Annotated in this window: 45 protein-coding genes and 3 tRNA genes (2 of these 48 only partly in view); 12 read left to right on the forward strand and 36 right to left on the reverse strand. The window is 59.9% G+C overall.

Annotated elements, in window-relative coordinates:
- A protein-coding gene (locus tag AC1RO0_RS17420; RefSeq protein ID WP_498594111.1) for a P-loop nucleotide/nucleoside kinase family protein crosses the window boundary here: on the reverse strand, positions 1-66 show its start. The gene continues 393 nt to the left of window position 1, outside the view; only the first 66 of its 459 coding nucleotides appear in the window; it begins with the start codon at positions 64-66; the stop codon falls past the left edge of the window.
- Positions 67-322: 256 nt separating this feature from the next.
- Here AC1RO0_RS17420 and AC1RO0_RS17425 point away from each other — a divergent pair, with 256 nt between their 5' ends.
- Positions 323-937 carry a hypothetical protein gene (locus AC1RO0_RS17425; protein ID WP_498594112.1) on the forward strand — a complete coding sequence of 205 codons (615 nt, stop codon included), beginning with the start codon at positions 323-325 and terminating at the stop codon, positions 935-937.
- Between the two features lie 84 nt (positions 938-1,021).
- A complete protein-coding gene (locus AC1RO0_RS17430) occupies positions 1,022-1,489 on the forward strand; it encodes a DUF5680 domain-containing protein (RefSeq protein ID WP_498594113.1) in 468 nt (155 codons plus the stop codon).
- Positions 1,490-1,496: 7 nt separating this feature from the next.
- On the opposite strand, the gene AC1RO0_RS17435 is transcribed toward AC1RO0_RS17430, so the two are convergent.
- From AC1RO0_RS17435 to AC1RO0_RS17555, 25 genes are all read right to left on the reverse strand, one after another.
- The gene (locus tag AC1RO0_RS17435) at positions 1,497-2,180 is read right to left on the reverse strand and encodes an ABC transporter ATP-binding protein (protein WP_153366053.1); all 684 of its coding nucleotides are present in this window, start codon (positions 2,178-2,180) and stop codon (positions 1,497-1,499) included.
- Between the two features lie 15 nt (positions 2,181-2,195).
- Complete coding sequence (locus tag AC1RO0_RS17440) at positions 2,196-3,506, reverse strand: lipoprotein-releasing ABC transporter permease subunit (RefSeq protein ID WP_498594114.1); 1,311 nt, start codon at positions 3,504-3,506, stop codon at positions 2,196-2,198.
- A 23-nt stretch (positions 3,507-3,529) separates the two neighbouring features.
- On the reverse strand, positions 3,530-4,852 hold the full coding sequence (gene proS, locus AC1RO0_RS17445) for a proline--tRNA ligase (RefSeq protein WP_498594115.1): 1,323 nt from the start codon (positions 4,850-4,852) through the stop codon (positions 3,530-3,532).
- A gap of 641 nt (positions 4,853-5,493) precedes the next feature.
- Positions 5,494-5,772: a DUF1467 family protein gene (locus AC1RO0_RS17450; protein WP_498594116.1), complete on the reverse strand. Its 279-nt coding sequence runs from the start codon at positions 5,770-5,772 to the stop codon at positions 5,494-5,496.
- 104 nt (positions 5,773-5,876) lie between these two features.
- Positions 5,877-6,281, reverse strand: coding sequence for a methylmalonyl-CoA epimerase (mce, locus tag AC1RO0_RS17455; RefSeq protein WP_498594117.1), 405 nt, complete (start codon positions 6,279-6,281; stop codon positions 5,877-5,879).
- A gap of 38 nt (positions 6,282-6,319) precedes the next feature.
- Positions 6,320-7,993: a ribonuclease J gene (locus tag AC1RO0_RS17460; RefSeq protein WP_498594118.1), complete on the reverse strand. Its 1,674-nt coding sequence runs from the start codon at positions 7,991-7,993 to the stop codon at positions 6,320-6,322.
- Between the two features lie 13 nt (positions 7,994-8,006).
- Positions 8,007-8,774 carry a biotin--[acetyl-CoA-carboxylase] ligase gene (locus tag AC1RO0_RS17465; RefSeq protein ID WP_498594119.1) on the reverse strand — a complete coding sequence of 256 codons (768 nt, stop codon included), beginning with the start codon at positions 8,772-8,774 and terminating at the stop codon, positions 8,007-8,009.
- On the reverse strand, positions 8,774-10,216 hold the full coding sequence (gene nuoN / locus AC1RO0_RS17470) for an NADH-quinone oxidoreductase subunit NuoN (protein ID WP_498594120.1): 1,443 nt from the start codon (positions 10,214-10,216) through the stop codon (positions 8,774-8,776). The genes AC1RO0_RS17465 and nuoN overlap by 1 nt, the downstream gene beginning before the upstream one ends.
- Positions 10,217-10,234: 18 nt before the next feature.
- Positions 10,235-11,746, reverse strand: a complete 1,512-nt coding sequence (locus tag AC1RO0_RS17475; protein ID WP_498594121.1) for an NADH-quinone oxidoreductase subunit M — start codon at positions 11,744-11,746, stop codon at positions 10,235-10,237.
- Positions 11,746-13,740 (reverse strand): NADH-quinone oxidoreductase subunit L, encoded by a 1,995-nt coding sequence (gene nuoL, locus AC1RO0_RS17480; RefSeq protein WP_498594122.1) that lies wholly within the window; start codon positions 13,738-13,740, stop codon positions 11,746-11,748. The genes AC1RO0_RS17475 and nuoL overlap by 1 nt, the downstream gene beginning before the upstream one ends.
- A gap of 7 nt (positions 13,741-13,747) precedes the next feature.
- Positions 13,748-14,056 carry an NADH-quinone oxidoreductase subunit NuoK gene (gene nuoK / locus AC1RO0_RS17485; protein ID WP_007689961.1) on the reverse strand — a complete coding sequence of 103 codons (309 nt, stop codon included), beginning with the start codon at positions 14,054-14,056 and terminating at the stop codon, positions 13,748-13,750.
- Positions 14,057-14,087: 31 nt separating this feature from the next.
- Complete coding sequence (locus AC1RO0_RS17490) at positions 14,088-14,702, reverse strand: NADH-quinone oxidoreductase subunit J (RefSeq protein WP_034518728.1); 615 nt, start codon at positions 14,700-14,702, stop codon at positions 14,088-14,090.
- A gap of 152 nt (positions 14,703-14,854) precedes the next feature.
- Complete coding sequence (gene nuoI, locus AC1RO0_RS17495; RefSeq protein WP_498594123.1) at positions 14,855-15,346, reverse strand: NADH-quinone oxidoreductase subunit NuoI; 492 nt, start codon at positions 15,344-15,346, stop codon at positions 14,855-14,857.
- A gap of 40 nt (positions 15,347-15,386) precedes the next feature.
- The gene (gene nuoH, locus AC1RO0_RS17500; RefSeq protein ID WP_007689956.1) at positions 15,387-16,430 is read right to left on the reverse strand and encodes an NADH-quinone oxidoreductase subunit NuoH; all 1,044 of its coding nucleotides are present in this window, start codon (positions 16,428-16,430) and stop codon (positions 15,387-15,389) included.
- Positions 16,431-16,442: 12 nt separating this feature from the next.
- Positions 16,443-18,524 (reverse strand): NADH-quinone oxidoreductase subunit NuoG, encoded by a 2,082-nt coding sequence (gene nuoG, locus AC1RO0_RS17505; RefSeq protein ID WP_498594124.1) that lies wholly within the window; start codon positions 18,522-18,524, stop codon positions 16,443-16,445.
- 240 nt (positions 18,525-18,764) lie between these two features.
- On the reverse strand, positions 18,765-19,472 hold the full coding sequence (locus AC1RO0_RS17510; protein WP_498594125.1) for a helix-hairpin-helix domain-containing protein: 708 nt from the start codon (positions 19,470-19,472) through the stop codon (positions 18,765-18,767).
- A gap of 8 nt (positions 19,473-19,480) precedes the next feature.
- Entirely contained in the window at positions 19,481-20,785 is a 1,305-nt protein-coding gene (gene nuoF, locus AC1RO0_RS17515) for an NADH-quinone oxidoreductase subunit NuoF (protein WP_498594126.1), read from the reverse strand.
- A gap of 10 nt (positions 20,786-20,795) precedes the next feature.
- Positions 20,796-21,941 carry an NADH-quinone oxidoreductase subunit E gene (locus AC1RO0_RS17520; protein ID WP_498594127.1) on the reverse strand — a complete coding sequence of 382 codons (1,146 nt, stop codon included), beginning with the start codon at positions 21,939-21,941 and terminating at the stop codon, positions 20,796-20,798.
- Positions 21,942-21,956: 15 nt separating this feature from the next.
- A complete protein-coding gene (locus tag AC1RO0_RS17525) occupies positions 21,957-22,274 on the reverse strand; it encodes a hypothetical protein (protein ID WP_498594128.1) in 318 nt (105 codons plus the stop codon).
- Positions 22,274-23,464: an NADH-quinone oxidoreductase subunit D gene (locus AC1RO0_RS17530; RefSeq protein ID WP_007689950.1), complete on the reverse strand. Its 1,191-nt coding sequence runs from the start codon at positions 23,462-23,464 to the stop codon at positions 22,274-22,276. Before AC1RO0_RS17530 ends, AC1RO0_RS17525 begins: the two co-directional genes overlap by 1 nt.
- Before the next feature lie 68 nt (positions 23,465-23,532).
- Positions 23,533-24,135 (reverse strand): NADH-quinone oxidoreductase subunit C, encoded by a 603-nt coding sequence (locus tag AC1RO0_RS17535; protein WP_007689949.1) that lies wholly within the window; start codon positions 24,133-24,135, stop codon positions 23,533-23,535.
- Between the two features lie 18 nt (positions 24,136-24,153).
- Positions 24,154-24,735, reverse strand: coding sequence for a NuoB/complex I 20 kDa subunit family protein (locus AC1RO0_RS17540; protein WP_498594129.1), 582 nt, complete (start codon positions 24,733-24,735; stop codon positions 24,154-24,156).
- Entirely contained in the window at positions 24,726-25,091 is a 366-nt protein-coding gene (locus AC1RO0_RS17545; RefSeq protein WP_498594130.1) for an NADH-quinone oxidoreductase subunit A, read from the reverse strand. Before AC1RO0_RS17545 ends, AC1RO0_RS17540 begins: the two co-directional genes overlap by 10 nt.
- Positions 25,092-25,352: 261 nt before the next feature.
- A tRNA-Asp gene (locus AC1RO0_RS17550) sits at positions 25,353-25,429 on the reverse strand.
- 51 nt (positions 25,430-25,480) lie between these two features.
- Positions 25,481-25,557 (reverse strand) — tRNA-Asp (locus tag AC1RO0_RS17555).
- Between the two features lie 393 nt (positions 25,558-25,950).
- Between AC1RO0_RS17555 and AC1RO0_RS17560 the strand changes: the two genes are divergently transcribed.
- A tRNA-Val gene (locus tag AC1RO0_RS17560) sits at positions 25,951-26,026 on the forward strand.
- A gap of 442 nt (positions 26,027-26,468) precedes the next feature.
- On the opposite strand, the gene AC1RO0_RS17565 is transcribed toward AC1RO0_RS17560, so the two are convergent.
- The 6 genes from AC1RO0_RS17565 to AC1RO0_RS17590 all read right to left on the reverse strand — a co-directional run bounded on the left by AC1RO0_RS17565 (position 26,469) and on the right by AC1RO0_RS17590 (position 40,808).
- Complete coding sequence (locus AC1RO0_RS17565; protein ID WP_498594131.1) at positions 26,469-27,773, reverse strand: capsule polysaccharide biogenesis protein; 1,305 nt, start codon at positions 27,771-27,773, stop codon at positions 26,469-26,471.
- Positions 27,773-29,365 (reverse strand): LTA synthase family protein, encoded by a 1,593-nt coding sequence (locus AC1RO0_RS17570; protein ID WP_498594132.1) that lies wholly within the window; start codon positions 29,363-29,365, stop codon positions 27,773-27,775. Before AC1RO0_RS17570 ends, AC1RO0_RS17565 begins: the two co-directional genes overlap by 1 nt.
- 130 nt (positions 29,366-29,495) lie before the next feature.
- On the reverse strand, positions 29,496-30,350 hold the full coding sequence (locus AC1RO0_RS17575; protein ID WP_498594133.1) for an SDR family oxidoreductase: 855 nt from the start codon (positions 30,348-30,350) through the stop codon (positions 29,496-29,498).
- A gap of 18 nt (positions 30,351-30,368) precedes the next feature.
- Positions 30,369-31,790, reverse strand: coding sequence for an aminotransferase class I/II-fold pyridoxal phosphate-dependent enzyme (locus AC1RO0_RS17580; RefSeq protein ID WP_498594134.1), 1,422 nt, complete (start codon positions 31,788-31,790; stop codon positions 30,369-30,371).
- A complete protein-coding gene (locus AC1RO0_RS17585; RefSeq protein WP_498594135.1) occupies positions 31,787-39,256 on the reverse strand; it encodes a type I polyketide synthase in 7,470 nt (2,489 codons plus the stop codon). Before AC1RO0_RS17585 ends, AC1RO0_RS17580 begins: the two co-directional genes overlap by 4 nt.
- A 373-nt stretch (positions 39,257-39,629) precedes the next feature.
- Positions 39,630-40,808, reverse strand: a complete 1,179-nt coding sequence (locus AC1RO0_RS17590; RefSeq protein WP_498594136.1) for a polysaccharide biosynthesis/export family protein — start codon at positions 40,806-40,808, stop codon at positions 39,630-39,632.
- Positions 40,809-41,396: 588 nt separating this feature from the next.
- Here AC1RO0_RS17590 and AC1RO0_RS17595 point away from each other — a divergent pair.
- The 7 genes from AC1RO0_RS17595 (at position 41,397) to AC1RO0_RS17625 (ending at position 50,080) form a co-directional block, all read left to right on the forward strand.
- Positions 41,397-42,257, forward strand: coding sequence for a class I SAM-dependent methyltransferase (locus tag AC1RO0_RS17595; RefSeq protein WP_498594137.1), 861 nt, complete (start codon positions 41,397-41,399; stop codon positions 42,255-42,257).
- A gap of 139 nt (positions 42,258-42,396) precedes the next feature.
- Entirely contained in the window at positions 42,397-43,482 is a 1,086-nt protein-coding gene (locus tag AC1RO0_RS17600) for a hypothetical protein (protein ID WP_498594138.1), read from the forward strand.
- Entirely contained in the window at positions 43,463-44,755 is a 1,293-nt protein-coding gene (locus tag AC1RO0_RS17605) for a KpsE/RkpR family capsule polysaccharide export protein (RefSeq protein WP_498594139.1), read from the forward strand. The genes AC1RO0_RS17600 and AC1RO0_RS17605 overlap by 20 nt, the downstream gene beginning before the upstream one ends.
- 13 nt (positions 44,756-44,768) lie before the next feature.
- Complete coding sequence (locus AC1RO0_RS17610) at positions 44,769-45,422, forward strand: ABC transporter ATP-binding protein (protein ID WP_498594140.1); 654 nt, start codon at positions 44,769-44,771, stop codon at positions 45,420-45,422.
- Between the two features lie 29 nt (positions 45,423-45,451).
- Positions 45,452-46,717, forward strand: coding sequence for a KpsE/RkpR family capsule polysaccharide export protein (locus AC1RO0_RS17615; RefSeq protein WP_498594141.1), 1,266 nt, complete (start codon positions 45,452-45,454; stop codon positions 46,715-46,717).
- Positions 46,718-46,737: 20 nt separating this feature from the next.
- A complete protein-coding gene (locus tag AC1RO0_RS17620; RefSeq protein WP_498594142.1) occupies positions 46,738-47,844 on the forward strand; it encodes a hypothetical protein in 1,107 nt (368 codons plus the stop codon).
- 52 nt (positions 47,845-47,896) lie between these two features.
- On the forward strand, positions 47,897-50,080 hold the full coding sequence (locus tag AC1RO0_RS17625) for a glycosyltransferase family 2 protein (protein WP_498594143.1): 2,184 nt from the start codon (positions 47,897-47,899) through the stop codon (positions 50,078-50,080).
- A gap of 40 nt (positions 50,081-50,120) precedes the next feature.
- On the opposite strand, the gene AC1RO0_RS17630 is transcribed toward AC1RO0_RS17625, so the two are convergent.
- The 3 genes from AC1RO0_RS17630 to AC1RO0_RS17640 all read right to left on the reverse strand — a co-directional run bounded on the left by AC1RO0_RS17630 (position 50,121) and on the right by AC1RO0_RS17640 (position 55,323).
- Positions 50,121-50,516 (reverse strand): (R)-mandelonitrile lyase, encoded by a 396-nt coding sequence (locus AC1RO0_RS17630; RefSeq protein WP_498594144.1) that lies wholly within the window; start codon positions 50,514-50,516, stop codon positions 50,121-50,123.
- A gap of 106 nt (positions 50,517-50,622) precedes the next feature.
- Entirely contained in the window at positions 50,623-54,084 is a 3,462-nt protein-coding gene (locus tag AC1RO0_RS17635; protein ID WP_498594145.1) for an ATP-binding protein, read from the reverse strand.
- Positions 54,085-54,087: 3 nt separating this feature from the next.
- Positions 54,088-55,323: a metallophosphoesterase family protein gene (locus tag AC1RO0_RS17640; protein ID WP_498594146.1), complete on the reverse strand. Its 1,236-nt coding sequence runs from the start codon at positions 55,321-55,323 to the stop codon at positions 54,088-54,090.
- 217 nt (positions 55,324-55,540) lie between these two features.
- Between AC1RO0_RS17640 and AC1RO0_RS17645 the strand changes: the two genes are divergently transcribed.
- Positions 55,541-56,527, forward strand: coding sequence for an aldo/keto reductase (locus AC1RO0_RS17645; protein ID WP_498594147.1), 987 nt, complete (start codon positions 55,541-55,543; stop codon positions 56,525-56,527).
- A gap of 74 nt (positions 56,528-56,601) precedes the next feature.
- Positions 56,602-57,339: an SDR family oxidoreductase gene (locus tag AC1RO0_RS17650; RefSeq protein WP_498594148.1), complete on the forward strand. Its 738-nt coding sequence runs from the start codon at positions 56,602-56,604 to the stop codon at positions 57,337-57,339.
- Between the two features lie 90 nt (positions 57,340-57,429).
- On the opposite strand, the gene hupB is transcribed toward AC1RO0_RS17650, so the two are convergent.
- Positions 57,430-57,671, reverse strand: partial view of a DNA-binding protein HupB gene (gene hupB / locus AC1RO0_RS17655; RefSeq protein ID WP_034507562.1) — the 3' portion only. Its footprint extends 34 nt past the window's final position; 242 of the gene's 276 nt are visible here — the last part of the coding sequence; its start codon lies off the right edge, out of view; its stop codon occupies positions 57,430-57,432.

Consider the following 57,671-nt stretch of genomic DNA (forward strand, 5'->3'; position numbering starts at 1 on the left):
AAGGCGTTTGCCAATTGTTGTCTTCCCCGCCCCTGGCAACCCCATTAACATGTATAGCGTTGCCATATCCTACCCTTCCATAGCACCTACACGCCCATCTCGGCGGCGCAATGCGTCCCGCGTTCCCAGTCTCATGTCCCATCTAGACTAGTTTACTGGATGAGGCGGTCAAACAGTATCAAGCTTGGACAGTCGCTAAGCTTTGGTCGGACTTTTGGATCGCTACCCAACAATCTGACTTTTAGTGGTACTCGACATGAGTGCGAGGAACATTTCAAAAGAGCTTAACCAAGCCTTCGGTAGCAATTGCTAAGGAGACAGAATGAACCGGGAGATCACCATGAAGCCGCTTGTTGTCGCAGCCCTCATTTCGCTTTCCGCCACTGCCACGGCCGCCGCCGAAACCGCCATCGCGCCCGGGCGTATCGTCGATGCCGCAATCGGCGACTGGAACAAGGATGGCAAACCGGATCTCGCCCTGCTGGTGGCGCCGGCGCCTGATGATCAGGCCGACAATCCCATCGGCATCTACATCTATCTGCGCGACGACGAACATTCCCTGCTGAGGCTTGCGGCGGCCGCACCGAATAAGGTTCCGGGCAGCACGGAGCCCGACGGCATCTTTGGCCAGGAACCCTCGATCAAGGTGCTGCCGAACGGCTCGATCGCCGTCACCTCGCAAAACGACGCCATCGGACGCGACCGCTGGGAGCAGACGCTCACGCTCGCCTTCCGCAACAACGCCTTTGTGGTCGCCGGCTACACCTATGATTACCGCGATACGCTGAACCCCGATGGCGGTTATAGCTGCGATTACAATGTCCTGACCGGCAAGGCGACGAAGAGCGGTAAAAGCCTTAAGACCGAGGGCAAGACCATCAAGATCGAGGACTGGGAGGACGATTTCGGCCAGAAAGGCTGCGGCGTCAGCCAGTAACAACATTCCATTTGTTCACTATATGTTCTTTACAAATCGTGGTGCCCGTGACATGCTGGTCGCTCACCATGAATGGAGAGAACCGTGCCGGACCTTGCCGAGCTGAATGATTTCATTGTCACCGCGAAGGCCGAAACCTATGTCGGCGATGGCGAGAGATTGCCGTCCTGCCGCAGTGGCTCGCATGATATCGGCTACGCCAATGGTCGCTGGCGCTATCTCGACAGCTATTTCGGCGGCACGGATTTCGCCGGGCAGGAACTGATCTGGCTCGACGATGAACCGGTCTGGGCGATGAATTATTTCGGGCGCATCGTCGAGCCCGATCTAATCGACGGCACGACGGCGGGGATGATCATCAAGGCGTCGCTGCTGCGGCTCTACCTCGATGAGAAGCGCTTCCTCGGAGGCTTCGAATTCGACCATCCGCTCGGTTGCTATGTAGACCGCAGCACCGGCGGCTGCGATCACTTCAGCGGCCACGAAGCCATCCTGGTGAACGAGCGCAAAGCTTACGAGCTGGACTATCGCGGCGGGCTGATCGTCCCCTGACGGACGATCAGAATTCCACGACCTTGCCGTCGTTGATGGTAACGCGGCGGTCCATGCGGGCCGCAAGGTCGTGATTGTGCGTGGCGATCAGCGCCGCAAGGCCCGACTGCCGCACCAGCGCTTCGAGCGCGTCGAAGACATAATGCGCGGTTTCAGGGTCGAGGTTGCCGGTCGGCTCGTCGGCCAGCAGCACCAGCGGCGCATTGGCGACGGCGCGGGCGATGGCGACGCGCTGCTGCTCGCCACCGGACAGTTCGGCCGGGCGGTGATCGGCGCGGTGGCCGATACGCATGTAGTCGAGAAGCTGGGCGGCACGAACGCTCGCCTCCTTCCGCGACAGGCCAGAAATCAGCTGCGGCATCATGATGTTCTCAAGTGCCGAAAACTCCGGCAGCAAATGATGGAACTGATAGACGAAACCGATTTCGCTGCGGCGAACTGCCGTGCGCTTTTCATCGGACAGTCCTTCGCAGGCGTGCCCGTTGACCAGCACCTCGCCGGCATCGGGATGTTCCAGCAGACCGGCAACATGCAAGAGCGTCGACTTGCCCGTCCCGGACGGCGCGACCAGGGCGACGATCTCGCCGCTATGCAGGGCGAAATCGGCGCTCTTCAGGATCGATAGCCGGGTATCGCCCTGCCCGTAATGACGCTCCACGCCCGAGAGCTGGAGAACGACGTTGCGTTTCATCAAATGTGGAATTCCTTATTCGTACCGTAGCGCCTGCACCGGATCGAGCCGCGAGGCACGCCAGGCCGGGAAGATCGTGGCGAGGAAGGATAGCGTCAGGGCCATCACGACGACGGAGATGGTCTCGCTCAGGTTCATCTGGGCCGGCAGCTTGCTGAGGAAATAGACCTCGGGATTGAAGATCACCGTGCCCGATATCCAGGAGAAGAACTGGCGGATCGATTCGATGTTGAGGCAAACGAGAACGCCAAGCGCAACGCCGGCGAGAGTGCCGACAACGCCGATCGCGGCGCCTGTCATGAAGAAGATGCGCATGATCGCCCCTGATGTCGCGCCCATGGTGCGCAGGATGGCGATATCGCTTCCCTTGTCCTTCACCAGCATGATCAGGCCGGAGATGATGTTCAGTGCCGCGACGATGACGATCAGCGTCAGGATCATGAACATGGTGTTGCGTTCGACCTGGAGCGCCGAAAAGAAGGTGGCGTTGACCTGCCGCCAGTCGGTCAGAAAGATCTGCCGCCCCGCCGCCGCTTCGATCTTCGGTCTCAAGAGGTCGACATCATCGGGATTGCTGATGAAGAGCTCGATCTTCTCGACGATCCCTTCGGCGTTGAAAAACAGCTGCGCCTCCTCGAGCGGCATGAAGACCACGGAGGAATCATATTCCGACATGCCCACTTCGAAGATACCGGAAATGCTATAGGCCTTGACGCGCGGATTGACCCCGAACGGCGTGACATCACCATCGGGCGCGGTCAGCGTGATCTGATCGCCGACCGTGAGGCCGAGTTGCCGCGCCAGGCGCGAGCCGACCATGACACCCTGACCGGCGGCAAAGCCGACCATGTCGCCATCGACGATATGGTCCGAAACCGTCTTGAGCTTCGTCAGGTCCTCGGAGCGGATGCCGCGCACGAGCGCGCCTGTGCCGGAGCCGCCGCGACCAGAGGCGAGCGTTTCACCTTCGACCAGCGGCAAAGCCATGGTGACGCCGGGAACGGCCGAAAATTTCTGCGCCAGCGAGGCGTAGTCATTCAGCGGCGAATCGATCGGCTGGACAATGACATGGCCGTTGAAGCCGAGAATCTGTTTGAAAAGCTCGGCGCGGAAGCCGTTCATCACGGCCATGACGATGATCAGCGCCGCAACGCCGAGCATGATACCGACCAGCGAGAAGCCGGCAATGACCGAAATCGACGCCTCCTTGCGCCGGGAGCGCAGATAGCGCCAGGCGACAAGCCGCTCGAAACCGGAGAATGGACGCGATGACGGACTAGTCGTGATAGACTTTTCCTGCTGCTCGGCTGCCGCGGTTACCGCCATTCGCTTCTCATCCTATTGCTGTATCAGCCTGCCAGTTTATTGATCGCCGCTTCGACGGTCATCGTCTCGCGGGCGCCTGTCTTGCGGTCCTTGACTTCCACTTCGCCGCCCGCGATCGAACGCGGCCCGACGATGATCTGCACGGGCACACCGATCAGATCGGCCGTTGCGAACTTCGTTCCGGCGCGATCGTCCCGATCGTCAAGCAGGACATCCTTGCCGGCCTTGGACAGAGCCGCATAAATCGTCTCGCAAGCGGCGTCGCAGGCCTGATCGCCAGACTTCATGTTGATCACGACGACATCAAAGGGCGCGACCGAGGCCGGCCAGATGATTCCGTTCTCGTCATGCGATGCTTCGATGATGGCGGGAACAAGGCGTGTCGGGCCGATACCGTAAGATCCCATGTGGACGGCGTGTTCCTTGCCATCGGGACCCTGCACTTTCGCGCCCATCGGCTCGGAATATTTGGTGCCGAAATAGAAGATATGGCCGACTTCGATGCCGCGCGCCGACAGGCGTTCGCCTTCGGGAATGGCATTGAAGGCCGCCTCGTCGTGCATTTCGGAGGTTGCCGCGTAAAGCGACGTCCACTTGTCGAAGATGCCCTTCAGGCCGGCGGCGTCATCAAAATTCGTGTCTTCCGCAGGGATATCGAAATTGACGAAATCCTTGTGGCAGAAAACTTCGGATTCGCCGGTATCGGCGAGGATGATGAATTCGTGGCTGAGATCGCCGCCGATCGGGCCGGTGTCGGCACGCATGGGGATTGCCCGCAAACCCAGACGATCGAAGGTGCGCAGATAGGCCGTGAACATCTTGTTGTAGGCGATCACGGCGCCTTCCTGCGTCAGATCGAAGGAATAGGCATCCTTCATCATGAATTCGCGCGAGCGCATGGTGCCGAAGCGCGGACGGATCTCGTCGCGGAACTTCAGCTGGATATGGTAGAGGTTCAGCGGCAGGTCCTTGTAGGACTTGACGTAGGAACGGAAGATGTCGGTGATCATCTCCTCGTTGGTCGGGCCATAGAGCATCGGCCGCTCCTGGCGGTCCTTGATGCGCAGCATCTCCTTGCCATAGGCGTCGTAACGACCGCTTTCCTGCCAGAGTTCGGCCGACTGCAAGGTCGGCATCGACAGCTCGATTGCGCCGGAACGGTTCTGCTCCTCGCGGATGATCTTATTGACCTTGTCGAGAACGCGCTTGCCCAACGGCAGCCAGGAATAGATGCCTTGCGACTGCTGGCGGATCATGCCGGCACGCAGCATCAGCCGGTGGGAAACGATTTCCGCCTCCTTGGGATTTTCCTTCAGGATGGGCATGAAGTAACGAGACAGGCGCATGGGTCGATTCCAGATGGTTTGACGTTCCGCGTCCGGCGGAATCGTTAAAAAATTGTCTGCTGGAGGCAGTTCATAACTGCTTCGGGGCAGGAAGGAAACCCGCATTTGCGCGGCGCAAATCCGGCGTGCGCCCGCAGATACGGGGCGCCATCAACCATTTTCGCGAATTCGAAAAAATGCATGTTTATAAGGATTTGTGGCGAGAAACTGTCAACAGAAAAATTCTGCGCGACTGTAACAAAAAAGCAAAAAAACAGATGACAAAGCTCATTCTTTGAGCTAATTTTAGCTCACAAAAGAGGCAGGAAGGCTAAATTCTTGTCGTTTCGCGGTCAAGTCTTGGGAGGATCAGATCTTAGGCGCGCTCGTCGCTGCCCCGGCAACGGATAAGGATCACGCGATACTTAAAAACAAGGCTTACCGCCTTGTTTTTTTTTGCTTTCTCGCATCAAGCCGCCACAGGGTTTTCTTAAAAACCAGGCTTTGAAACGTCCCTCAAGACCGACCAGCCGGTATGATGCGACCACCCTTGTCGCGCAGTCTCTTTGCCCCAATCACATGACGAAGGTGTGACAGTTTCCGGGCCATTCAGTGACATCGAATTTCCAGCCGTGCATCCCGGAAATTTCCGGGCACGAACCTTAATCGTCATAGTGCGGAATGATCTGCGGCATGGAGTTGAAACCGAAGCCGAAATAATGCGCGCTGACATACCATGCCGCGTAGATCACGGCGGATACCACAGTCGTGATCAGCACCACCCGAAAACCCCGAAACTTCGTCGGCGCGCTTTCGATCGTGCCGAGGATGACATGATTGTCCTCGGCTTGTGTGCGCAGGCCGAACGGCAGGACGGCGAACAGCGTGATCCACCAGACAACGAAATAGACGGCGCAAGTCGAGAAAATCTGCTGGGCCATATGCTCCCTCAAGACGGGCAAAAATCGACCCGTCTCCTCCTCATCCACAACAGCTTATAGAGCCAAAACCGCCAGGTTTCAAAGCGCGGCCCAGCGCCCTAATGTCACACTTGCTCGAGCTCGATGAGCGTCCCGAAAAAGTCCTTGGGATGCAGGAAGAGCACCGGCTTGCCATGGGCACCGATCATGGGCTCGCCATCGCCCAGCACCCGCGCGCCGCCTGCGATCAGACGATCGCGCGCCGCCAGGATATTGTCCACCTCGTAGCAGATGTGATGCATGCCGCCGGTAGGATGCTTGGCAAGGAATTTCAATAGCGGCGAGCTATCGCCAAGCGGCTCCACAAGTTCGACCTTGCTGTTCGGCAGCTCGACGAAAACGACGGTGACGCCATGCTCCGGCAGGGATTGCGGCTCGGACACCTTGGCGTCCAGCGTTTCGCGATAGGTGGCGGCGGCGGCGGCAATATCAGGAACGGCAATCGCAATGTGATTGATGCGTCCGAGCATGGCTGTTCTCTCTTCCTTGATGGGATAGAAACCGTGGATCAACCCGCCATGCGCGTGACGAAGACGGTCACGACAGGCTTCTTGCCCCAGCCATGATTGGCGGCAGCACGCACGGCGCGGCGCGCGGCTTCCTGCAACATGTCGATATCCTTGCGGCGAGCGCGCGGAATGCTCTCGATGGCGCTGACGACGGCGTCGAACAGCGTGTCTTCCATCTCTTCGCCCTCGTCGTCATAGGCCGGCAGGCCGATCGCGACGAGATCCGGATCGCCGACGATGTCATAGCGGGCATCCAGCACGACGTTAACGGCGACATGGCCGACATAGGAAAGCTTCTTGCGATCGCCGATGCCCATCTCGTCGTAATCGCCGATCAGTATGCCATCCTTGAAGATGCGGCCATGCGGGGCCTGACCGATGACTTCGACCGAACCGGGCGCCAGCCGCAATATGTCGCCATTGCGAACCTTGGGCACGATGGAGATGCCGGATTGCTCGGCCAATTCCTTATGCGCGGCCAGATGCGTCGGCTCGCCATGCACCGGCACGACGACCTTCGGCCGCGTCCACTCGTACATCTTCTGCAGTTCGTTGCGGCGCGGATGGCCGGAGACGTGGACCAGCGCTTCCGCGTCCGTCACCACATGCACGCCCTGTTCGGTGAGACCGTTCTTGATATCCTGGATCGCCTTCTCGTTGCCGGGGATGGCGCGCGAGGAAAAGACAACGATGTCGCCGGCGGCGAGCGCGACGTGGCGCATCTCATCGCGGGACAGCTTGGCAAGGGCGGCGCGCGGCTCGCCCTGGCTGCCAGTCAGGATGATGACGACCTTGTCGCGCGGGATATAGCCATACTCATCCTCGGCAATGAACGGCTTGAGGCCTTCCATGATGCCGATATCGCGGGAGACGTCGACCACGCGCTTCAGCGAACTGCCGAGCAGCAAAATCTCGCGGCCCGCAGCTTCGGCTGCCTCGGCGATGGTGCGAATGCGGCCGACATTCGAGGAGAAGGTGGTGATTGCCACCCTGCCCTCGGCATTCTCGATGATCTTGCGCAGACTTGCGGACACATCCTTTTCCGAGGGCGACACGCCATCGCGAAGCGCATTGGTGGAATCGCACATCAGCGCCAGCACGCCTTCGTCGCCAAGCTGACGGAAACGCGCCTCGTCGGTGAGCGGCCCGAGCGACGGCTCGTGGTCGATCTTCCAGTCACCGGTATGGATGACATTGCCAACCGGCGTGCGGATCATCAGCGACATCGGCTCGGGAATGGAGTGATTGACGGCGACGCCTTCGATGCTGAACGGGCCGACATTGATGCGGTCACCAGCCTTGAACGGGGTGATCGGAATCTGGCCCATCGTCTTTTCGTAATCGCGCTTGGCTTCCAGCAGGCCGGCGGTAAAGCCCGAGGCATAGACGGGGACGTTCAGGCCAGGCCAGAGATCGCTCAGAGCACCGTAGTGATCCTCATGCGCGTGCGTGATGATGATGCCTTTGAGGTTCTTGCGTTCCTTGGCGAGAAAACGAATGTCGGGGAGCACGAGATCGACGCCCGGCAGATCCGGCCCCGGAAAGGTGACGCCGCAATCGACCATGATCCACTGACGATGTTCCGGCGTACCATAGCCGTAAAGGGCGAGGTTCATGCCGATCTCGCCGACGCCGCCGAGAGGCAGAAACACCAGTTCGTCTTGCTTCGCCATATCTATCTTTTACCTACGATCTGAAAAAAACGTCGCCCGCCGCGATCGGCAAAACCTTGCCGCCGCCGGCGTCGAGCATCAACAAGCCATTATCATCAATTCCGGCAAAATGCCCGGAAATCGAACGATCCGGCAGATTCACTGTGATCTTTTCACCGATGCCGCAAGCAACGTCGCGCCAGCGCGCCGTTATCTCGCGAACACCCTTGCCGCTGTTCCAGACGGCCAGCGCCTCACCCATGGAGGCGTAGAGATGGGCAAACAATTCTTCCGGCGACACCGTCGAGCCCTGCTCGCGCAGGCAGGTGACCGGATACATCGGATTGTCGGGCATGACGGCGACATTGATGCCGATACCGATGACCAGCGCATAGCGTCCGTCGGAGAGGGCCTCCCCTTCGATCAGGATGCCGCAGGTCTTCTTGCGGCCGATCAGGATGTCGTTCGGCCACTTGACCTCAACGGGCTCCGCCGCCAGGGGCAGCACGCCGCGCACCGCCTGATGCACACCGACGGCGACGGCCAGGGGCAATGAGCCAAGGCGGTCCATGGGGGCTGGATCGATGAGAAGAAGAGAAGCGTAAAGATTACCGGGTTCAGACACCCAGGGACGCCCGCGGCGTCCACGGCCACCCGTCTGGCGGGCCGCCGTCACCCAGAGATTTCCGGCGTCCCCAGCCCTCGCCCGCTCCAGGCATTCGCTATTGGTGGACGCAGTCTCCGAGAGAGCATCATGCCGGAAGTCGGCGAGCGACTTCCGGCTGTTCATGTCAGACGCCATCAAAACAGCGTCGCGGCAGCAAGATCAGCAGCACCACCGATAGCACCGCCAAAGAAGATATAGGTAAGGACGAAAAGACCGGAGAGACCGAAGACCAGACGCAGCGAACCGTCCGTGCGGACGAACTCGTCCTTGGCTTCATCGAACCACATCAGCTTGATGACGCGCAGATAGTAGTAGGCACCGACAACCGACGAGAGAACACCGATAATGGCGAGCGCATAGAGATGAGCCTGGATAGCGGCAACGAAGACGAAATACTTCCCGAAGAAGCCCGCGAGCGGCGGAATGCCTGCCAGCGAGAACATCAGCGCCGTCAGCACGACCGCCATGAACGGGTTGGTCGTCGAAAGGCCGGCAAGGTCGTCAACATTCTCGACCTGACGTCCGTCCTTGCGGCGCATCGCCATGATGATGGCGAAGACGCCGAGGGTCATGACCATGTAGATGACCATATAGAGCATGACGCCGGAGACGCCGGTCTGATTGCCGGCGGCAAGGCCGACCAGCGCATAGCCCATGTGGCCGATGGAGGAATAGGCCATCAGTCGCTTGAAGTTGCGCTGACCAATCGCGGCAAAGGCGCCGAGCACCATCGAGGCAATCGAGATGAAGACGATGATCTGCTGCCAGTCGGCAAGCACCGGATGGAAAGCGGTGATCACGATGCGGGTCAGGATCGCCATGGCCGCAACCTTGGGAGCAGCGGCAAAGAAGGCGGTGACCGGGGTCGGCGCGCCTTCATAAACGTCCGGCGTCCACATGTGAAACGGCACGGCGGAGATCTTGAAGGCAAGGCCGGCGAGAACGAAGACCAGACCGAAGACCAGGCCGAGCGAACGGGTCTCGGCGCTGAGTGCCGTGGCAATTGCATCGAAGGTCGTATGACCGGTGAAGCCGTAGACCAGCGACATGCCGTAGAGCAGCATGCCCGAGGACAGCGCGCCGAGCACGAAATACTTCAGGCCCGCTTCCGTCGACTTCAGGCTGTCACGGTTGATGGCAGCAACGACGTAGAGCGCCAGCGACTGCAGTTCCAGCGACAGGTAGAGCGAGATCAGGTCATGCGCCGAGATCATCAGCAGGATGCCGAGGGTCGCCAGCAGCAGGAGCACCGGGAACTCGAAGCGATCGAGCTGTTGCTCGCGCGCCTGCCCCATGCTCATGAACATGGCGACGATCGAGCCGACCAGCGCGACGATCTTCATGAAGCGCGAGAAGCCGTCGGCGAGATAGGCGCCGCCGTAGGCCAGGCCTTCGCCCGGCACGAAGATGATCCAGAGACCGGCCACCGCAAGAACCGCGATGGCAAGACCGGTGACCGTGGGACCGGACCGTTCGCCTGAAAAGACGCCGATCATGAGCAGCACAAGCGCACCGACCGCGAGGATGAGCTCCGGGATGGAAAGATGCAGGCTTGCAAGAATTGTGTCAGCAGTCATGTCGAATAAGTCCCGTCATCAATTCATCGACAGCGCAACATTCTGCGCGGCGTGCAGGGCTGCGGTGTAGTTGTTCACAAGCAGATCCACCGAAGCGGCCGTCGCATCGAAGATCGGAGCCGGATAGACGCCGAAGAGGATCGTCAGTGCGATCAGCGGATAGAGGATCAGCTGTTCGCGCGGCGACAGATCCAAGAGCTTCTTCAGGTTTTCCTTTTCCAGCGCGCCGAAGATGACGCGGCGGTAAAGCCAAAGCGCGTAAGCGGCCGAAAGGATGACACCGGTGGCGGCAAACAGCGCAACCCAGGTGTTGACACGGAAGACGCCGATCAGGGTCAGGAATTCGCCGATGAAGCCGGAGGTGCCGGGCAGACCGACATTGGCCATGGTGAAGATCATCATCGCGACCGCATATTTCGGCATGTTGTTGACCAGCCCGCCATAGGCCGCGATTTCGCGGGTATGGGTACGGTCATAGATCACGCCGACGCAGAGGAAGAGTGCGCCCGAGACGATGCCGTGCGACAGCATCTGGAAGATCGCGCCCTGAACACCCTGCTGGTTGGCCGCGAAGATGCCCATGGTGACATAGCCCATGTGCGCGACCGAGGAGTAGGCGATCAGCTTCTTGATGTCTTCCTGCATCAGCGCCACCAGCGAGGTGTAGATGATGGCAATGACGGACATGGCGAAGACGAGCGGTGCGAAATATTCAGACGCGTTCGGGAACATGCCGAGCGAGAAGCGGATGAGACCGTAGCCGCCGAGCTTCAAGAGGATACCGGCCAGAATGACCGAGCCCGCCGTCGGCGCCTGAACGTGCGCGTCGGGAAGCCAGGTATGAACCGGCCACATCGGCATCTTCACCGCGAAGGAGGCGAAGAAGGCAAGCCATAGCCATGTCTGCATATGCGGCGGGAACTTGTAGGCGAGCAGCGACGGGATATCCGTCGTACCGGCCTGCCAGTACATCGCCATGATGGCGAGCAGCATCAGCACCGAGCCGAGCAGCGTATAAAGGAAGAACTTGTAGCTGGCGTAGACGCGATCCTTGCCGCCCCAGACGCCGATGATCAGGAACATCGGGATGAGGCCGGCTTCGAAGAAGACGTAGAACAGCACGATATCCAGCGATACGAACACGCCGATCATCATCGTCTCGAGGACGAGGAAGGCGATCATGTAGTCCTTCAGGCGCTTCTCGACCGAGAGCCAGCTTGCCAGCACGCAGAAAGGCATCAGGAAGGTCGACAGGATGACGAACAGCATGGAGATGCCGTCGACGCCGAGGTGATAGCTGATGCCTGTGCCGAGCCAGCCATGCTTCTCGATCATCTGGAAGCCCGGATTGGCGTTGTCGAAGCCGATCCAGATGAACAGCGAAACGATGAAGGTGAAGACCGTCGTCAGCAGCGAGACGTTCAGGATATTGCGGCGGCCATTGGGTCCGTCATCCCGCATGAACAGCAGGATGAGAACGCCGACCAGCGGCAGGAACGTGACCGTTGAAAGAATAGGCCAATCGGTCATCAGAGGGAACTCCCGAGCATCATCCAGGTAACGAGGGCTGCAATACCGAGCAGCATCGCGAAGGCATAGTGATAGAGGTAACCGGTCTGCAGGCGAACGACGCGGTTGGTGACATCAGAGACGCGGGCCGCGATACCATTCGGACCGTAAGTATCGATGACCCCAACATCGCCCTTCTTCCAGAGGAAGCGACCAAGCGCCTTGGCCGACCGGACGAAGAGGAAGTCATAGAGCTCGTCGAAGTACCACTTGTTCAGCAGGAACTCGTAGAGCGCGCGATGCTGCTTTGCGAGTGCCTTCGGCGTCTCCGGCGACTTGATGTACATGTACCAGGCGGTCACGAGACCGAGCAGCATCGCAATGAACGGGCTGAGTTCGACCCAATGCGGTGCATGCTCCATCTCTTCGAGAATCTTGTTGTCCGGCAGCGTGAAGAGCGCGTGCTTCCAGAACTCCTCGTATTCATGACCGACGAAATCGGCATGGAAATACATGCCCGCGGCGACCGCGCCGATCGCCAACAGATAGAGCGGGATCAGCATGACGTTCGGCGATTCATGAACATGATGCATGACCTCATGCGAAGCGCGGGGCTTGCCGAAGAAGGTCATGAAGATCAGGCGCCATGAATAGAAGCTGGTGAACATCGCGGCGATGACCAGCAGCGTGAAGGCGAAACCGGCGGCCGGATTATGCGAGGAGAAGGCGGCGAGGATGATCGCGTCCTTCGAGAGGAACCCGGCAAAACCGATATGCGTCAGGGGAATGCCGACGCCGGTGATCGCCAGCGTGCCGATGACCATCATCCAGAAAGTCTTCTGGATATGCGGACGAAGGCCACCCATGAAGCGCATGTCCTGCTCGCCATCGACGGCATGGATGACCGAGCCGGCGCAGAGGAAGAGCAGAGCCTTGAAGAAGGCGTGCGTGAACAGGTGGAAGATGGCTGCGCCATAGGCACCGACACCCAGCGCCACGAACATGTAGCCGAGCTGCGAACAGGTCGAATAGGCGATGACGCGCTTGATGTCGTTCTGCACGAGGCCGACGGTCGCCGCGAAGAAGGCGGTGATCGCACCGATGATGGTGACGAAGGTCAGCGCATCCGGCGAGAGTTCGAAGATCGGCGACATGCGGGCGACCAAGAAGACGCCGGCGGTGACCATGGTCGCGGCATGGATGAGCGCCGACACCGGGGTCGGGCCCTCCATCGCGTCCGGCAGCCAGGTGTGCAGCAGGAACTGTGCCGACTTGCCCATGGCGCCCATGAAGAGCAGCAGGCAGACGCCGGTCAGCGCATGACCGCGATCAAGGTGCATGCCGAAGAGGTTCAGCACGATATCGCCCGGCTGACCGCCCTGCCCCGCTGCAAATGCCTGGGCATTGCCGAAGATGACGTCGAAGTTGATCGAGCCGAAAAGGACGAAGACGCCGGCGATGCCGAGCACGAAACCGAAGTCGCCGACGCGGTTGACGATGAAGGCCTTCATCGCGGCTGCAGATGCCGAAGGCTTCTTGAACCAGAAGCCGATGAGCAGATACGAAGCGAGACCGACGCCTTCCCAGCCGAAAAACATCTGGGCGAGGTTGTCGGAGGTCACCAGCATCAGCATGGCGAAGGTGAAGAGCGAAAGATAGGCGAAGAAGCGCGGACGATGCGGATCGTGGTGCATATATCCGATCGAATAGACGTGAACGAGGGTCGAAACCGAGTTCACGACGATCAGCATCACAGAGGTCAGCGTGTCGATGCGCAGCGACCAGGCGACATCAATGCCGCCCGACTGGATCCAGCGCAGCACGTCGACCTTGATCGGGCCTTCGACATGGCCGAGCGCCACGGTAAAGAAGGCAACCCAGGACAGGATCGCGGCAATGATCATCAAGCCGGTGGTGACGTATTCCGACGCCTTGGCGCCGATGCCGCGGCCGAACAGGCCGGCGATAACAGCGCCGATCAGGGGAAGAAAGACGATAGCCTTATATAGGAACATAGCTGTATCAGCCCTTCATCACGTTGACGTCTTCGACGGCGATGGAGCCGCGGTTACGGTAGAAGACGACGAGAATTGCCAGACCGATGGCCGCTTCCGCAGCAGCGACGGTCAGAATGAACAGAGCGAAGACCTGGCCGACGATGTCGTTGAGGAACGACGAAAAGGCGACCATGTTGATGTTGACCGCGAGCAGGATGAGCTCGACCGACATCAGGATGATGATCACGTTCTTGCGATTCAGGAAGATACCGAAGACGCCGAGCACGAAAAGAATGGCGCTGACCGTGAGGTAGTGGGAAAGTCCGATAACCATGTTCTTGTTCCTTTGACCCTCGTGCCTCGCCTCAGACGCCCTGCCCCGGCTTGACCTTGACCACCTCGACGGCGGTCGCGGGCGTGCGGGCGACCTGTTGGGAAATATTCTGGCGCTTGATGTGCGTGCGATGCCTCAGCGTCAGAACGATGGCGCCGATCATCGCGACCAGCAGCACAAGGCCGGCGATCTCGAAGAAATAAACGTAGTTGGTATAGAGCACGTCGCCGAGCGCGGCAGTGTTCGTCCGCTCCGTCAAAGCCGGGATCGGCATGGCGACCGACTTGGCGATCTCGGGCGAAATCACGCTGCCACCGACGACGACGATCAGTTCGGCGGCGAGGATGATGCCGATCAGCGCGCCGATCGGGGCATATTCCAGAATGCCGGCCCTCAGCTCCGAAAAGTCGATGTCGAGCATCATGACCACGAAGAGGAAGAGAACCGCAACCGCGCCGACATAGACGACCAGCAGGATCATCGCCAGGAATTCCGCCCCCAGGAGGAGGAAGAGGCCAGCGGCATTAAAGAAGACCAGGATGAGGAACAGGACCGAGTGGACCGGATTCCGCGCCGAGATAACCATGAACGCCGACGCCACCGCGACAAAGGCGAAGATATAGAAAAAAAGAGCCTGCAGACCCATGTTGGTGCCTTTTTCGTCTTCCCCCGGGCAGCCGGGAGTGTCCCTGCCCGATGGGACTTGGCCGGACACATGTCCGGCACAAAGCCCCGGTCTCTATTCAACCGCGACGGCGACAATCTCAGCCGCCCGTCACGGCATATTCAAAATTCCGCTTAGCGGTACGGCGAGTCGACCGCGATGTTGCGCGCGATTTCGCGTTCCCAGCGGTCGCCATTTTCCAGAAGCCGCGCCTTGTCGAAATAAAGCTCTTCGCGGGTTTCAGTGGCGAATTCGAAGTTCGGCCCTTCGACGATGGCGTCGACCGGGCAGGCTTCCTGGCAGAAGCCGCAATAGATGCACTTCACCATGTCGATGTCGTAACGCACCGTGCGGCGGGTGCCGTCATTGCGGCGCGGCCCGGCTTCGATGGTGATAGCCTGGGCAGGACAGATCGCCTCGCACAGCTTGCACGCGATGCAGCGTTCTTCGCCGTTCGGATAACGACGCAGGGCGTGTTCCCCACGGAAGCGCGGGCTGACCGGTCCCTTTTCGAAGGGATAATTGATCGTCGCCTTCTGTTTGAAGAAGTAACGCATCGACAGAAAGAATGCGCCGACGAATTCCTTGAGGAACACCGAGCTGACGGCGTTGGAAAATCCGGCCATCTTCAACCTCCAAATCTGCTTGAAGCGAGGATCGACATCATCATGCCCATCCCGTCAGCTTCAGCACGAATGCAACAATGACGACCATGGCGAGCGACAGCGGCAGGAATACCTTCCAGCCGAGACGCATGAGCTGGTCGTAGCGGTAGCGCGGCACGAAAGCCTTGACCATCGCGAACATGAAGAAGACGAAGCATGCCTTCAGCATGAACCAGATGATGCCCGGAACCCAGCTCAGGATCCAGATATCGACCGGAGGCAACCAGCCGCCGAGGAAAAGGATCGTGGTCAGCGAGCACATCAGAACGACGGCGGCATATTCGCCGAGCATGAACATCATGTACGGCGCGGAACCGTATTCGACCATGAAGCCGGCAACCAGTTCCGATTCCGCTTCCGGAAGGTCGAAGGGCGGACGGTTCGTTTCAGCCAGAGCCGAAATGAAGAACACGATGAACATCGGGAACAGCGACAGCCAGTGCCAGTCGAGGAACGAGGCCGGCAGGCCGAGCTTGGTGCCGAGGCCGGTCTGCTGCGACATGACGATATCCGTCAGGTTGAGCGAACCGACGCAGAGCAGGACGGTGACGATGACCAGACCGATCGAGACTTCGTAGGACACCATCTGCGCGGCGGAGCGCAGCGCGCCGAGGAACGGATACTTCGAATTCGAAGCCCAACCGCCCATGATGATGCCGTACACTTCGAGCGACGAGATCGCCAGAATGTAAAGAATGCCGACATTGATGTTGGCGATAACCCAGCCGTTCGCCACCGGCACGACGGCCCAGGTAGAGAGTGCCAGCACCACGGAAACCAGTGGCGCTAGCAGGAAGACCGCCTTGTTGGCGCCGGCCGGAATGATCGGCTCCTTGACCATGAACTTCAAAAGGTCGGCAAAGGACTGGAACAGGCCGAAGGGACCGACGACGTTCGGGCCGCGGCGCAGCTGAACGGCCGCCCAGATCTTGCGGTCGGCAAGAAGGATGTAGGCGATGAAGACCAGCAGGCAGACCAGAAGCAGCAGGGACTGACCAATCATAATCAGCGCCGGCCAGAGATAGGTCGAAACGAATGAATCCATGGTCCTCTGCCCTTACTCTGCCGCAGCCTGGAAATTGTTGCGGGCCAATGCGGAGCACTCGGCCATAACCGCCGAGGCACGCGCTATCGGGTTCGTCAAATAGAAGTCTTTGATCGGCGAAGCAAACGCGGATTTGCCCATCGCGCCGGCTTTTTTCGCAAGTGCGACAATTTGAGCGCTATCGCCTTCAGCGATCTCGTCAATACCGGCGAAATGCGGGAAAGCGGCATAGAGCTTGACGCGCAATTCTCTCAGCGAATCAAAGGGAAGCTTCTTGCCGAGTACGTCGGAAAGGGCGCGGATGACAGCCCAGTCCTCGCGAGCATCGCCCGGGGCGAAGCCGGCGCGGTTGCCGACCTGTACGCGGCCCTCGGTGTTGACCCAGGTGCCCGACTTTTCGGTGTAGGTGGCTGCCGGCAGGATGACGTCGGCATTGTGCGCGCCGTTATCACCATGCGAGCCGATGTAGACGGTGAACTTCGAGCCCTTGCGGCTAAAGTCCAGCTCGTCGGCGCCGAGCAGGAAGAGAACATCCATCGAAGCAAGCATCTGAGCTGCGTTGACGCCCTTTTCGCCCGGCACGAAGCCGAGGTCGAGGCCGCCGACGCGGGACGCTGCCGTATGCAGAACCGCAAAGCCGTTCCAGTCATCCTTGACCACGCCAACGGCAGCGGCGAGCTTGGCGGCATTCGCCAGTACCTTGGCGCCGTCTTCGCGGATGAGCGCGCCCTGGCCGATGATGATCATCGGCTTCTGCGCGGTCTTCAGAACTTCGGCAAAGCTGTGCGAGCCGCTGACCAGATCGGCAAGCGTCTCCGGGCCAGCGCCGAGATAGTCGTAGGGGTAACGCAGGTCGCCATGTTCGCCGATCACGCCGATCGGGAACTTGCCGCGACGCCAGCGTTTGCGGATGCGCGAGTTCAGCACGGCTGCTTCGAAGCGCGGATTGGCGCCGATGATCAACAGTGCATCGGCGGCTTCGATGCCTTCGATGCTCGGATTGAAGATGTAGCTTGCGCGGCCCAGCGACGGATCAAGCGCCGTCCCGTCCTGGCGACAGTCGAGATTTTCCGATCCCAGCGATTTCAGCAGCTCAGAGAGAGCATACATTTCCTCGACGGAAGCAAGGTCGCCGGCAATCGCGCCGATCTTGTCGCCGCTGGTGGCGGCAACAGCGGACTTGATGGCGGCAAAAGCGTCGCCCCAAGTTGCCGGCTGGAGGCGGCCATCCTTGCGGACATAAGGCTTGTCGAGGCGCTGCGTCTTGAGGCCGTCCCAGATGAAGCGGGTCTTGTCGGAGATCCATTCTTCATTGATCTGCTCGTTGACGCGCGGCAGCACGCGCATGACTTCGCGGCCACGGGTGTCGACGCGAATGGCCGAGCCGAGCGCGTCCATGACGTCGACCGATTCGGTCTTGTTCAGTTCCCACGGGCGAGCCGTGAAGGCGAAAGGCTTCGAGGTCAGCGCGCCGACCGGGCAAAGATCGACGACATTGCCCTGGAGCTCGGAGGTCATCGCCTGCTCGAGATAGGTGGTGATTTCGGCGTCCTCGCCACGGCCGATCAGGCCGAGTTCAGAAATGCCGGCGACTTCCGTCGTGAAGCGGACGCAGCGCGTGCAGTGGATGCAGCGGTTCATCACGGTGCTGACGAGCGGGCCAATATACTTGTCTTCGACGGCGCGCTTGTCTTCCTGATAGCGCGAGCTGTCGATACCAAACGCCATGGCCTGGTCCTGCAGGTCGCATTCGCCGCCCTGGTCGCAGATCGGGCAATCCAGCGGATGGTTGATCAGCAGGAACTCCATCACGCCTTCGCGGGCCTTCTTGACCATCGGCGTGTTGGTGAAAACTTCCGGAAGCTCGCCGTTCGGGCCGCCACGGATATCGCGCACGCCCATGGCGCAGGAAGCCTGCGGCTTCGGCGGGCCACCCTTCACTTCGACGAGGCACATGCGGCAATTGCCGGCCACCGACAGTCGTTCATGGAAGCAGAAGCGCGGGACTTCGGCGCCGGCTTCCTCGCACGCCTGGATAAGCGTGTAGTGATCCGGGACTTCGATCTCTTTGCCGTCAATCTTCAGTTTTGCCATCGTCCACTCAGTCCTATGTCACGTCTGCCGCCGAACCTGGCCACAGACAATTTCATGACCGCAACACCTATTCGCCACCGGCACGGCATTTGAGCCGCGTGGCACCAGTCTTGCTCACAATCACCTTTGCCGAACCTTGTCCCCCACAAGATCCGCATTCCGGCGAACTATCACGGGCAGCACCCGCACCATGTCCACCGCTCATTCTCACTCCACGGCCGGATCAGCCGTGGAAAACTCTCAAGCCCGGCCTTTCGGCTGAAACGCCTTTGCCTGGCCGACCCAGTCGTCGCGACGAATACGACCATCGAAACCAAGTTCCGCATCAATCCGATCGATATCCGCGTCGCTCCAGGCGGCGATATCGGCGACGCGCAGAATGCCGCGACCGTTCAGAACCTGCTCCAGCTTCGGACCAATGCCCGAAATCCGCTTCAGGTCATCCGTCTTGACGGCAGTCTTGCGGCTGCGTGCCGGAGCCGCCGCTGGCTTTGCCTCGGCCACAACCGGCGCCGTAGGGGCCACCTTGGCTTTGATCTTCACCGCTGCCTTGGCTGGCGCAGCTTTCACCGCGGCCGGCTTCGGCTCAACCTTCTTCACGACTGCCTGCTTTGCAACAGTGGGCTTGGCAACAGGCGACGCCTTGACCGGCTTCGCTTCCCCTGCCCCGTCCGTCTTCACCACCGGCGTTTCCTCGGCCGACGCGACAGCTCGCTTGTTCGTCGCTTCGACCGCGCCCTGCAGCGCGCCGAAGAACGCACCGGCGATCTGCGACGTGAAACCGAAGCCGATGGCGGCAGCCGCGGCGAAGGCCGCCGCGGGATGCGCCATCAACGGATGGATCGGCATGATTGGCGCGTTCCGCAGCATATCCGCGGCAAAACGGCCGAGATCAGCCGATGCATCGGCCGCTCCGCTATCCTGCCTGGTATCTGAGGTCTTCGCCATCGTCATCCCTACTCGGCCGCTTCCAGCACTGCGCCATGGCTCGTCGCATTGGCCGTGTACTGGTCGATGCGCTTTTCGATTTCCGGGCGGAAGTTGCGGATCAGGCCCTGTACCGGCCATGCGGCGGCATCGCCGAGCGCACAGATGGTATGACCTTCGATCTGCTTCGTCACCTGGAACAGCATGTCGATCTCGCGCTTCTGCGCATTGCCCCGGGCCATGCGTTCCAGCACGCGCCACATCCAGCCGGTGCCTTCACGGCACGGCGTGCACTGGCCGCAGCTCTCATGCTTGAAGAAGGCCGAGATACGGGCAATCGCCTTGATGACGTCGGTGGACTTGTCCATGACGATCGCAGCCGCCGTACCAAAGGACGACTTGACTTCGCGCAGGCCATCGAAATCCATCGGGCAATCGATGATGTCAGCCGCCGGAACGATCGGGCACGACGCACCGCCGGGAATGACGGCAAGCAGATTGTCCCAACCGCCGCGAATGCCACCGGCATGCTTGTCGACCAGCTCGCGGAAAGTGATGCCCATGGTTTCTTCGACCGTGCACGGACGATTGACGTGACCGGACAGCATGAACAGCTTCGTGCCGACATTGTTCGGGCGACCGAAGGAGGAGAACCAGCCGGCACCGCGACGCAGGATCGTCGGGGCAACGGCGATCGACTCGACATTGTTGACGGTGGTCGGGCAGCCATAGAGGCCCATATTGGCCGGGAATGGTGGCTTCAGGCGCGGCTGGCCCTTCTTGCCTTCCAGGCTTTCGAGCAACGCGGTTTCCTCGCCGCAGATGTAAGCGCCGGCACCATGATGAACGTAAACATCATAGTCCCAGCCCAACTTGTTGTTTTTACCAAGAAGTCCGGCATCGTAGCATTCGTCGATCGCCGCCTGTAGCGCTTCACGCTCGCGCATGTACTCGCCGCGAACATAGATATAGGCGGTGTTCGCGCCCATGGCGAAACCGGCGATGACGCAGCCCTCGATCAGCGTATGCGGATCGTGGCGCATGATGTCGCGGTCCTTGCAGGTACCCGGCTCCGACTCGTCGGCATTGACGACGAGGTAGTGCGGACGGCCGTCATTTTCCTTCGGCATGAAGGACCACTTCAGTCCGGTCGGGAAGCCTGCGCCGCCGCGACCGCGAAGGCCGGACGCCTTCATCTCGTTGATGATCCAGTCACGACCCTTTTCGAGGATCTGCTTGGTGCCGTCCCAATGGCCGCGCGACATCGCGCCCTTCAGGGACTTGTCCTTGTGGCCGTAGATATTGGTAAAGATGCGATCTTGATCTTGTAACATGCTTCACCTCTTACCGCGGCTTCTTGCCGAAGACCTTGATATATTCCGCTTCGCCACCCTTAGCGAGTGCCTTGGCCTGCTTGATCCAGTCGTCACGCTCGATCCGGCCCCTGAAATTCAGATAGCCGTCCACCCATTCGCGTTCGGCCTTCTTCCAGCTTGCGACCTGCGCGAAGGTGAAAATACCCAATTCGTGCAGAATGGCCTCGATCTTGGGGCCAACGCCGGAAATCAGCTTTAGGTCGTCCGGGGTCGCGGGCTTTTCGATGCCGGCGGGACGGTCCTTGTCGGTCAATACCGGCTTCTGCGCGCTTTCGGTCTTGCTGGCCGGCGCCTTTACGGGTTCGGCGGCGGTAGTCCCGGAAAGCGGCTGCGCTTCGGCTGCCTTGGCATTCTTGGCGGCGGCTGCCGGCGCGGTCGCCGGTGTCTTCAGCGCTGCGTTGGTTTCAGCGTCGGTGCTCTTTGGGCGAGCCGCTTCGGATGGCGGAACCGGAGCCGGGTCGACCTTGACGGAAGCCTTGCTGCTGGCGCTCTTTGCCTTCGGAGCTTCCGTCGTCAGTGACGTCAGGCCGCCTTCCGGCGCGGAGAAGACGCGGTCGATCTGCGGACCGGTCGGAACTTTGCTGCCCTCGCCTGCCGAGAATGCATCGATGATCTCTTCGAGACGTTCAGGCGTCAGATCCTCATAGGTATCCTTGCCGATCACGACCATCGGTGCATTGACGCAGGCGCCCTGACATTCGACCTCTTCCCAAGAGAGCGTGCCGTCGGCATTGCGTTCGAAGGCGTGGCCATTGATCTTGCTCTTGCAGACCTTCACCAGCCCTTCGGCGCCACGCAGCATGCAGGGCGTCGTGCCGCAAACCTGGATATGCGCCTTGGTGCCCACCGGGTTCAGCTGGAACTGCGTGTAGAAGGTCGCGACTTCAAGCGCACGGATGTGGGCCATGTCCAGCATGTCGGCGATCGTCTCGATAGCCGCCCTGGTGACCCAGCCTTCCTGCTCCTGCGCGCGCATCATCAGCGGGATGATCGCGGATTGCTGGCGACCCTCTGGATATTTCTTGATCGTCTTTTCCGCCCAGACCGCATTCTCCTTGTTGAAGGCGAAGGCTGCTGGCTGGAATTGATCTTCGGCTAGTCGACGAACGGACATCTTTCACGCCTTATCTCAGTTTATGGACCCACACCGCGTATCTGTCAGGGACAAGAATTCGCAGGCATAGGCCGACTGGTCTTTTTGCATAAACACAACAAACTTTCCGCCGTTCGGCACAGCGGCCTTGATTTCATAGCCCTGAGACACGAGATCGGCCATGGTCGATTCCTTGCCCGGCGAGGCTGTATTGTCACCCTTCGCAACATTCGCGCCTTTCGCAGTCGAACCTTGCAGAGAGATGCTGGGCAACGTCTGCGTCTTGCCGACTTGCTGGGCGGAAGCACCCGAAGCGACAAGCAGCGCGGCAACGATGACCAGCCATTGCTGCATCAGCGATCCACCTCGCCGAACACGATGTCGAGCGAACCGAGCACGGCCGCGACGTCGGCAAGCTGATGGCCGCGGCACATGAAATCCATGGCCTGCAGATGTGCGTAGCCCGGGGCGCGTATCTTGCAGCGATACGGCTTGTTCGAACCGTCGGAGACGAGGTAGACGCCGAACTCGCCCTTCGGCGCTTCGACGGCGCAATAAACCTCGCCGGCCGGGACGTGATAACCTTCGGTGTAGAGCTTGAAGTGGTGGATCAGCGCTTCCATCGAACGCTTCATCTCGCCACGCTTCGGCGGCACGACCTTACCATCGAGCGAAGAGACCGGACCGGTCTTGGCATCGCCGAGCAGACGGTTGACGCACTGCTTCATGATGCGGACGGATTCGCGCATCTCGATCATGCGGATGAGATAACGGTCGTAGCAATCGCCGTTCTTGCCGATCGGAATGTCGAATTCCAGATCCGAATAGCATTCATAGGGCTGCGAGCGGCGCAGATCCCAGGCGGCGCCGGAGCCGCGAACCATGACGCCCGAGAAGCCCCAGGCCCAACAGTCTTCCAGCGAGACGACGCCGATGTCGACGTTACGCTGCTTGAAAATGCGGTTTCCGGTCAGAAGGTCGTCGATATCATCGAGTGCCTTCAGGAAGGGATCGCACCAATCGCCGATATCCTGGACCAGCTTTTCCGGCAGATCCTGATGGACGCCGCCCGGACGAATATAGGCGGCATGCATGCGCGAGCCCGAGGCGCGCTCATAGAATACCATCAGCTTTTCGCGCTCTTCGAAGCCCCAGAGCGGCGGCGTCAGCGCGCCGACGTCCATGGCCTGCGTGGTGACGTTCAGGAGATGCGAAAGGATGCGGCCGATTTCCGAGTAGAGCACGCGGATCAGCTGGCCACGGATCGGAATTTCGATGCCGAGCAGCTTTTCGACGGACAGCGCATAGGCATGTTCCTGGTTCATCGGCGCCACGTAGTCGAGGCGATCGAAGTAAGGAACGGCCTGCAGATAGGTCTTCGTTTCGATCAGCTTTTCCGTGCCGCGATGCAGCAGGCCGATATGCGGATCGACGCGTTCCACAATTTCGCCGTCCAACTCGAGGACAAGACGCAAAACGCCGTGCGCAGCCGGGTGCTGCGGACCGAAATTGATGTTGAAGTTGCGGACGTTATGTTCTGTCATGGCGACGGGCTCGCGTTTTCAGGTATTCTAGAGAATGGCAGGCTGAAAGCCCGCCACACACCATCAAATTATGCCTTTGCTTTCTCATCGCCCGGCAGCACGTAGTCCGTGCCTTCCCAGGGAGAGAGGAAGTCGAAGTTGCGGAATTCCTGCTTCAGCTCGACCGGCTCGTAGACGACGCGCTTGGCAGCGTCATCATAACGAACTTCAACGAAGCCGGTGGTCGGGAAATCCTTGCGCAGCGGATGGCCTTCGAAACCGTAGTCGGTCAGGATGCGGCGCAGATCCGGATGACCGGTGAAGAGAACACCGTACATATCCCAGGTTTCGCGCTCGAACCAATCGGCGCCCGGATAGATGCCGCAGGCCGACGGAACAGGCTGATCTTCGGCAACAGGAACCTTGATGCGGATGCGCAGGTTCTTCTTCGGCGACAGCAGATGATAGACGACATCGAAGCGGTCAGGGCGCTGCGGCCAGTCGACGCCGCAAATATCCGTCATGTTGACGAAGCCGCACTTGGCATCATCACGCAGGAACGTCAGCAGTGCGATCACGTTTTCGGCCGTCGTCGTCACGTTCAGCTCGCCATACTTGATCTCGCTCGACGAAATCAGGGCGCCACGAACTTCCGTGAGATAGGTGGCGAGCTCGTTCAGGGCTTCACTCATAATACCTTGTCCCCTGCCTTACCGTTCGATCGTGCCGGTGCGCCGGATTTTCTTCTGCAGCAGAAGCACGCCGTAAAGCAGCGCCTCCGCCGTGGGAGGACAGCCCGGTATATAGATATCGATCGGCACGATGCGGTCGCAGCCGCGCACAACCGAATAGGAATAGTGATAGTAGCCGCCGCCATTGGCGCAGGAGCCCATCGAGATGACGTAACGCGGTTCCGGCATCTGGTCATAGACCTTGCGCAGCGCGGGTGCCATCTTGTTGGTCAGCGTGCCGGCGACGATCATGACGTCCGACTGGCGCGGCGAGGCGCGCGGCGCGAAACCAAAACGCTCGACGTCGTAACGCGGCATGGAAACCTGCATCATTTCGACGGCGCAGCATGCGAGACCGAAGGTCATCCACATCAACGAGCCGGTACGAGCCCAGTTGATCAGCTCATCGGTCGAGGTGACCAGGAAACCCTTGTCGGCGAGCTCATTGTTGATCTCGCCGAAGAACGGATCGTTGCTGCCAACCGGCTTGCCGGTCGCGGGATCGATGATCCCCTTGGGCTGCGGCGCAACGAGCGTCGTGTTGCTTTGGGTTACTCCCATTCCAGGGCTCCCTTTTTCCATTCATAAATAAAGCCGATGGTCAGCACCGTCAGGAACACCATCATCGACCAGAACCCGAACCAGCCGATCGCACTGAAGGATACGGCCCAAGGGAAGAGGAAGGCGACTTCCAGGTCAAAGATGATGAAGAGGATCGACACCAGATAGAACCGGATATCGAACTTCATGCGGGCGTCATCGAATGCGTTAAAGCCGCACTCATAGGCCGAGAGCTTTTCCGAATCGGGCGCTTTGAAAGCGACGGCAAACGGCGTGATCAACAACGCCAGGCCGATCACTACGGCAATACCAATGAAAATCGCTATCGGAATATAGGAACTGAGCAGTCCAGTCATCATGTCCATCCCTGCCTGCCATGAGCGCCGGGGCGGCGCCTTTGAGCAAATGCCCAAGCCAAGCGAAAGAGCGTTGCAACAAAGCCGTGGTTAGCGCAGCCGGAGCGCGGGCGCAAGCCTTTTGAATGTCTCACTTCAAGCACTAGCGAAGCGGACTTATCAATGTGTTGCAACGATATCGCGACAAATCGGCGCAAAGGCGAAAAGGGCCTTTCGCACTCGCAGCAAATAGATGATTGATTGTAGTTACTTGAAGCGAAATGGCGCGAGTGACGGGGCTCGAACCCGCGACCTCCGGCGTGACAGGCCGGCACTCTAACCGACTGAGCTACACCCGCGCATTGTTTGACCTTGCGGTCCGGCAAAAGCCCGGAATTCATTCTTTGAAATGGCGCGAGTGACGGGGCTCGAACCCGCGACCTCCGGCGTGACAGGCCGGCACTCTAACCAACTGAGCTACACCCGCATTCATTTCAAAGCGTTCCGGATGCTTTCGCACCCATCAAAGCGGCCTTGGCCGTTCGATGAGCGGCTAACTACGGGGTTCGTGTTTGGGTGTCAAGCAGGTTTGAATACAAATCCGTGACAGATCGCGAATTGTTTTCAGAGGCAACGGCAACGCGGTTCGGTTCCATCGATTTAGCATGGCAGGTTCGCGTGCCACGCATTTCAAAAACAGCCCATACGCCCCGCCCTCTCCCGGCCTGCTTTCGAGAAAGCGCATATTGTTGATAACTTGCGCCGACACCGCGCGAGCAAAAAAATCAAAAAAACTTCACAAACACTCTTGCGGTTTTACGTCGTTCCGCATAGATCACGGCCACCGAAACGCGGCGGGCAATTGCACCGCTTCGCTGAAGGGCGATTAGCTCAGTTGGTAGAGCGCCTCGTTTACACCGAGGATGTCGGCGGTTCGAGTCCGTCATCGCCCACCATTTTTCCTAAAAAAAGAAGATGAATAGGCAAAGCGATTAGCTTGCCAGTTGTTCGACGCCCGTTCTCACTTCGGGGAGAGAGAGCCCCCTATGTCTTGCGCACAAATGGAACCAGGGACGCCAAGGCGTGCCGCTCAGTAATTGCCGGTGATGACGATCGTCAAAAGCACCGCTGAAACAAGCACGAGAGCTGCGATGATCGCCAGCAGCTCCTTCAGCATAAACCGTTCCATCTTACTGCCATCCATGACGTTTGCTCCCGGCAAACCGCGTATTCGTTCTTTGTCTCAACGCGAATCGACACGTTAAGTTTACTGCGATTCCGTATGTAAGGTGCCGTTATGGCAATTTCAGGGTCGGCAGCCTCATCGGCGACTCACATATGCGAGAGTGAGCGACGCTGCTTTTCCGAGACTGATCGGGCCTTCGATTCAATGGAGGCTTAGGAGATATCGATCTTCACCGGCCTTTGTCGGGGCGGCGGATCGACATAGGCGCCCGGCAAGTTGATGGTCCGGGCCAGAAGCCGCTCCGCGATCGCAGCCGCCGCGGCGCGCGCGCCGGCACGGGAGTAGAAATTCCCGCGTACCTGGATTGAGGCGGCCAGCAATTTCAGAAATGCGTGGCGAATATCGGCAGATGGCGCCGTGGGATTTTCCCAAAAGAGGTCCAGCGGCTGCCGGTCGGTCAGACCTTCGATATCGTAGATGGCCGCTCCGAGGGTCTTTACCGGCTTGTCGGCTTGCAGCGCCGAAAGTGCCGCGGTGGAATTGACCGTCACCATGCCACAGCTCGCCGCGATCAATTTTTCAAAATTGCCGCCGTCGATGAAATTGACACGCGACGAAACGGCATGGGCGGCGGCGATGCCGTCGATATAGCGCTTCCAGTCGACCAGCCCATTATCGAGCGGATGAAGCTTGATCACCAGATGCGTATCGGGAGCGGCATGAATGGCGAAGGATCGTATGATCTGCGTTATGGCATCCTGCTGCTGATGGAAGGGAGAATGCGAGCGCAGCTGGTAATCCGTCTGAAGCTGCAAGGGGTAGACGAAGAATCGCGTCCCATCGGCAATCAGGTCTTCAATCGCCGCGTCCGCTTCCCGCGCGTGCCTACCGCCCGACGGCAGGCGTCGAAGCCAGCCAGCATACTCGGCCAGCGGATGATAGAGCGCATGGCGCCGATAACCGGGGTAAAGGAACCACAGGAAGGCATTCGGGAGATTGTAGAGAAGATCATAGGCGGCTTCCGCAAGGAAGCTGTGGCTGAAGCGACGCGTCCAATCCGGCTCGGGCAAGCCCTCTGCTGCTTGCAGGATATGCTCCGGATCGACGGGGAAACGCGAATTGGACGACATTCCCTCGCGCTCGATCGTTACCCAATCCGGCCGTAAATATCCCATCTCGACGATATTGATCTCGGCGCCCTGCCGCTGCGCCTCTTCGATCGCCACCTGATGATAGGGGCGCTCCTCGCCGAGAAGAATCACATCCGTGACCCCGTCTTCCTCGATTCGGCGGCGGACATAGTCGCGCCAGCCGGAGAAACCGCCGCGATAATTGAAAGTGCCGCGGCGATGCCAGAACATCCAGTCGCCAGGATTGAGATTGATGCGGATGCAGCGGCAGCCCGCGGCCTCCAACCCCCTCGCGATTTCGACGAAAAGCGGCGATGACGGCCCTTGCAGGAAGAGAAAGACGCGTGCCGCGCCCCCCTGCTCGCCAGCCTCCTGCCCGCTTGCCATCACTCCGGGACCTCGGTGCTGAGACCGGCATAACGCAGCAAGGTGCCGATGAGGTTCCAGGGCGCTTCTTCCTGCGCCGGCATCGGCCTTTGCGAATGCGCCCGCGCCCGGCCGAGCGGAACGACGATGTAATCCGTGCGCGGATCCGGAAAGGGATCGGCGAACGCCTTCAGCAACGGCGCGTGATCGCCATAGAACAGCAGCCAGACAGGACGATCGAGCCTGTCGAGGTGATGGGCGAGGTTGCCGAGCGCATGGTCGGCGCGCATCAGCAATTCGCTATAGATATCCACAGGATCCGTCAGGTCGCCGCAGCGGCCAGGCTCCCAGGGACCATGATTCGCCATGGAGGCGACGAACATGAAGTTTTTCGCCGTTCCATCCTCGTCGATCGCGCGAATCACGCTCTTCGTCAGCGCCAGATCGCTAACATAGGGTCCATCGCGATCAGGCCTGTGATCGAATTCGTCCAGCATCATCATCCGGTCGAAGCCGAGCTGCGGCATGGCCTTGTGGCGCAGGAAAAAGGTCTTGTCGTAGGGGTGGATGAAGTGCGTCTTCCAGCCAGCTTTCTTCAGCCGCGCCGGCCACACGACATCCTTGTAGTGGCTGGCGCGCAGATAGGGATAGCTCGCGTCGATATGGACGTTTTCGGGCAACAGGCCGCTCAACACGGCGAATTCGGTGCGCAGCGTATAGCCGCCCTCGAAAACGCTGGTCATGCGTCCCCATTGCGCCGCCTGCTCCCGCAATCGGTCGAGATTGGGCAGCTTGACGTTTTCCACGCCGAAATGCCGGAGGTCGATGAAGGATTCGGATTGCCAGACGACGATCAGCGGCTCGTCGTCGCCATGCTCCCAAAGCTCGTGGAGGACGGAGAGGAATCGCTCTGACAGCTGCGTGACGATCGCCTCGCGTCTGACGCCGACCCAGATGACGAAATGAAAGACGACGGATGCGAAGGTCCCGAACCTGACCGTATCCTTCTTGACATCGACCTTACCCAGAACCTTCTGCGTGAAGCGGCAGACCGGATCGCTGACAATCCGGCTGAATAGGGCAAGCCAGGGGCCGAAAGCAGCGGCCAGCATTACGAGAACCCAGAGGAAACCGTTGCGTTCGGGTAGGATCGACGGCTCGAAATACATGTAAAGGCCGCTGACGCCGAACACATAGGAAAGCGCGATGATCCAGAAGACGACGTTCAGGGAACTCGCGTAGAAAATTTCCTTGTATTTGAAAACGTCGACCACCAGGGCAATATCGGAAAAGACCAAGGGCTCACGGATGAACTGGAATTTTGCGCGTGAAATGCCGGTGAAGATGACGAAAAAACTGATCGCGCCCTGCGCGCCGTAAAGCGGGCGCCAGGAAATCGCGAAGAAGCCGGCATAGACGAGAGCGATGACGGGAACTTTCGCAACCCATTCAAAGGCCCGCCGCCTCAAGCTTCTCTCGGTACGATTCTGCCTGTTGACGGCGGCCGGCATCGCGAAGGGATCGGTCAGGAAGATGACGACGCAGGAGAATGCGAAGCAGGTAGCCGTCAAAAGAGCCGGAAAATCATGAAGCTTTAAAACTATATCGTCCAAATACCTGCCATCTGCCCCGTTCCTTCCGAACATCAGAACGAACAAAGGCCCCCAATCCAAATTTCATCATCTCTTGCGCGCCTCACGCCGGGCGCACCGCATTGTCGCGCGGGTTGAGCAAACTCCGTGCTCACTTCCCGCGATCAAAGCCTCCATCGACCGCGTCTACAAGACTTACTTCTTGTTCTTGCCCAGTTATTTTTCGCATTTTACGGGAAAACCACCACATCAGCGGCGGTTTGATCAACGGGCCGAAATAGGCAAGTGCCGTCAGTGACAATCCGAAATGGATGCGAGCCTTGCCACGATCGAGGCCTCGCACGATCCTGGCGGCCACCGCGTCGGCGCTCCACGGTCTGACGGAGCCCATCAAAAGCTCCGCCTCGGCGGGTCGCATCGACATTTCACGGCGATATTGCGGCGTGAGCGTATCCGGCGGAAAGCACACCGAGACGCGAACACCGAAAGCGCCGGCTTCCGCGCCGAGCGCTTCCGCAAAACCGGCCAGCGCCGACTTGGAAGCGCAATAGGCGGTGTAGCCATATATGCCGATCAGCGCGGCGCCCGAGGAGATCATCATGATCTTGCCGCTACGGCGCGCCTTCATGCCCTTGTAGACCGAGCGCACGACATTCGCGGTTCCGAGGAGATTGGTGGTGATCTGTTCGTCAAAGACGGCCGCCGGCATCGCGTCGAAAGCTGAGGGTTCGACAATCCCCGCCGAGGCGATGAGAATGTCGCAAGGACCGAAGGCACGTTCGCAGAGCGCGACGGCGTCCAAGGTCTGGCTTGCGGATGCGACATCGACGGAGGCGATCTGGATGCGGGACGGATCTACATTGGAAATGGCGGCGAGCTCGCTGCGTGCCTGTTCCAGACGTTCGGGGTGGCGGGCGAGCAGGGAAACACGCGCGCCCCTGCCTGCATAGAGCTTGGCTACCGCCAGACCGATCCCGCTTGAGCCTCCGGTGACGACAACATGCATGAAATGATCGCCTTGACGTTATGGCGTGCCGGAGGTCTGGCGCGTCGGTAACAATTGCATCACCTTGTCCATGTCGATGGACCCTAGGCCGAAATTCCGATCCTGTAAATCTTTGAGTTTTCGGGCAGTTACGGCGACGGAATGACGAATTTGCTCTTCAGTGTGATCGCAGGTGATGAAGAAGCGCAGGCGCGCCATGCCTTCGGGCACGGCCGGATGAATGATGGGCAGAACGTTGATGCCCTCGTTCAGCAGATCGTTGGAAAGCTGTACGGCGCGTAGTGAATCGCCGACGATTACGGGCACGACCGAAAAGCCGAGGCTCAGGCCGGTATCGAGACCCGCCTGCCGGGCGCACTCCAGGAAAAGATTGCCATTGTGCCGGAGCCGCGCCGACCTGTCCGGCTCTGCTTCCAAAATCCGCAAACCCGCGATAGCCGCCGCCGCCAGAACCGGCGCTAGGCCGACGCTGTAGACGAAACCACCCGCCTCTGCTTTCAGGACATCGGCGAGCGCACTGCTGCCGGCGATATAGCCGCCACAGCTCGACGTCGTCTTCGAAAGCGTTCCCATCCAGATATCAACGTCACGCGGATCGACCCCGAAATGCTCGAAAGTGCCGCGGCCGCTCTCACCCAGGATGCCGAGCGCATGCGCCTCGTCCACCATCAGCCAGAAGCCGTAGCGTGCCTTCAACTCCAGCAATGCCGGGAGATCGGCGACATCGCCGTCCATGGAGTAGACACCTTCAACGATCACCAGGATACGGCGGAAATCGGAAGACAGCGTCTTCAGGATGCTTTCGAGATTTTCGGCATCATTATGCTTGAACAGACGGCGCGCCGCGCCGGAAAGCTTGATGCCGGCAAGCGCGCTGTTGTGGATGAATTCGTCATGGATGACGAGGTCCTGCGGCCCCATCAGGCAGCCGATCGTGGCGACATTGGTCAGGTAACCGCTGACGAAACTGACGGCGGCATCGACGCCATAGAGCTTGGCAAGCCGCTGCTCCAGCTCGACATGCACCGGCCGCTCTCCCGCGACAAGCCGGCTGGCGGAAGCGGAAATACCAAAGCGGTCGATGGCCTCCTTGGCGCCGGCCGTCACCAGCGGGTCGGTGTTGGTGCCCAGATAGTCGTAGGAGGCGAAGTTGATGAACTCGCGTCCGCCCATGCGTGTCGTAGCACCAGCGGCAACATCATGCGAGCGATAGAAGGGATTGGCGATACCCGCCATTTCGCCGGCAATCTTCTGCGTCATCACACGCTTGTATTCCGGTAGATCCTCAAAGCGCGTTGCCTGGCGCACCGGCTGCTGCGCCTGCTTGTTCAATCGTTCAGCCCGATTGCGTCCCGAGGCTTCACCGACGCGGCGCATCTGCTCCAGCAGGCTGCTTTTCCGGTCGCCAGCGGGAGTATCGTCGTTGGCATCCTGCGTCATGACTGCGCGGCCTTCTTCGGTTGCAGGGAGTGGCTCTGCACCAGGCGGCTGACCACCTGATCCTCGCCCGCCGCCGAGCTTGCGGCCTCCTCGCCACTACGGTTCATGACGCGATCGCACAAGCGGCTGACGACGTCACTGACCGTTGTCCCCTCCCCGACACCACTCAAGGGAATGTCGAAACCAGTCTTCTGCTGGAAGCTCATACCAAGCTCCATCGCCATCAAACTGTCGAGACCGATATCCTTCAACACCTTGTCGGGCGTGATCGTATCTTCCGTCACGCGCAGGATCGCGGCAATTTCGGACGCGACGACCGCATGCAGCGCGGCCCGCGCCTCATCCTCGGACTTGCCCTTGATCAGTTCCCGCAGATCGATCGTATCGCCGTCATTCAGGATTTGATGGCTGCCCGCGTGGCGCATCAGCGGCTCGAACAGCGACCGACCGGCGATCGGCAGCATACGGGCGGCGCTCCAATCTATTTCAGCAATCATGACAGAAGCAGCTTCAACCTTGCCGGTGTCGGCAAGCATGTAGCGTTCGACCTGCTCCAGTGCAGTGCGTGCCTTCAAGGCGGCCTTGCCGATACGCTTGGACAGGAGTTCGTTGACCTCGCCGTTGCGGGCCAGGAATCCCTTGTCGGCAATAGCGCCAAAGCCGACGGCGAGCGCCGGCAGTCCAGCGGCGCGGCGCGCACGCGCCAGACCTTCGAGATAGCCGTTCGCGGCAACATAATTCGCCTGCCCCGGATTGCCGAGCATGGTCGTCGCCGAGGAAAACAGCAGGAACAGATCGAGACGGTCGTATCTGGTCAAACGATCGAGAACATCGGCGCCGCGAACCTTCACATCGATGACAGGCCTGTTGCGCTCCGGCGTCAGGTTGGCGAGCAGCGCATCGTCCAGAACCATCGCGGCATGAACAACCCCCCTCAGCGCACCTTCGGAGCGAAGCAAGCCAAGCAGGGATTCGACAGCCGACTCATCGGTGATGTCGCAGGCATGCAGCGTTGTCACCGCGCCTTTCTTTTCCCATTCGCCAACAGCTTTCATCGTCTCCTCATCGGCTACGCCCCGGCGCGAGCACAGCGCGATGCGGCGCGCACCCTTGGAGACCAGCCAATCGGCGGCGGCGAGACCGAAGCCGCCAATACCGCCCGCTACGAGGAAAATACCATCAGAGTCGAGCCGCAGCGATTTCGCGGGAGCCGGTAAGACACGGTCGATACCCAGAACGGGCGGACGGACGACGATCTTGCCGATATGGCCGGCGTTCTGCATCAGCCGGAAAGCGCTGCCGATCTCATCGTGGCCAAAGGCACGATAGGGCAGCGGCGTCAGCTTACCGGCGGAGAAGAGTTCACCAATCTCGGCAAAAATCCGCTTTGTGAGGGCCGGAGCGCTGACCAGCAACTGGTCGGCGTCGATACCGAAATAGCTGATGTTCCGGCGGAAGGGGCGCAGGCCGATCTTGCGGTCGGAATAGTAATCGCGCTTACCCAATTCCAGAAAGCGTCCGAACGGCTTGACCAGCTCTATGCTTCGTTCCATCGCCTCGGAAAACAGCGAGTTCAGCACGAGATCGACGCCTTCGCCATGCGTGAGACGGCGAACACCCGCGACAAAATCCAGCGAGCGCGAATCGAGCACATGATCGGCGCCCAGCATCTCCAGGAACCGGCGCTTCTCGACCGTGCCCGCGGTGGCGATCACCTCGGCACCCTTGAGTTTGGCGATCTGGAGCGCGGCGAGACCGACACCGCCGGCTGCGCCATGGATCAGGATCGTCTCGCCAGGCTGAATACGCCCGAGCTCGACCATCGCGTAATAGGCGGTCAGGAAGGCAACGGGCACCGTGGCCGCCGCGACCGTCTCCATCTTCTCCGGCAACCTGGTGACGCCATCGCGGCGCACACGCACATGGGTCGAAAACGCAGCGGGGCCGATCCCCATCACCTTATCGCCCGGCTGTATATCATTGACGGCGGATCCTGTCGCAAGAACCCGACCGGCGAATTCCATGCCGATCGTGGCACCGGCAAAGCCGTCCTCCAGCGCCTCTTCCGGAAGCAGGCCCATGGCCCACATGACATCGCGGAAATTGAGGCCAGTGGCTTCGACGGCGACAATCACCTCGCCATCTAACGGCACTGGCGGGTTCGTCTCCTCCCAAACGACGCTATCGAGGCGGCCGCTCGTATGCTGCCGGATCGTCGCTGCCGCGACGTCACGGCGGCTCATGTCGGTCAAGGCAAAGGGACCGGCCGCGGCGCGAATCTCACGGACTTCGCCGGTTACCCGATCCAGCGCCCATTCCCTGTTGTCGGTCTTGGCGACAAGGATGATCTCAACAGCCGCCATCGCCCGCTCGTCATCCGTCTCGGCATCCAGAAGATGCACATCAAAGACGTCGTATTCGTTCTGCAACACGCGCGCGAAGGCCCAAAGGCCGGCATTGGCGCTATCAATCCGCTCATTGGCCAGCGGCGAGCCGCCGGGCGCGATAATCACCAGTCGTGGCCTGTCGCCATCGGCGCGACGCGCCAAGGCATCCGCCAGCTCCGCAAACGTCTGCAGCCGCGTCAGCGACACAGCGGACGCATCGCGATCGTCCCGTCTTTCCGCCGCGTAGAGAATGCGGATCGGATGATATTCGAGCGACGTTACGACATCGCCGAGATCCCGAGGCGTCGTTGCGACGTCGATTACGATGGTCTGTGCCCCGGAGATCCCAACGGGGTTCTCGCCACACTCGGACAGAACGAGGAGCGGTACGTCGACATCCGGCAAGGTAGTGGCATCGGCTGCCTGGCGTTCAGACACAGCCGTTGCCGTGATCAGCACGCCTTCCGGAAAGACCGTCTCTTCGACTTGCGCCTTACCGAAACCGAGTGCTGCGACGATATCCTCGACCTGTTGCACCGTGCCAAGCTGGCCAACAGGGAATTCCGGCGACTGGCTGCCGGCAAACCATCCCTCCGATAGACCGAAGGCAAAATCGTTGAAGGCGCTCGGCGCACGATCGACGAACAGCAGCTGCGCGCCTCGCGCGGCTACCGCACGGACGATCGCCTTCACCCCTTCATCGCGGGACAGAAGATGCTGGCCCTGGTCACCGGACGCAACAACGATCTCGGCAAGCGGCTGATCCACAAGCTTGGCAGGCTCGGTGACGATGACATGCGCGTCCCGCTCGAAAGCGATTTCAAACGCGCGGCGCACCTGCTCTCGCGGCTCAGCAATGATCAGGCCGGCGCCGGCCTTGGCGGCAATCGCGGCGAGCCGTTGGCTGAAAGCTACCGATGTCGAACCCGCTTCCAGAATATGGCCGATAGAACCGGGATTGGCCTGCATGGATGTCGTCAGCGCTTCTGCGATGATCGAAAGCCGCCTGCCACTCAGAGGCGCGTGAACAAGCACATGCTCCAGAGTCGCCCCACCGACCGCATGAACAGCGGCCTTGGTCGGTGACTGGCCAACGACATGCTTGTGGATTGTGGCGAGACGCTCCAGCGCCTCACGATAGGCATTATTGACGAGAACGGCTTCTGCAACACGGCCGGCGTCTTCACGATAAAGCTCCCGCAGGACATCGCTTACCGGTGGCAAGGTAAAATCGAGCGGCACGCGCCACTCGCCGCCATCGGCCGAGGCAATACCGGCATCCTCCAGAATATAGAGGCAGTTGACCAGGAACGATCGGAACTCAGCTTCGTCGGGAAGGTCTGAAAGCGAGATTGCTCCCCCCTTACCCGCAGCCGCCAACGCGATCTCATGGCATGCCCGATAGATGGCCGCATCGAGCAGCAGGGTCGCATTGTTGAGCGGATGCGTCCCCGCAGGATGTTGCAGCACTGAGACATCAGGCAGCGCCATGTCCGAACCGGCCCGACGTCCGAAGATCGCCGATGGCACGGTCTCATAGTGAAACGCGACGGAAGCAAGCGTCGTATGACGGCGCAGATAGGTGCGGCGGAAGCGGCAATCGTCGAAAACGGCAATCTGACCGCCCTCGGCGTCCATCATGCGGAAACGGGCCTTGATCGAATTGCGGCTGAACCGATCGATCTCTATGACAGCTTTGGCGATCCGCCTTCCCTTGCCCGAAACACGCACGGTGCCGAAGCGAACCGGAATATAGGGAGCGCCGGCCTCATCGCCGGACAGTTGTTCGAACAGCGCCACGAGACCATGGAACGCCGCATCGACCGACATTGGATTGAGATTATAGGTCGCGAACGGGTGACTGGGAGCAGCGGCCCGCTTGAGGTCTACGTCGATGATATCGTGGCCGAAAGCAACGGCCTTCGACAGAAGCTGGAAATGCGGGCCGTATTGCAGCCCGAACCGCTCCGCCATGTCGTAGGTCTTCTCGGAAGTCAGGACAGACTTCTGGGCGTCAGATCGACGCTGGGTTCGCGCCTCGATCGCGCCGAGGTCGATCGGCTTGCGGCCGCGGGCGACGGCATGGACCGTCCAGTCGTCATTGCTCAGCCGCTCGCGTGAACGGATCTCGATGTTGCCGGTTTCCGGCGACAGGATGGTCGACAATTCCACTATGCGGTCCTGGCGCAATTCCAGGGGCCGCAGGATCTCGAGATTGCCGAGCTCGACCTCATCGGTCTCGTAATATTGCTGAATGGCGGTTACCGCGATCTCGATGAAACCGCTGCCCGGCAGGATCGCCTTGCCATCGACGACGTGTTCGGCAAGATCGGCAAAGAGATGCGCGTCCAGATGGTTCTTCCAGCTGGAGCCGTTGGGATCCGTGCGCCAGCCAAGCAAGGTATAGGGGCTCTTGCCGTCGCGGCCGAAAATATCGATCTCGTCGGTCGTCGGCTGAGAACGCAGTTCGACCGGTTCGAACGGCAAGGGCGGCAGCTTGACGAAGGCATTACGCGTCGCACTCCCGCGCGAACGCAATGCCGGCGCACCATGGGCGACAGCGCGCGCAAAGGACTGCGAAACCGGATCACGGCCCGGGACCGGCGCCTCGCGCAGCAGTGTCGGTATCGCAACCACCTGGACGGACGCCTGCTTGGCGATCTCCGCCACATAATTCGACAGGATCGGACGCGGCGCGATCTCGATGAACAGGTTGCATCCCATTGCGATTGCCGCCTGACAGGCAACCTTGAAGAGCACGGGATCGCGAACGTTGCGCCACCAATATTGGGTGTCCAGCAGACGACCGTCATGGAGCTCACCGGTCACCGTCGAAATGAACGAACCCGTGCCGGCATCCGGCGCGACATCCGGTAGATCCGCCAGGAAGGCGTCCCTCGCCCGGTCAATGATCGGATGATGAAAGGGGTAGTTGATATCAAGTATGTGCGCGACGATATGCGCTTTGCGGGCGGCGTCCTTGAACGCCTCGATCTCGTGGACAGGACCGGAAATCGTGACCGAGTTCGGCGCATTGATCGCCGCGATGCAGATCTCGTCGAGACCATTCGACTTGGCGAAAGCGAGTGCGGTGTCCTCGTTGAGAACGACGGCCGCCATCTTGCCCGCGCCGGCCAGAAGATCCTGATGCAGCGAGCGCTTGGCGACGATCGCGACCGCCTCGGCAGCCGTCAGTGCCTTGGCCGCATAGGCGGCGGCGATTTCGCCGACCGAGTGGCCGAAGACAATATCGGGCTTCACGCCAAGTGCCGCCAGGCAATCCGAAAGCGAAGCCTGAACGGCAAACAGCAGGGGCTGCGCGATCTTGGTGTCGGCGAGCCGCAGGCTCAGATCGGCTGAAGCCAGAATATCCGTCAGCTTCTCGCCGATGTAATATTCAAAGAGCGCGCTGAACGACTGGAAACATTGCCGGAAATGGCGGTTTTCCTGATAGGCTTCGACGCCCATGCCCGCCCATTGCGAACCGTTGCCGGAAAAGACGAAGGCAATCTTGACGGCCTGGCCCGGCACTTCACCGGTTTCACCGATGGAACTGCCGCCGGACAAATGCGCGTCGATCGCCGCAAGCACCGCCGCGCTATCCTTCGCTTTGGCCGCGAAACGGTGACGCATGGGCTCGCGATTGGCGGCGGCGGACGCGACGATCTGCCGGGCTTCCTTGGGTTCCGCGCAGGTCAGGCTGTTCTTATAGTCCTCAAGCAGCCTCGAAAGCGCCGAGGCCGTGTGTGCGCTCGCGACGAAAATAGTGCCATCGCCTCGCATCTGCGGCTCGGGTGGAGCGACCGGGTCGGGGTCGCTGATGACGACATGGGCATTCGTGCCGCCGAAGCCGAAGGAATTGATGCCGGCAAAGCGCGGGCGTTTCGCCGGAAGAAGCTCGATGGCCGATGTATTGACCCGAACGTTCAACCCTTCGAAATCGATCGTCTCATTTGGCTGGTCGAAATGCAGCGACGCCGGCAGGAAATTGTGCTCCAGCGCAATCATTGCCTTCAGCAGGCCGAAGAGGCCGGAGGCAGGTTCGGTGTGGCCGATATTGGATTTGATCGAGCCGACCGGCACCGGCGCCCGTCGGTTCCGGCCGATAACCTCGCCGATCGCCCAAACTTCGGCGGGATCGCCGACCTTGGTCCCGGTGCCATGACCTTCGATAAAGGCGATACGGTTGACGTCGATATTCTGCCCTTCATAGATCGAACGCAGCAGAGCGGCTTGCGCATCCCTAGATGGCAGCGAGATGCCATTCGTGCGGCCGGAGGAGTTGACTCCGACTGCGAGAATGCGGGCGTAACTGCGATCCTTTTCGCGCAAGGCGCGATCGGTCCTGCGCAGAATGATGGCCGCACCACCTTCCGCACGGACATAGCCACGGCCATTATCGTCGTAGGCTCGGCAAAGACCTTCCGGCGACAGCATGCGCGCTTGGGCAAAGCCGACGAAGGAGAGCGGGTGGAGCAGAAGGTTGACGCCACCGACGATCGCAGTGTCGATGTCACCGCTTTCCAGCGCCCTCACCGCCTGATCGAGCGCCACAAGCGACGACGAACAGGCCGTGTCGATCGTCATGCTCGGCCCTTGCAAGCCGAAAATATGTGAAATGCGGTTGGCAACGATCGAAAGCGTGTTGCCGGTCATGAAATAGGGGCTGCCGGACGCCGGATCCTCAGCCGTCAAATTGCCATGGTCGAGCGACGATGCGCCGACATAGACACCGACCCGCTCGCCCTCGAAGCTGTCGATAGGCAGGTTCGCATCTTCCAAAGCCCGCCAGACGAGGTTCAGAAGGATGCGCTGTTGCGGATCCATCTGCATCGCCTCGCGCTGCGAGAGGCCGAAGACCGTTGGATCGAAAGAATAAATGTCCGCCATGACGCCGGCGGCGTAGCTATAGGTTTTTCCTTGAGTGCCGACCACGGGATGCCAGAAACGAGCGAGATCCCAGCGTTCGTCGGGAATGCGGCCGACAGTGCAACGCCCTTCCTTGAGAACGAGCTGCAGCTCTTCAATCGAACCCGCCCCCGGGGCGATACTCGCCCGTCCGATAATTTCAATCGTCATGATCTCTCGGCGTTATTCTTCACACTGCCCCATGATGAAAGTAGCCAACTTCATCTAATAAACGTTCTCATCATAATTATCTCCAGTTGTCACCCGTAAAAAGACCAAGTGGCGGAAAGCCATCCCGAGTGAGAGACAACAAAGGTGACGTTTTCGACAAAAAGTGTTGGTGCGCAATCACTTTTGAATCATTGAAGATCGGCACTTGAAAAAATGCGGGCGTTCCCTGCCGGCTCGCGTAAATCCTCATGATCCATCATCAATTCGGATCTTTCGGCAACACGACGCCCCACCAAAATCATGCTGATTCCGGTGCCGGAACGCCAATCAACGCGCAGAGGATACGGAGCCATGCGCCCCGCGTCACGAGGACTTACTGCCCCAGGTTAGCTGCCGTCGCGGCGCCCTGGGAGGCGATCCCAAGCGGCGAACCGACGAGCGTCAGGAACTTCCGGATATCGACAGAGGGGTGACGCGATAGATAGATGACGTCACGGCTCTTGACCGGGAATGTTTGCCCAACGATGAGACTGTCGGGATGCGACATGTCAAATCGATAAACGATCGGATAACGCCCCTTGGAATCCGCCGCCATTCCCTTTTGCATGAGCGCCTGGAAACGCGCGGGGCCGAGCAGGCTCCTGACGATATCCGGCTCTTCATAGCGGAACAGGAAGAATCCCTGGGCATTGGTCGACTCGTCGACCGCGCCGTGGCCCAAGGCGACAGCCTCGAGAAGATTGAGGTCATTGGCGCCGAATTCGATGCGACCGTCACCCTTGACGGAGCCCATAAGGGTAAAGGTTCTCGGATCGCGTACGAGAAAAACCTGGTCGCCAGGCTGAACGTAAATATCCTCGGAAGGATGCTCGACGATCGACTTCAGAAGGGCAGTGCCGATCCTGTTGCCGCGAACCAGCGTGACAGAGGTTTCATAAGGCTGGGTGACCGGCCCGCCCGCCTTGGCGATCACCTGCGTGATCTTTTCGCTGGTCAGGTCTAGGGGAACCAGAGACGGACGGCCGACAGCGCCGGAAACAGTCACCGTACGTGATGCCGTGCCGGTGCTCGTGACAATGACATCAGGCTCGACCGCCTTGGTCGCCAGCGCGGCCAGAACCGCCTTGCGCGCCTGCTCCAACGTCTTGCCCGCGAATTTGACGGACCCCGCATAGGGAATGGCCGCCGTTCCATCCGGCTGAACGACAATATCCAGCGACACCTGCTTCGACTGTGCGGTAGAGAACAGACCGTCGGAACCGGCCTCGAAAATGGTCACCCGCAGCGCATCGCCGACACCGATGACCACCCGCCCGACACCGCCACCGATACCGAACCGACGGTTGAGCGCGGTGGAAACATAGTCGGAGACGAGACGCGCCGAGCGGCTATCGATATCGACAATATCGAAAACGGCCGCATTCTTGCGTCCAAGCTCGGCACTGGACCTCCCCGCGTCGTTATCGATCGCACCGGCCAGCGGCCCCTCGCTGGATACGGAATTACATCCCGCCAGCATTACGCAAACTAACAACGCGCCTACGCGATTCAATTGAATAACCTCAAATTAATATCAGCCCCTACAACCGACTCGGTTAGAGCGGCGCATTATTCACAAATCCGTTGGCACCTTGAAAAGCATAATGGACGCTCCTCAACAAGCCCATCCAGGACACACGCTGTCAAAAATGCGCGCCATCTCATGAGCACACTTTAATCGCGAACAGCCGCGCAACCCTATGCCCCATAGGCTGAAAACCTCAGTAAAGCAATTTATCTCAGTAGATTTGTATAAATTTAAATTAATATTTACTGAATGATAAAAGTATCCGTTAAGAAATGACGTCAAGCAAAGACCAACGGTAGTCGGGCTGAATGCGGCAGCCTTGCCACCGCCGCCTTTTCATAAGCAAGCTCTTGCCTATCGCGGTTGCGAACTCTAAACCGTGACAGACACATGGATGTCGACCATGACAACCAGGGATCCGTAAAATTTCGGCTTCGTTCTTCGCAGGATTTGCCACGACGGAAGCGAATGAGCGAACGGATTCGTTAGAGTGGTTACAGGGCACAATACATACTGCGCAAGGCAGCGGCTCAATCCGGTCTGGAGACTCCTCGAAACCGGGATAAAATGCCGATGAGAATGAAGGTTTTGCCAATGTTCGGCTTTCCAAGGCGATCCAAGAACAAGGTCCAAGAGGGGTCTGTTGGAGCAACATTCGATCAATACGAACAAGGTAAACCCGATCATCAGAATGCAATCGATGCTCTCCCCGGGTGGAGTTGCGCCTTTCCCGCCGCCCTCAAGCTAAAAGCTGGAAATCTCCATCTTTATGCGGATGACCGGATCGACTGGGCTCTGAGAACCTTCGGTTCCATCAAGGGGAAGAAGATTCTTGAGGTCGGGCCGCTGGAAGGTATGCATACCTACATGCTGAATCGCCAGCATCCAGCGCAAATCGACGCAATCGAAGCAAATCGACTCTGTTTTCTGAGGTGCCTGCTGACAAGACAGGTCCTCAATATCAATAACGCTTCGTTCTTATTGGGCGACATTCAGGCATGGCTTGCCGAGCACGACGAAGTCTATGATTTCGCCCTCGCCTCTGGCGTGCTCTACCATATGGCCGACCCTGGGGAATTCTTGCGACGACTGGCGAGCCGCACCAACGCCGTCTTCATCTGGACGCATTTTTTCCTCGATGAGGCTATGCCTGAAGACGATGTGCGACGTCATCCTTTCAGCGGTAAAGTCGAAACGAAGACGATAGCAGGTGTTCCCGTGCGCTATTACGAGCGCAGCTACCAGCTTGCCAACTCGAATGCATCCTTCTGCGGCGGCATGAAGGATCGGCATTTTTGGATGCATCGGGACGACATATTGATGCTGCTGGAAAAGCTCGGATACAACGACATAGTGATCAGGGATCAGGATTTCAAACATCCTGGCGGACCGTGCTTCTCTCTCTTGGCGCGCAAGGTGCCTGCTGCTTCGTGACAAGGGCGCCAGCATGGAGGCTCGAATACCAGGGTTTGGGGTGATCTTGACGTGATTGAAAGCGCGGACGACAATTTGACGGCTCTTGAAGGCCAACATGCCCTCCCCGCCGAACGGGGCGAGACGCCGGGAGGCATCGGTGCTGTTTAATCTCGAATACGATCGGGGTACGGTTCTCGAGGGCTATCTCATCCCGGACGGCTTTTCCGATATGCCGCATATCAGGGTATCGGATGCGTACGGCGAGCTGATGGTCCGGCCCTGTGATCAGATCAAGCAGGCGGTCATCGATTCGGGCCGCCACGAGAACGGCCGGGTCGGCTTCAAACTCGATACGAAGATCATTCCCGACCTAGCCGAACGCAGTACCCTCATGATCCACGACGCCAAGTCGGGATTGCTGGTCTATCGGCGGCCGCAGGTATCACAACTGGTTCCGCAGAAGATCTTGCGGCTGGAAACGCAACTCCTGCCGATGGTCAAATTCGACTATCACTGCGGTCGTCATTTCCAATATGAACTGTCGTCGGTGGAACGCTTCGGCCATGAAACGGCTCTCCAGGCCTTTCATCTCAATGCCGTCAAATCGATCTACCTCAGCGGACGCCTGCTGTTGCGGAACTATGAAGAGTTCCTCGACAAGGGTTTCAAGGCGATCGTCCTGCTGACGGATCCCTACTACGAACTGGCCCTGCGCATCTTTCTCCTGAAGCGCATGGCGAAAACGCAGATCTCGTTCTTTGGCGACCGCGACAAGATCATCCTGGCGCCAGCGGCGGAACATTTCGCGGAGATCGATCTCGAAAGCGAGGTATCTCTCAAATCGGCGCTCAAGAAAGCGCCGCAGAATGTCACGAATGTTCTGGTGTCGCCCGTTACCCGCCAGCTCGTCACGACCACGCCAGAGCAGTTGGCGACGCGCGGCGATGTCGCCGCGGCAATCGATCTGCTCTCCCGCTTCACCATCGTCGGACACGATACCGACAGCATCCATTTTCAAGACGCCGTCGGTGAACTATTCGGCATATCGATCGGCGATCTTCCACTGCTCTCGCGACACACCGCTCTTGAGGACGTTGCTACGAGATTGCGTTCGTTGCATATTGCCGAGCTAATACTCGAAGAAGATTTGATCTTTGATCATTATGTGCGTGAGGCGATGAAACCAACCGCGCCGAAATTGCGGAACACGAGTGCAAGCCGACATGCCCAAAACAGTCATTGAAGAGACGATCGATCAGCAATACCCTCAGGTAAAGCCTGCGCGTCAAATTCTGCCGTCATTGTTTCGGCGCTGGGTCCCGGAACGTCGCGAACGTAACGATCTGGAAGAGATCGAGTATATACCGGTCCCCGGCACGCAGGATCCGGAGCCTCAAGCCGGCGGCAAGCCACCCCTCAGGCTCATCACCTTCCTGTTGTTCGTGATTCTGCCGTTTCTGGCATGCTCGGTCTATTACATCTTCATTGCCTCGGATCAGTATGTTGCCGAAGCGCGCTTTGCCGTGCGAGCACTCTCCGGCACCAGCTCGGGCGACAAGGGCGACGGTACATCCGACAATAGTACCGGACCCGCGGGCCTTCTCAACATGCGCTCCGCCTCACAAGATGCTTACGTCGTCACGAGCTTCATCCACTCGACGGAAATCCTCAAGCGGATTGGCGAGAAACTCGACTACCGGTCCATGTTTGTGCGGCCGGATGCGGATTTTCTCTCTCGATTTCGCTCCTCGCAATCCGACGAGAAATTTCTGGATTATTGGGCGGATCACGTCAGCGCCTATATCGACGTCTCCTCCGGCATCATCACCCTGAAGGTGCGCGCATTCACGCCGGACGACTCCGTCAAGCTCTCCCAGGCTATCATCCAGGAGAGCGAACTGCTGATCAACCAGCTGTCGCAGCGCGCGCGCGACGACATCGTGCAGAGCATGCGGGGCGACGTCGAGAAAAGCGGAAAAGCTTACAGCGACACCCTGACCGCGCTTAACCTGTTTCAGCATCAATCCGGACTTCTCAGTCCGGAGACGCAGGCCACCAGCAGCAGCACGCTTCTGACGGGACTGCTTGCGCAAAAGCTCGAATTCGAAACCCGCCTGTTCGTGATGCGGCAGTCAAATGCGGATAGTTCACCGGCCTATCAGCAACTGACGCTTGCCCAGCAAAGCCTCCAGGATCAGATCGACAAGATGAAACTCGAACTGACCGGCCCGGAAAATGCAAGCCTTTCCAAGGCATTGCTGGAATACTCGCAGCTGGACACGAACCGGATGATCGCGGAGAAGCTCTATGAGGCTTCCCAAAGGAATTACGACACGGTGCTTGCCGAGGCGCTTCGCAAGACGCTTTATCTCGCCGTCTTCGTCAGTCCAACGCTTCCGGATGAAGCCATCTTTCCACATCGGTTCACGACCCCGTTGATGATATTGCTTGCCCTATCCGTTATCTGGATGACCCTTTCGCTGATTTGGGCGTCCGTGGAGGATCACCGGATATAGTGAGGGACGACCGATGATCCGCTTCAAAAACGTGTCGAAACACTTCAAGACACAAAATGGCAAAAAAATAATCCTGGATCGCGTGAGCTGCGAGTTCATGTCGGGCTATTCCTATGGCCTGCTCGGCGTGAACGGCGCGGGAAAGTCGACGACCATGCGGATGATCGCCGGCACCATGCTGGCAAATTCGGGCAGGATAACCAAGGACGTGCGGGTATCCTGGCCCCTGGGCTTCGCCAGCGGCTTCAACCCCTTCATGACGGGCAAGGCAAACCTTCATTTTGTCGCCCGCGCCTATGGCGAGGACGTTAGACGGGTCTCCCGTTTCGTCGAGGAATTCGCGGAGCTGGGCGACTATATCAACGCACCGGTACGCACCTATTCTTCCGGTATGAGCGCGCGGTTGGCCTTCGGGCTTTCCATGGCTATCGAATTCGAGTGCTACCTGGTCGACGAGGTTCTCTCCGTCGGCGATGCCCGCTTTCAGGAACGCTGTCGCGCCGCCTTCGAAGCCCGGCGAAAATATTCCGACATCATCATGATCTCGCATAGTATGGGCATGATCAAAAAGCACTGTGATAAGGGTATGGTGCTCGTCGACGGCAGACTTATGGTTTTCGACAAAGTCGAACAGGCTATCGAAGCCTATTATAGATTGAACAGGTAAGATGCAGCGGAGTGGCAACAAGGTCCCATATGGCTCACGATAGTGGAAAGACGTCTGATACCGTTCAGCTGACTGCGATCCAGCACAGCCGCGATGTTGCCGCGAAGCTGTCCGTGACCGCGCGCAAGTTGCGTTTTTCCACATCCAAGCGAAGCCAGCTTTTCAAAGCAGTCGGCCTGCGTCCCCGCCCGCTGGAGCAAATCATCGGACGACTGATACTGGCTGCCGCGGTGCTGATTGTTGTCATTCCGAATATCGTTTCGGTCTATTACTTCACCTGCGTAGCCGTGGACCAATACCAGTCCGAAACGCGCTTCACCGTCCGCTCCTCGACGCCGGCGCTCGGCAAGGACCAGCTTGCCAAGGTCACCGGCCTGCCATCGGTGCAAATCGTTCAGGACACGCAGATCGTCACGAATTTCATTGCCAGCAAGGATATGGTGGCCGCCCTCCAGTCCAAGGTCGATTTCCAGAAACTCTATGGAAATCCGGACATCGATCCGCTGGCGCGGCTCCGACGCGATGCCTCGACGGAAAAGCTGCTCGATTACTGGGAGGACATGGTCTCTATCAAGACCGACGCGACCAGCGGCATTGTGACGGTCAAGGTCCGTGCTTTTTCGGCGGCTGACGCACAGAAGGTCTTGCTGGAGGTGGTGGCCGCGTCCGAAGCCGTGGTCAACGATGTCAACAACCGCATCTGGCGCGATGTCATCGCCACCGCTCAGGCCAACCTGGAGAATGCAAAAGACCAACTGCAGAAAAGCCGGGAGCAACTTCAGCTCGCCCGCAATCAAACCGGCGTCCTCAGCGTCGCGGGATCATCGGCGATCTTCACGAACCTGATCACAGCCGTGCAGACGGACAGAATCAATTTGCAACAGAGATACGATGCATTGCTCGGCAACGTATCGCCGACCGCGCCGCAGATGCGGGTGCTGAAGCGCGAGATCGAAAGCAAGCAGAAGCAATTGGACGATTTGAACAGGCAGGTGGCCGGGCAAGGCAAATCCGAGCAAAACCTCGCCGATGTGTCGGTCGGCATGTCGCAGCGAGAGCTGGAGCAGAACCTCGCCGAACAGCAGTTCGCGGCCAGCATGAAAACGCTGGAGCAAGTGCAGTTCGTCAGCAAGCAGCAACTGCTTTATCTCGACACATTTCTTGCTCCGAATCTGCCCGACGAAGCAAAATACCCCAAGCGCGGCCTCTGGATTGGCGGCGTTCTGGCGGCCACTATCCTCATCTGGGGCATTGTCGCCGGCCTGCTGACGGCCCTGCGAAATCGTCTCGCGTGATTTCTCCCGGTCGGCCCTCCATGCAAATTCTGCGCAACATCGTCTACAGATTGCTTCCAAGACCACGGCTTTCCGCCGCGCCCGTCGATACAGCGCGTTCCGCTGCAAAGCGGCTGCTCGTGCTGTCGCGATACCCCAATCCCAGTGTCAGCTACTATCTGGATGAACGAACCAAGGCTCTTGCCGATATCCCGGTACTCATGAAGGGGCTCGACGAAGGGTTGGACGATGTCGATAGCGAGGGGCTTTTCGTCATCATCTGCCGCTATATCAGGGAGCCGCAGCTACGCTGGCTGGAAGACAGGCGCCACAGCCTGGCGGGCGTGGCCTATTTCGTCGATGACGATATTCCCGCCGTCGTTACGGGTGACGAGGCAACCTGGCCCTACAAATTCACCTTGCTCAATCTTGCCGTCCGGCCGCTCCCGCGCGTCAACCGGTTGCTCACGCATCTGTGGACATCGACGGAAACCCTGGCTGATACGCTGGCAAATAAACGCCACACGATCGAGATCCTCGCGCCGATGCCTGCAAACCCGGCCCGGAGATCATCCGAAATCGTCAGCGAAACCTCTGCGTCATTGAAGATGGTCTATCATGGGACCGGTGTTCACCGCCGTGAACATGAATTCCTGATGCCGATCGTCAGGACGGCAATGGACAGGCACCGGAATTTGCATTTCGAGGTTTTCGCCGAGGGTAACCTTGCTCGCCAGTGGAGCCGCCAGGACATCGACCCGACGCGAACGACCATAAACCTTCCACTGCCCTGGGCGTCCTATCTTGCAAAAACCACGGATCAGGGCGTCGATATCGCGCTGGCACCGCTCCTACTCGGGAAGACCAATGATAGCCGGTCGGACACCAAGCGAATCGACATCAGCCGTATGGGCGCCGCCGCGATTTTTTCCCGCTGCCCGACATTCGCACGCTGTGCAGTCGCCGGGGAATTTCACATCGACAATACGGCGGAGGAATGGCTGACGGCGATCGATCATCTTGTGAATGATCCGGATCGGCGATTGGTCGCTCGCAATGCCACCATGAAATCCATAGAGAAAATGCGGCAGAGCGCTACGATAGCGTTTCCAGGTATCCGTTTCGACACGCTTGGTGATATGGCGTGAATCGGCCATGGAGACGCTCTCCGCAGCGGGCTGTTTAAATATTCAGGTATCAATGACACTCAAGATTTTACCCAACGACGACCTTGAACGCGCGATTTCGCCGGAAACGAATTCCACTCTATGGAAGTCGCTTGGAGACGACCCTGCCTTCGAGATCAGATTTGCACCCGTCAGAAAAAAGCTTGTCGTCATTCATATCGCCGCCACCGACGAGGCCATAGACCCGAAATTCTATATCAACCGCGGTCGCGGATTCCGCGAAAAGGATACGGTCACGCTGCCGTCCGGGAGCCGCTTCATTGTCACGGCTGACGTTGGGACTATCGGCACCATCTGCGCGCTCCGCGCCGACCCGGCGACATTTTCCACCACGCTCGGCTTCGAGGTCAAAGCGTTTTCCTCGGTGAAATCGGCCGAGAAGCACATCGCCGCTTTGCTTGGCTCCCATGGGCCAGCCGAGCGCGTGGATCTCGGCAAACTGCCGCAATACTGGACGAAAATGCCAAAGCTTGCCTTCGGCAAACGCTCCCCGAGCAAAACGATACAATATGCAGAGGCAAGCTATCGGCTGGCCGCCGATCTCGCCCCCTTGCCCGTTTCCGCAACATCCGGAACATGGCTCAGCGTCGTCGTGCCGGTCTACAATGCCCCACCCCGCTATCTCGACGATCTCGTCCGATCGTTCGAAACGCAAAACGAGCAGGGTACAGAACTCATTCTCAGCGACGACGGATCGACCTCGTCGGAAACAAAACGATGGTATGAAACGCAGAAATCGAAGGACAATATCCGGTTCGTTCTGAACGGCCGGAATGGCGGCATAGCGGTTGCCACCAATGCCGGGCTGTCGCAGGCTCGTGGCCTATGGGTCGCCTTTCTGGACCACGACGACATGATCGCTCCTCACGCCTTCAAGGTCGTGCGGAACGTCTTCGAGCAAAACCCGAATGCCAATTTTCTCTATACCGACGAATTGGTGGTCGATGACATGCTGCGGCCCACAGGGCTGATGCTGAAGCCGGCCTACGATCCCGTTCTCCTGACGGGCGTCAACTACATCAATCATTTCTCCATCTATCGCCGCAGCCGGCTCCAGGAGATCGGCTATCTGCGCACCGGATATGACGGCTCGCAAGATTATGACCTGCTGTTGCGGTATCTGGAGGGGTTACCTGGCGATACCATCCTGCACCTGCCCTATCCGGCCTATTGGTGGCGGCGCAATGGCCGCACCTATTCGCGCAAGTTCATGGATGCGGCAACTGCCAATGCCCGCAAGGCGCTTTCCGAACGATTTGCACATCGGCAGCAGCCGATTCGCGTGGAAGAGGCCCTGACGGACACCCTCCACCGCGTCATGTTCGAGCGGCCGGAAAATTCCTGGCCCAAGGTTTCGATCATCATCCCCAGCAAGGACAGCCTCGATCTGATCTCTAGGGTGTTGAAGGATATCTTCGAACGAACGGACTATGCGAATTTCGAAGTGCTGGTCGTCGACAACGGCTCCTCGGATCAGGCTGTCCTCGCTCTCTACGACCATTACAGCCGGACCTCCCCGCAGTTCTCCGTGTCGATCACGCCGGAACCGTTCAACTTCTCTCGCTCGGTCAATCGTGGGCTCAGTGCCGCTACAGGCGAACACCATCTGATCCTCAACAATGACGTCGAGATCATCGAGCCGGGCTGGCTGAAAGAGATGGTGACGTGCCTTGCCTATGAGGGAACCGGCATTGTCGGCGCCAAGCTGCTCTATGGCAACAACAAGGTCCAGCATGCCGGTGTCATCGTCGGCTTCGGCGGGCTGGCGGGTCATTGGTACATGAACAAGCCAAGGGAGTTCGGCGGCCCGATGAACAGGCTGCATGTCCGCAATTCCATGACCTGCGTGACAGGGGCCGTCATGCTGATTTCCGGCGACTGCGCCCGGGCCATCGGCACATTCGACGAAGAGCATTTCGCAGTCGCCTATAATGACGTCGACTACTGCGTACGCGCCCACAAAGCCGGCTTCCGCATCATATGGACGCCATTCGCCTGCCTCTATCACCATGAATCGCTGTCGCGAGGATCGGACAAATCCGGAGCGAGAAAGAAGCGCTTTGAACAGGAGAAGGACAATCTGCGCCGGGCACACGGCACGCTGACCTTCGCGGATCGCGCCCTCAATCCCGCCTACAGCCGCGACAAGTCAGACCCTAAGATCCTGATACCGACGAAGTTACACCTTCCGCAGTGAGCTCACGGCGATCCGGCGGGATCGCCGCACCGTTTTGCCCTTACGCGCGATACTGTTCCTCGCTCACATATTCCATCCAGTCCGCAGCCTTGCCGTCCTGCGTCTCCTGAATGGCGATATGGGTGAGCGCGGTCTCCGGCCCGGCGCCATGCCAGTGCTTTTCACCGGGCGAGAACCAGAGGACGTCGCCGGCATTGATCTCCCGAATGTCGCCGCCCCAACTCTGCGCAAGCCCCTTGCCCGCCGTCACCACCAGCGTCTGGCCGAAGGGATGCGTGTGCCAGGCGGTGCGGGCTCCCGGTTCGAAACTGACACTGAAGACCTGGACGCGGGCTGGCGCCGGAGCCTGCATCAATGGCTCCTGACGCACCTCGCCGGTGAAATACTCGGCCGGCGCCTTCAGCACCGGGCGCGATCCATTGGGTTTGATTTCCAAGGCTTATCTCCTGCTTCGAACGGCGCTCGGCGCGCCTCGCTCCTACAGCCAGCCTATGCCATTCGAAGACGTCATCCAAGCAACAAGGTGGCGTTCGGCAGGATACTTAGAGCCGGATCAGATCCAGATCCTTGCCGATCTCGCGTTTGGCGATCTCGACCACGCTCATTTCATGGGTGAAGAGAATGATCTGGAAACGCTCCGCCGTGCCAGCAAGCGCCTTCAGTCCGGCGCTGGCGCGCTCGTCGTCGAAGGTCTGGAAGATATCGTCGACGATCAGTGGGGCCGGTTCGTTGCGGGCGGAATAGTCTTCGAGGAAGGCGAGCCGCAGGGCGAGGTAAAGCTGATCGCCGGTGCCTTCGCTCAAGCCTGCGAGCGGCACGCGCTCGCCGCCGGAGCGTTCGGCCAGCAATTGCAGCGTATCGGCGTCGTCGTGCTCCTCGACCAGCCGTGTGAAGCCATGGCCGGTCAGCAGCGAGAACAGCTCGCCTGCCCGCGTGATGACCGGATCGGCCTGCTGCTCGCGATAGGCCTCCATCGAGCTTGCCAGCATCTGCGCGGCCAGCTTCAGCACCACCCATTGCCGCGCCAGATCCTTGGCCTCCTGCTCTGCGGAGAGCTTTTCGAAGACGGCGGATTCGGCGCTGACGCCGGTTTCAAGCGCGCTCCGCTGCCGCTGGTTTTCGGCCAGACGGGCCGCGAGCGCACCGTTCTCGGTGAACTGCCTTTGATCCTCGGCGGAGAGCCGCTCGATCTCCAGCCCGGCGGCAACGCGCTCGAAGCCCGCAAGCTCGGCGCGGATCACCTCTTCGCCATCGCCTTCCGACTGCTGACGCAAGCGATCTCGGCTTTCCGTCAGCCGCGCTTGCAAGCGGGCGCGATCGCGCAGGTGCAAGAGCAGAGCCGGCAGATCGGTGTCCTCCGGCAAATCCACTGTCAGCCCGGTAAGGGTGGCCTCAACCGTCGCAAGCGCCTCGCCACAATGAGCGGCCTGCGCCTCCGCACGTTGGCGCTCCTCCTCGAGCCGGTCTTGCTTCTTCTGCTCGCCGCGCACGGCGCTGACATGGGCATGCAATGCTTCGGCTGCGGCGTCCGGCGGTAGATGATCGAGCTCTAAGCCGGCTGTTGCGGCAAGGGTCGCGAGCCGCCGTTCGAAATCGGCCATGTCGCGACGCATACCACTGACACGGCGCTGGCGATTGTCATGCTCCGCCAGAGCATCCGGCAGCTCCATCCATGCCTTCAAGGCGGCGGAGGCCATCTCCAGCGTTGCATCGGCGGAAAGGCCGAGTGACAGGACAGCCTTGCCGAACGCATCGCGCCAAACGGCCTGACGTCGCTCGATATCCTTCTGCTGCTCACCAAGCCGCGTCAGTCGATCCCGGGCAGCCCCGATCTCGCCTTCGCGCATCCGGCTCTCGTTCCAGCGCTCCGAAAGCAGACGAAGATGCTTCCGTAGGCCTTCCGCCATCGCATTCGGCGGTAGGCGGCCGCTTTTATAGCCGGTGGCATCGGCAATATCCTTTAGCGCCGGCGAGACACGCGTCTCTGCCAAAGCAGCTTCATTTCGCTGATCCAGCAGATCGCGGAGAGCCCGGCGCTCGCGGAAGAGAGTCTCAACTCCACGCCGCCATTCCAGCATGGCTGCCGGATCGAGAGCGGAAACACCAGTCGGATCGAAGAGCGCCGCGAAGGCAGCCTGCGCCTTTGCGGAGACCTCTTCGCGCTGTCGTAATCGTTTTGCGGCCGCCTCGCGCTCCTGCAACAGCCGCGCCTGACGCAGGCGGTTATCGGCATGGCGCGAAACGCGATCCGCATCGCTCAGCGCCGCGTCGGCCAAGCGATCGGCTTCCGCGAGGCTAGTCGCAAAGGTGGCGATCGCTTTGCCATCGGGAGCTCGGCCTGCATTCGTCAACCCGTCGCGGATCCATTGCCATTGGGCATCGCGAGCCTCGCGCGCGTCGACGATCTGTTCACGGGTGACGATCGGGCCAGTGCGCTCCGCCTCTGCCAGCGCCTGTTCGATCTCGGCCAGTTGCTCATCATAGCCACGCAGCTTGTCGGATGCGTCGCGTACGCCGGCGCGGGCCGCATCGATGGTTTCGCGATGCGCGGCAATCTCTGCGCCCTCCGGCAGCGGGGTTGCAAAGAGCGCGTCGATATCGGCGACCGGCGGACGCAGGCGGGCGGCGGCTTCGCGAAGATCCGCTTCAATGCGGCTGATCTGCGTCTCCAGCCCATCAAGGCGGCCAAGGCTGGCGAGATCTCCGGCCAATGCTTCGAGCTGATCAATATAGGATCTCGGATCGATCAACCGTCCGGCAGAACCATCCTTCTCCAGCGACGCCAGCTGCCTCCGCTCGCTGTCTAATTGCTCAGCATTTCCCTGGCCCAGCTGCAACAGCCGCCTGCCCTCCTCGACCAATTCGGAGAGACGGACACGATCGGCGTCGCTGGGCTGTTGTTTCTCCAACTGCGCTGCATCGGTAAAACCAAGGCGGCGGCCCAGTTGCGCAAGCGTCGCCTCATAGCCAGCGAGCTCCTGATCGACGCGCGGCAGATCCTGGCGCTGGCTGCGATAATTGCCCGTATCGGCGAAAAGCTGGGTGATGTCGTCGGATATTTGCAGCACGGTGTCGTCGATGCGGATCATCGACAGTTCTTCGCCGGTGCGCGCGGCCAGCTGCTGGGCGTGGCGCAGTTCCTCCTCTGCGGTCCGCTTGTCGTTCAGGCCCCTCTCCAGCTGATCGGCAAAGCTGTCTGGTACTGCCGCCAGGTCAGCAAGGTCCTCAAGGGCCGCTCTCTCCCCGTCGATTTCGGCCAGGAGCGGCTGCAGCGTCTTCAGCTTTTGCAGACGGTCGAGCGCTTGGCGCGTCTGGCGGCGCTGGTCCTGCAGGCGCTCCAGCTCGGCTTCGAGTTCAGCGGCTTCAGCCAGCAGCTTCTTCCAGTCGCCGGATTTGAGCTCGTTGTCGCGTTCGGCCTTGCGGGCCTCGTCATGGCGGTCCAGCGCCTGATAGAAACTGCGATCCTTGGATCGACGCTGCGCATAGATGCCCTCGGCTTCGCCTTCCAGCGACTGACGCAGGCGAGAGAGGCCGGTGAGACCGGAGGCGGCGGAAAATAGCAGGCTGCCGATCTCGCCGCCGCTGCGCAGCATCGCCGTCGCCCCTTGCCGCAGACGGAGTGAATCGAGGCCGAAGGCGCGCTCGAAGACATCACGGCTGAGATTGCCGAGAAATGGCGCCAGGGCATCTTCGGCAAGCGGCGTTTCCTTGTCGTCGGGCACCAGCAGCGTGTTCTTGCGCCCGCGGCGGCGGCGAAAGTCGAGTGTCGTTCCATCGCGCGTGGCGATCGATGCGCCCACGCGCAGAGTTGTCGGCTCGTGCAGGAAGCTTTGCTCGGCGGCAGTCGGAAAGCCGAACAGCAGGTCGGAGATCGCGCTGAGCGCCGAGGATTTTCCGGCCTCGTTCGGCCCGTAAATGACATGCAGCCTGGCGCCGGCACGAAAATCGAGCGTGCGGTCGGTCAACGCGCCGTAGCGGAGAATGTCGAGCCGGTTAAAACGCATGGGTCAGCCCGCCCCCTGCCCGCGTGCCAGCAGCAATTGCCGCGCCTCTTCGATCAAGGTCTCCAGAGTATCGTCTAGCGGCAGCTCCGCCGCGCCCAGTCCGCCCGGCAGGCGGACCGCAATCTCGCCGACAAGCCGGCCTGCTTCCGCTACGATGTCCGCATCCCCGGTGTGCTCGGAAAGCAATTGTCCGAGATCGAGCGTGCCATTGGCCTCGACAACAGCCGCTGCAGGCGATTCCAGCCGCAGTTCGAGCTTCTCCAGCCAGATATCCTCGTGGACACGATGGCAGGCCGCTTCGACTTCGTCACGCCATTGCTGGCGATCAGCTGCGACGGCGCCCTGTAGCGGCGTAATGCCCGACAGCCGCACCCGCAGCGCCGTCATCCGCCCCGCCATGTCATCGGCCAGCGGCTGCACCGCCTGTTCGACGCGGCGCAGGATCGCGGCCTGATCGTCCTCTGGATCGACTATGATATCGACCTGCGCAAACCGCGCTTCGTCGACGATCAGCCGCTCATGGTTGATGCGACCATCCTCGACGGTGACGAGCACGGCACCCTTGGCGCCCTGCTCGCGAATGCTGCGGCCCTGTAGATTGCCGGGAAAGATCACCAGCGGATCGGTTGCCACCACCTCGTAGTCATGGACATGGCCAAGCGCCCAATAGTCGTAGCCGCGCGAACGCAAGTCATCGATCGAGCACGGCGCATAAGGCGCATGCGGCTCCCGGCCAGTCAGCGAGGTGTGGAGAACACCGATATTGAACCAGCCGGGCACGGGTGCCGGGTAGTTTGCCGCCAGATTGTCATTGGCGGAGCGTTCGGCAAAGCCCTGCCCGTGCAGCGCCACCTGCAACGCCTCCAGCTTGACGGAGCCGGGCTTGGCGGTCGGGAATTCATGGACGTTTGCCGGCAGTGTGACGGTCTTGGTGATGACGCTCGCCGCATCGTGATTGCCGCGCAGCAGATAGACCGGGATGCCGGCCCGCTCCAGCCGCGCCATCTCGCGATTGAAGAACAGGCCGATCTTGTTGTCTTTCCAATCGCCGTCATAGACATCGCCGGCAATGAGGAAGAAATCGACCCGCTTCTCGATCGCCAGTCCCACCAGCGTCGAAAAAGCCTTGCGGCTGGCCTCCACGAAAATCGAGGCGACAGCAGCATCCTTCAGGGCCAGCCCCTGGAAAGGACTACCGAGATGCAGGTCGGCGGCGTGGATAAAACTGAAAGAGGCCATAGGCTCCGGTCGATGTCAGATATCTGGCATCCCTTTTAGGCAAATACGGAGGCAATGAATACCTGCCGGTAGCGGTCATCCCATGCTTTCGTGGATTGCCGAACGCTGTGATATTCCTATGTCACACGATTGCGATGCTGTACCACCCTCACGCGCTTGCCGCTGCTTCAGACGGCTGCTACTGCGCTAGCCTTTCAGCACGAACGGAGAGATTTTCATGAGACACCATGCTTTCGGCCGCACGCCCTTCACCGTCACGGATGTCGGCTTCGGCGCCTGGCAAATCGGCGGCGCCTGGGGCGATGTCAGCGAGGCCGATGGTCGCGCGGCACTGAACGCAGCACTTGACGCCGGCATGACCTTTATCGACACCGCCGACGTCTATGGCGACGGCCGCTCGGAAAAGATCATCGCCGACGTGCTGAAGGAACGCGGCGGCGAGCGCCCGATGGTTGCGAGCAAGGCCGGACGCCGACTTTCACCGCATTTGGCCGACGGCTATACCAAGGCCAATCTCGAAGGCTTCATCGACCGCAGCCTGAAGAACCTCGGCGTCGAGAGCCTCGACCTGGTACAGCTGCATTGCCCTCCAACGGAAGTGCTCTATCGTCCCGAAGTCTTCGCTGGTCTCGACGAGCTGCAGAAGGCCGGCAAGATCAAGGGATATGGCGTCAGCGTCGAGAAGGTCGAGGAGGCACTGAAGGCGATCGAGTATCCTGGCGTCGTCAGCATCCAGATCATCTACAACATCTTCCGCCAGCGGCCCGATCACCTCTTCTTCCAGGAAGCCAAGCGGAAGCAGGTCGCCGTCATCGCCCGCGTGCCGCTCGCCTCCGGCCTGCTCTCCGGCAAAATCACCCGCGACACCCACTTCGCCAGCGACGATCATCGTAACTTCAACCGCAACGGCGAAGCCTTCGATGTCGGCGAGACCTTTGCCGGCGTGCCCTTCGAGGTCGGCCTGCAGGCTGTGGAAGACGTGCGCAAGTTGGTCCCGGCCGGTGCCAGCATGGCGGCCTTCGCACTCCGCTGGATCCTGATGCACGACGCGGTCACTGTCGTCATCCCCGGCGCCCGCAATGCCGAGCAGGCCAAGGCTAACGCGGCCGCAGCTGACCTTGCGCCGCTGTCGGCCGACGTCATGGCGGCAACGCGCGAGATCTACGAGCGCCTGATCGCCCCGCACGTTCATCACCGCTGGTAAGAGCAATGACCGTTTAGACGATAGGTGGCCGGGTGCAGATCCGGCCACGAACGGAGATTCGGGAGGAGGATTCAATGAAAGTAGCTCTGGTAACGGGTGCATCTCGCGGGCTTGGCGCAGTCATCGCGCGTGGATTGGCGGAGGACGGTTGGGCCGTTGCAGTCAATTATGCGAGTGATACGCCCGGAGCGGAAGCTGTGGTCGACGCGATCCGGCAACGGGGCGGCCAAGCCTATGCGGCAAAGTTCAGCGTGATCGACAAGGCTCAGCTCACCGAGGGGCTGGATGCCATCGGGAACGCGCTCGGCCCCGTCGACCTGATCGTCAACAATGCAACGGGTCCGCAACCGAGCATGCCATTGATGGAGCAATCCTGGCAAACCTATCTCGATCAGCTTGAGTTCTTCGTCAAAGCGCCCCTCGAACTGCTTCAGGCGGTATTGCCGGATTGGCGGGCGCGCAAGTCGGGACGAATTATCAATATCGGCTCGGAAATAGCGGAGCTCGGCAACCCTGAAGTCGGACACTATGCGTCAGCAAAAGGCGCCATGCTGTCCATGACCCGCTCCTGGGCCAAGGAATTGGCCCCCGAAGGGATTACGGTCAATCTGGTTGCGCCGGGCTGGATTCCCGTCGAACGCCATGCCGGAGCGTCTCAACAGTCGATCGATGGATATCTCGCCCAAACGCCGCTCGGGCATTTCGGAACGCCGGAGGACATCGCCCACATGGTGGTATTCCTCGCCTCCAACAAGGCGGACTTCCTGACCGGTCAAAAATTTGCGGTCAACGGCGGACGCACGCTTCTCTGAGCAGGGACCGCAAACAAAAAGGGGATCCGAAAATTCGGATCCCCAATATCCTCCGCCGCCCGGAAAACTCCTGGCAGCAGGTGAAAACAATCAGCTGTTAACAGCGTCCTTCAGGCCCTTGCCGGGCGTGAACTTCGGCACGTTGCGAGCCGCGATGTCAACTTCAGCACCGGTCGACGGGTTGCGACCCTTGGTGGCTGCACGGTGAGAAACGGTGAAGCTACCGAAACCTGCGAGACGAATGTCGCCGCCCTTCTTCAGTTCAGCCTGCACAGCATCGAAAACAGCGTCAACAGCGGAAGCAGCGTCGGCCTTCGTAATACCGGCCTTCT

Source organism: Rhizobium sp. GW821-FHT14E12 (assembly GCF_058803745.1).

Coding starts and splice junctions, on each gene's coding strand:
- nuoF (WP_498594126.1), bottom strand. CDS start 20,785: ATGTTACAAGATCAAGATCGCATCTTTACCAATATCTACGGCCACAAG.
- AC1RO0_RS17520 (WP_498594127.1), bottom strand. CDS start 21,941: ATGTCCGTTCGTCGACTAGCCGAAGATCAATTCCAGCCAGCAGCCTTC.
- AC1RO0_RS17620 (WP_498594142.1), top strand. CDS start 46,738: ATGCAAATTCTGCGCAACATCGTCTACAGATTGCTTCCAAGACCACGG.
- AC1RO0_RS17635 (WP_498594145.1), bottom strand. CDS start 54,084: ATGCGTTTTAACCGGCTCGACATTCTCCGCTACGGCGCGTTGACCGAC.
- nuoH (WP_007689956.1), bottom strand. CDS start 16,430: ATGGATTCATTCGTTTCGACCTATCTCTGGCCGGCGCTGATTATGATT.
- AC1RO0_RS17585 (WP_498594135.1), bottom strand. CDS start 39,256: ATGACGATTGAAATTATCGGACGGGCGAGTATCGCCCCGGGGGCGGGT.
- AC1RO0_RS17535 (WP_007689949.1), bottom strand. CDS start 24,135: ATGAGTGAAGCCCTGAACGAGCTCGCCACCTATCTCACGGAAGTTCGT.
- nuoG (WP_498594124.1), bottom strand. CDS start 18,524: ATGGCAAAACTGAAGATTGACGGCAAAGAGATCGAAGTCCCGGATCAC.
- mce (WP_498594117.1), bottom strand. CDS start 6,281: ATGCTCGGACGCATCAATCACATTGCGATTGCCGTTCCTGATATTGCC.
- AC1RO0_RS17575 (WP_498594133.1), bottom strand. CDS start 30,350: ATGCATGTTGTCGTCACCGGAGGCTCAAGCGGGATCGGTCTGGCGGTA.
- AC1RO0_RS17460 (WP_498594118.1), bottom strand. CDS start 7,993: ATGGCGAAGCAAGACGAACTGGTGTTTCTGCCTCTCGGCGGCGTCGGC.
- AC1RO0_RS17530 (WP_007689950.1), bottom strand. CDS start 23,464: ATGACAGAACATAACGTCCGCAACTTCAACATCAATTTCGGTCCGCAG.
- AC1RO0_RS17605 (WP_498594139.1), top strand. CDS start 43,463: ATGCCCAAAACAGTCATTGAAGAGACGATCGATCAGCAATACCCTCAG.
- AC1RO0_RS17615 (WP_498594141.1), top strand. CDS start 45,452: ATGGCTCACGATAGTGGAAAGACGTCTGATACCGTTCAGCTGACTGCG.
- AC1RO0_RS17435 (WP_153366053.1), bottom strand. CDS start 2,180: ATGAAACGCAACGTCGTTCTCCAGCTCTCGGGCGTGGAGCGTCATTAC.
- AC1RO0_RS17450 (WP_498594116.1), bottom strand. CDS start 5,772: ATGGCCCAGCAGATTTTCTCGACTTGCGCCGTCTATTTCGTTGTCTGG.
- AC1RO0_RS17645 (WP_498594147.1), top strand. CDS start 55,541: ATGAGACACCATGCTTTCGGCCGCACGCCCTTCACCGTCACGGATGTC.
- proS (WP_498594115.1), bottom strand. CDS start 4,852: ATGCGCCTGTCTCGTTACTTCATGCCCATCCTGAAGGAAAATCCCAAG.
- AC1RO0_RS17650 (WP_498594148.1), top strand. CDS start 56,602: ATGAAAGTAGCTCTGGTAACGGGTGCATCTCGCGGGCTTGGCGCAGTC.
- AC1RO0_RS17610 (WP_498594140.1), top strand. CDS start 44,769: ATGATCCGCTTCAAAAACGTGTCGAAACACTTCAAGACACAAAATGGC.
- AC1RO0_RS17625 (WP_498594143.1), top strand. CDS start 47,897: ATGACACTCAAGATTTTACCCAACGACGACCTTGAACGCGCGATTTCG.
- nuoL (WP_498594122.1), bottom strand. CDS start 13,740: ATGTTCCTATATAAGGCTATCGTCTTTCTTCCCCTGATCGGCGCTGTT.
- nuoN (WP_498594120.1), bottom strand. CDS start 10,216: ATGACTGCTGACACAATTCTTGCAAGCCTGCATCTTTCCATCCCGGAG.
- AC1RO0_RS17640 (WP_498594146.1), bottom strand. CDS start 55,323: ATGGCCTCTTTCAGTTTTATCCACGCCGCCGACCTGCATCTCGGTAGT.
- AC1RO0_RS17580 (WP_498594134.1), bottom strand. CDS start 31,790: ATGACGCAGGATGCCAACGACGATACTCCCGCTGGCGACCGGAAAAGC.
- nuoI (WP_498594123.1), bottom strand. CDS start 15,346: ATGGCCGGATTTTCCAACGCCGTCAGCTCGGTGTTCCTCAAGGAATTC.
- AC1RO0_RS17525 (WP_498594128.1), bottom strand. CDS start 22,274: ATGCAGCAATGGCTGGTCATCGTTGCCGCGCTGCTTGTCGCTTCGGGT.
- AC1RO0_RS17595 (WP_498594137.1), top strand. CDS start 41,397: ATGAGAATGAAGGTTTTGCCAATGTTCGGCTTTCCAAGGCGATCCAAG.
- AC1RO0_RS17475 (WP_498594121.1), bottom strand. CDS start 11,746: ATGACCGATTGGCCTATTCTTTCAACGGTCACGTTCCTGCCGCTGGTC.
- AC1RO0_RS17510 (WP_498594125.1), bottom strand. CDS start 19,472: ATGGCGAAGACCTCAGATACCAGGCAGGATAGCGGAGCGGCCGATGCA.
- nuoK (WP_007689961.1), bottom strand. CDS start 14,056: ATGGTTATCGGACTTTCCCACTACCTCACGGTCAGCGCCATTCTTTTC.
- AC1RO0_RS17425 (WP_498594112.1), top strand. CDS start 323: ATGAACCGGGAGATCACCATGAAGCCGCTTGTTGTCGCAGCCCTCATT.
- AC1RO0_RS17540 (WP_498594129.1), bottom strand. CDS start 24,735: ATGGGAGTAACCCAAAGCAACACGACGCTCGTTGCGCCGCAGCCCAAG.
- AC1RO0_RS17440 (WP_498594114.1), bottom strand. CDS start 3,506: ATGGCGGTAACCGCGGCAGCCGAGCAGCAGGAAAAGTCTATCACGACT.
- AC1RO0_RS17465 (WP_498594119.1), bottom strand. CDS start 8,774: ATGGCGTCTGACATGAACAGCCGGAAGTCGCTCGCCGACTTCCGGCAT.
- AC1RO0_RS17565 (WP_498594131.1), bottom strand. CDS start 27,773: ATGGCAAGCGGGCAGGAGGCTGGCGAGCAGGGGGGCGCGGCACGCGTC.
- AC1RO0_RS17490 (WP_034518728.1), bottom strand. CDS start 14,702: ATGGGTCTGCAGGCTCTTTTTTTCTATATCTTCGCCTTTGTCGCGGTG.
- AC1RO0_RS17545 (WP_498594130.1), bottom strand. CDS start 25,091: ATGACTGGACTGCTCAGTTCCTATATTCCGATAGCGATTTTCATTGGT.